Here is a 55,221-nt window from a genome sequence, read left to right on the forward strand (position 1 = left end):
ATGAGTGAGCTGTGGCGGCGCTGCCTTGAGCGTCTGGAAGGCGAATTGAGCGCCGAGGATCTGCATACCTGGCTGATGCCGCTGCAGGCCCGCGAAGAAGACGCCGGACTGGCGCTGTATGCGCCGAACCCGTACACCCTGGATGCCGTACGCGAACGCTACCTGGCGCAGATCACCACCCTGCTCGGCCAGCTTGCCGGCCACCCGCTGGCGGTGCGGCTCGAAGTGGGCTCCAGCAGCGTGGCGCGCGAGCCGGCCCATAGCGCGACCGGCAACGGCGCGACGGCGGCGGCGGCGGCACCACAACCCGCCTGGCACCACAATCTCGACCCGCACTATACGTTTGAAACCTTCATCGAAGGCAAATCCAACCAGCTCGGCAAGGCGGCGGCGATGCAGGTGGCGCAAAACCCCGGCAGCGCCTACAACCCCTTGTTGCTGTACGGCGGCACCGGCCTGGGCAAGACCCATTTGATGCATGCCGCCGGCAACCTGATGTGCCGGAACAACCCGGCATGCAAGGTGCTGTACCTGCGCTCCGAACAGTTCGTGGGTTCCATGATCGAGGCGCTGCGCACCAAGAGCATGGACCAGTTCAAGCTGCGCTTCCGCTCGGTGGATGCGCTCTTGATCGACGACATCCAGTTCTTCGCCGGCAAGGACACCACGCAGGAAGAGTTTTTCCACACGTTCAACGCGTTGTTCGAATCCAAGCAGCAGATCATCCTCACCTGCGACCGTTACCCCAAAGAGGTGGACAAGCTCGAGCCACGGCTGAAATCCCGCCTGGGCTGGGGGCTTTCCGTGGCGATCGAACCGCCGGATTTCGAGACGCGCGCAGCGATTCTTTTATCCAAGGCACAGGAAAAGAACGTGGCGCTGGGCGAGGACGTGGCCATGCTCTTGGCCAAACGCATCCGCTCCAACGTGCGCGACCTGGAAGGCGCGCTCAATACGCTGGCAGCCCGCGCCAACTTCTACGGCAAGCCGATCACCGCGGATTTCGCCGAGGAAACCCTGCGCGACCTGCTGGCCACCCATGCGCAGGCGATCACGGTACCCAACATCCAGAAGATGGTGGCCGAGTATTTCAACATCCGCCTGCAGGATCTGCTCTCCAAGCGCCGCGTGCGCTCGCTGGCGCGGCCGCGACAAGTGGCGATGGCGCTGTCCAAGGAGCTGACCGACCACAGCCTGCCGGAAATTGGCGAGGCCTTTGGCGGCCGCGACCACACCACGGTGCTGCACGCCTGCCGCACGATCAAAAAGCTGTGCGAATCGGATGTCCGCATGCGCCAGGACTGGGAACAGCTCATTCGCACCCTTACCGGTTGAGGTTTTTCGCCGCTCGTCGCACAAGTTCTTGATAAGCTCGGGGGAAAGCTGTGGATAATGGGTGGGTGAGTACCGACGCAAAGTTGTCCACATTTCGTCCACGCCATCGCAACCACCTTCCGCACCCCATGAAGGTAGCGCAGGTTATTGATTTACATGGTGTAATCGACGAAATGCACTTATCCACGCCGACCACAACAACTACCAACTCTTTTTAAAGACAGAACAGCAGGCATAGAGGACGCGCACACATGCAATTCAGCATCCAGCGGGAAGCGTTGCTCAAACCACTGCAACAAGTGGTCGGGGTCGTCGAACGCCGACAAACGCTGCCAGTACTGGCCAACCTGCTGGTGAAAGTCGCCAACGGCCAGGTCTCGCTGACCGGCACCGATCTTGAGGTGGAGATGATCGCCACCGCAGCTGCAGACAAACTGGTGGACGGCGAAACCACCATCCCCGCGCGCAAGCTGTTCGACATCATCCGCGCCCTGCCCGATGGCGTCAGTGTGGATTTCAAGCAGAACGGGGAACGCGTGGCGGTTAGCGCCGGACGCAGCCGCTTCACCCTGACGACACTGGCCGCCAGCGAGTTCCCGTTGATCGAGTCGATCGAGCTGGTGGAAAAAGTGACGCTGCCCGAAGAGGCGCTGCGCGACCTGATGGAACGCACCAGTTTCGCGATGGCCAACCAGGATGTGCGCTATTACTTGAATGGCATGCTGCTCGACCTGCAGGAACACAGTCTGCGTTGCGTCGCCACCGACGGTCACCGGCTGGCCATGAAAGAGACCAATCTGGCAACCACGGTCAGTACCCGGCGCCAGATCATCATTCCGCGCAAGGGCGTGAACGAGCTGGTTGGGCTGCTGGAAACCGGCGACGGCGTGGTGGAACTGGAGTTCGGCCGCAACCACCTGCGCGTACGGCGCGGCGGGGTCACATTCACCTCCAAACTGATCGACGGTCGGTTCCCGGATTACGAGGCTGTCATTCCGCTGGGGGCGGACAAGATCGCGGTGCTGGATCGCGAAGTGCTACGCGGCGCCCTGCAGCGCGCGGCGATCCTGTCCAACGAGAAATACCGTGGCGTGAAGCTTGAGCTGTCTCCCGGCAAGCTGCGGCTGGTGGCGCACAACCCCGAGCAGGAAGAGGCGGTGGAAGAAGTGGAAGCCGAAACCCACGTCGACGACCTTTCGGTCGGCTTCAACGTCGGTTATCTGCTGGACGCGCTGGGCGCGTTGCGCGGCGAGAAGGTCAAGCTCAGCCTGCGTGATGCGCAATCCAGTTGCCTGATCCAGGAGAGCGACAGCGAAGACGCACGGCACGTGGTCATGCCATTGCGGCTGTAACCGATGGGGCTAGGCGATCCATGCTGCCACTTCGAGCGCCGGGATGATGACTCATCATCCCGGCGCTTTCGCATGGCGCGCCCGGCATGAAGCTGGAACGTTTGCGGGTGCAGGGTGTGCGCTGCCTGCGGGCGGTGGATTTATCGCTGGGAGATGGCCTCAACGTGCTGATCGGCGCCAATGGCGCCGGCAAGACCAGCGTGCTGGAAGCTGCCTACGTGCTTTCGCACGCACGTTCGTTCCGCAGTGGCGCACGCGAGGCTTTGCTGGCGCGGGGTGAACGCCGACTTGCGGTCTATGCCGAGGTACGGCACGCCGGTGGCAGCGCACGCCGCCTGGGACTTGGCCGGGATGGCGCGCGCTGGGAAGCGCGACTGGACGGCGAGGTGGTGGCACTCGGGGTGTTGATCGGCGAGTGTGCGGTGACTTGTTTCGAGCCGGGTTCGCATGGACTGATGGCCGGTGGCGCGGAGGAACGCCGCCAGTTTCTGGACTGGGGTGTGTTTCACGTGGAACACGGTTACCTGGAAACGTGGCGGCGCTATCAACGCGCGCTGCGTCAGCGCAACAGCCTGCTGCGCGCGGGAACGCCACCTGATTCGGCGCTGTACGCGCCATGGGAACAGGAGTTGGGCCAGCACGCGCGCGCCATCGATACCCTGCGTGCGGATTACCTCACGGCGCTACGCCCCTTGCTGCTCGCGGCGGCGCAAACCTTGCTGCCCGAACTTGGCATGGCGGAGTTGCGCTATCGGCGCGGGTGGGGCGAAGCGGACGACCTGGCGATGCAACTCGCCGAACAACGCGGCAAGGATCTCGGGCGCGGGCACACCACGGCGGGCGCCCACCGTGCCGATTGGTCATTGACGTTCGCGGCGGCACCACAGCGGGAACACTTGTCACGCGGGCAGGAGAAACTGGCCGCACTGGCTTGCGTGCTGGCGCAGGCCGAGTTGCTGGCGGCGCAAACCGGCGAGTGGCCCATCGTGTGCCTCGACGATCTTGCTTCGGAGTTGGACGCTGCGCACCAGGCGACCCTGGTTGACCTGTTGGCAGCAAGCTCGGCCCAGGTGCTGGTGACCGGTACCAGCATGCCGGAGTCTTTGCGTGATCGTCCGCACTGCCTGTTTCACGTGGAACAGGGGCAGGTGACGCGACTGCTATAATGACGTATTGCGTCGCGCGGCCCTCCCTTGCGTGATGCGTCCGTCGCCAACAAGGAACCGGAAGCCGCATGAACGAGCCGACCAACCCCGCCAATTCGCACTACGACGCCAGCAACATCAAGGTGCTGAAAGGCCTGGAGGCCGTCCGCAAGCGCCCCGGCATGTATATCGGCGACACCGATGACGGCACCGGGTTGCATCACATGGTGTTCGAGGTGGTCGACAACGCCATTGACGAGGCCCTGGCCGGCTTTTGCGACCACATCGTGGTCACCATTCTTGAGGATGGTTCGGTCAGCGTTTCCGACAATGGCCGCGGTATCCCGGTGGGCATCCATGAGGAAGAGGGCGTTTCCACCGCCGAAGTGGTAATGACGGTGCTGCACGCCGGCGGCAAGTTCGACGCCAATTCGTACAAGGTTTCCGGCGGCCTGCACGGCGTCGGCGTTTCCGTGGTCAACGCGCTCAGCGACCACCTGTGGCTGACGATCTGGCGCAACGGCCACGAGCACCAGCAGGAATACGCCTTGGGCGAGCCGGTGTACCCGCTCAAGGTCACGGCTGATTCCGACCGTCGCGGCACGATGGTGCGCTTTCACCCGAGCACGCTCACCTTCACCAACATCGAATTCCAGTACGACGTGCTGGCCAAGCGCCTGCGCGAGCTGGCGTTCCTCAATTCGGGCGTGCGGATCGAGCTGGTGGACCAGCGCGGCGAAGAGCGCCGCGATGTCTTTGCGTACTCCGGCGGCATCCGCTCCTTCGTCGAGCATCTCGCGAAGATGAAGACCACGTTGCACCCGAGCGTGATCAGCCTGGCCGCCAGCGAGCCGGGGGGCATCACGGTCGAGGTCGCGATGCAGTGGACCGACGCCTACAACGAAACGATGTTCTGCTTCACCAACAACATCCCGCAGCGTGACGGCGGCACCCATCTCACCGGTTTCCGCGCCGCGCTGACGCGTACGCTGCAGAACTACATCGAAAAGGAAGGCCTGGCGAAGAACGCCAAGGTCGGGCTCTCCGGCGACGACATGCGCGAAGGGCTGATCGCGGTGCTCTCGGTCAAGGCGCCCGACCCCAAGTTCTCCTCGCAGACCAAGGACAAGCTGGTCTCCAGCGAGGTCAAAACTGCGGTGGAGCAGGCGGTCAACGAAAAACTGGGCGAATTCCTACTCGAACACCCGAACGACGCCAAAGTCATCGCCGGCAAGGTGGTCGACGCGGCGCGCGCCCGCGAGGCGGCGCGCAAGGCGCGCGAAATGACCCGCCGCAAGGGCGCGCTGGACATCGCCGGGCTGCCCGGCAAGCTCGCCGATTGCCAAGAGAAAGACCCCGCGCTGTGCGAGCTGTTCCTGGTCGAGGGCGATTCGGCCGGCGGCTCGGCCAAGCAGGGCCGCAACCGCAAGACCCAGGCGGTGCTGCCGCTCAAGGGCAAGATCCTCAACGTGGAGAAGGCGCGCTTCGACAAGATGCTGTCCTCGGCCGAGGTCGGCAACCTCATCACCGCGCTCGGCACCGGCATCGGCAAAGAGGATTACAACCCCGACAAGCTGCGCTACCACCACATCGTCATCATGACCGATGCCGACGTCGACGGCGCCCACATCCGCACCTTGCTGCTCACCTTCTTCTACCGCCAGATGCCGGAGCTGATCGAGCGCGGCCACGTCTACATCGGCCTGCCGCCGCTGTACAAGCTCAAGCAGGGCAAGCAGGAGATCCACCTCAAGGACGACGAGGCGCTCAACGCCTATCTGATCTCCAGCGCGGTCGACAACGCCGCCTTCATCGCCGATCCGCATGCGCCGCCGATCACCGGCGAACGGTTGGAAAAACTGTTGCGTGACTACCAGCACGCGCTCGACCAGATCGAGCGCCTCGGCCACCGCTTCGACACCAGCGTGCTGGCCGCGCTGCTCGAACACACGCCGCTGACGCCCGCCTTGTGGGACGACGCCGCGGCGATGCAGGGGTGGCTGGCTGGCGTTGAACGGAGCCTTGCCACGCGCGGCCTCGGCAAGCCACGCTACCAACTGGCCTTGCGCCCCGCGCAGGATGAGCATCCGGCCGCCATCGAAGTGACCCGTGATCAGCACGGCCTGTCGCATACGCTGCTGCTGCCGCGCCCGTTCCTCGCCGGCCCGGAGTTCCGCCCGATCCTCGCGGTCAGCCAGGCGCTTGATGGGCTCATCCAGCCCGACGCCGTGATCCAGCGCGGCAACGCCTCGCGGGGCGTCCTGCGGTTTGCCGACGTGCGCAGCTGGTTGCTTGACGAGGCCAAGAAGGGCCGCACCATCCAGCGCTTCAAGGGCCTGGGCGAAATGAACCCCGAGCAGCTGTGGGAAACCACGGTCAACCCGGAAACCCGGCGCATGTTGCAGGTGGGCATCCAGGATGCCTACGTGGCCGACCAGATGTTCTCGATGTTGATGGGCGAAGCGGTCGAACCGCGCCGCGATTTCATCGAGGAAAACGCGCTCAAGGTCGCCAACCTCGATATTTGAGGGATCGCTGCGCCGCCGCCCCTCGCCTCACGCACCGGCCGTGCCGTGCGTGAGGGTATGGCGTGTACGCGCGCAAGTGGTTGATCTCGCAAGAGCTTTTTTGCCGCAACGCCGCTTGTCATTCACCGCGGCGTCAGAGTAGGCTCTGCGATCCCCTACGCCGTTGCGCGTAAACCACCACCCGACACGAGGATCGTCATGAAGCACACGCCCTTGTTCACCATGCTCGCTGGCGCCGCGCTGGCCTTGACGTTTGCCGCGGCACCCGCTTGTGCAAAGGACAAGCCGGCACCGCAGAAGACCGAATACCCCAACACCACCCGGGTTGCGCCCAAGCTGGATCTCACCAGCGCAAAAGAACAGAAGACGCTGAACGAAGGTCTGGACGCGGTCAATGGCGGGGACAAGGCCAAGGCGGAACAGCTGCTGCAGCCGATCATCGACAGCAGCAAAAGCAAGTACGCGCAGGCGATTGCCCTGCAAGGCCTCGCCAACGTCAATTTCAATGCGGGCGATGTCAAGACCGCGATCAGCATGCTGAAAAAGTCGATCGACATCGGCGTGATGCCCAACGACACCTATTTCGGCCTGATGTACGAGCTGGCCCAGCTTTACCAGGCGGACCAGCAATACCAGGCCTCGCTCGACACGCTGCAGAAGTGGCGCGATGAGGGCAAGCGCGAAACCGCCGACTCCTATGCACTCGCGGGCAACGACTACTACCGCCTCAACAAATATCCGGAAGCGATTGCGGCCATCCAGAAGGCCAAGTCGCTGACCGACAAGCCGAAGGACAGTTGGAACCAGATCCTGATGGCGAGCTATGCCGAATCGGGGCAGGGTGCCGACGCGGCGAAGATGGCGGTGGCCGAATATGAAAAGAACCCGACCGACAGCGGCATGCTGCACAACGCCAGCGCCATCCTCCTGCAGCAACAGGATTACGCCGGCGCCATCAAGGTGCTGGAGCAGGGGCGCACCAATGGCGCGCTGAAGGACGAGGGCGACTGGGTCAACCTGGTCAAGGCCTACCTGCTGCAGGCGCAAAACGGCGGCGATCTGAAGACCGGCAGCGCCAATGCGCTCAAGGTGTTCGACGATGGCGTGGCCAAGGGCGCGATCAAGCCCAGCGCCGACCACTACAAGCTCGCCGGCGACGCTGCCGCCATCGGCGAGAACGATGCCAAGGCGTTGGGCTACTACCAGCAGGGCGCCCCGCTGGCGACCGATGGCGAGCTCGACAACTCCATCGCCCGCGTCTACTTCCAGCAGCAGAAGTTTGGCGATGCCCGCACCTGGCTCACCAAGGCGCTGGCCAAGGGCGTCAAGCACAAGGGCAACACTTACATGTTGCTTGCCGAGTCGAACCGCCAGCTCAAGGACAAGCCGGCGGCGATCGCCGCCATGAAGGCGGCCGCCAAGGATCCGGAAACCGCGGCCAAGGCCCAGGATTGGCTGCGCAAGCAGGCCGCTGGCAAGTAAGCAGGCGGCTGCCGCACCCATGTTTGCAAATGGACGTCCATTCGACCAAGGCATGGGTGCTATACAAAAGCCGAATGCTGTTGTACCGTTCGAACCTTCCCTGCGTAGCCCAAGCGGTCGATGCCGTCCATAGGTCGGACGACACTCGGCAAGCTTGCGGCAACGCTTTCTCCGTTCCCAGTTCCCGATTAGTCCCAGATGGCCTCAAGTAACGAAGACACAGAGCGCGAGGGGTTCAGTTGGAAGCGCACCCTGGCGTTGGCGTTTGCCATCGGTCTGCATGCTTTCGCGTTCCTCGTGCTGATGGCGCCAATGGCGTCCGGCACCCAGAAGCACGTCAAGAAAGATCAGATCGTGCAGGTGAACTTCATCGAACCGCCGCCGCCGCCGCCGCCGCCGCCGCCGCCGCCGCCGGAGCCGCCCAAGCAGCCGCCGCCGAAGATCATCAAGCAGGTGGTTCCGCCGCCGACTCCGCCGCCGCCGGCTCCACCGCCGCCGGTTTCCGAGGTGTCGCAAAACGCGGTGGCCGCAGCGCCGCCCGCGCCGCCGGCACCCCCGGCGCCGCCCGCGGATATCGCCGCTGGTTCGGATCTCAGCTACAACAGCCGGATCCAGCCGAAGTATCCGCCGCAGGCCATCCGCCAGCGCCACGAAGGTACCGTGACGTTGCTGATCCTGGTGGGCGTTGACGGTTCGCCGAAGGACATCCAGGTGGACAAGTCCAGCGGATACCACGAGCTTGATCGCGCGGCGATCGAGGCGGCACGCAAGTGGCGCTTCAATCCCGAAGTCAAGAATGGCAAGAAGGTGGAGGGTTACGCCCGCGTGCCCGTCACTTTCAACCTCAACAACCTGTAATACCGGTTACCGTCCTCACCGTTCCCGCCTGACTTTCCAAGGGTAGCGTTATGTTCCTACAGACTCCTGCACCAACCGGCAACACCAATTCGGAAGCCATGAAGCAGATGGGCTTCGCCAACCTCGCCGAGAACTTCGACGCTTTGGGTTGGATCGTCTTCGTCGTCTTGGTGGTGCTCTCGCTGTTGTCGTGGTACTTCATCATCGCCAACACCATCCGCAATTTCGTGGTGTCGTCGCGCGCCAACAAGGTGATCGATGCGTTTTGGGGCAACCCCTCCACGCAGGATGCCATCCGCGAGCTCGAAGCCCAGCCCAAGGGCGAACCGTTCTCCAAGATCGCGCTGGACGCCGCGGCTGCGGTGGCCCATCACCAGCAGGCGGTAGCCGAGAACAACGGTCTGGCCCAGTCGCTCAGCCGCTCCGAGTTCCTCGACCGTGCCTTGCGCCAGGCCGTGGCCCGCGAAACGCTGCGGATGGAAACCGGCTTGACGCTGCTCGCCACCGTCGGTTCCGCCGCCGTGTACGTCGGCCTGCTCGGTACCGTGTGGGGCATCTACCACGCCTTGATCCGCATTGCCGCCACCGGCAACGCCTCGATGAGCGCCGTGGCCGGCCCCGTCGGCGAAGCGCTGATCATGACCGCCATCGGCTTGTTCACCGCCATCCCGGCCGTGTTCGCCTTCAATGCGTTCAACCGCTCGAACCGCGTGATCTTTGCCCGCTTCGATGAATTCGCGCATGACCTGCACGACTTCTTCGCGACCGGCTCGCGCGTCAAGTAATCAGCGAGGAACCGAATCATGGCCGCAAATTCCGATGGCGGCGCGATGTCGGATATCAACGTCACGCCGCTGGTCGACGTGATGTTGGTACTGCTGATCATCTTCATGATCACCGCGCCCTTGATGTCGCATCCGATCACCGTCACGGTGCCGCTTGCCAACCCCAAGAGCGACGAGGCGAAAATCGATACGCCCCCGCTCGACCTCGCCATCAAGGAAGACGGCACGATGTACTACCAGGATCACCAGGTGTCCGAGCAGGAGCTCAAGGGCCAGCTGGCGATCGAGGCGCAGAAATCGCCGCAGCCGGAGCTGCAGATTCGTGCCGACAAGAACATCGAATGGAAGGTGGTGCGCAAGGCCATCGGTGATGCCAAGGGCCAGGGCATGGTGCATGTCGGTTTCATGACGCAAGCGCCGTTGCCGAGCGCCGGGGAGCAGTAACGATGGCAGGTGTGCAGAAATCCTCCGGCCCGATGGCCGAAATCAACGTCACGCCGCTGGTCGACGTGCTGCTGGTGCTGTTGATCATCTTCATGATCACGGCGCCGATCCCGCTGGAAAAGATCAAGATCGATCTGCCCCAGCCCAACCCCAACGTGCACCAGCCGGAGAACCCGCCGGAGCCGATCAATCTCAAGATCGACCAGGGCGGCGCGCTCTACTGGAACAACACGCCGGTGGACGAGAACGGCCTCAAGGCGCAGTTCGCGGTGGTGGCGCAGCAGACCAACCAGCCGGAAATCCAGATCAAGGCTGCGGACGCCGTCGCGTACCAGTACGTCGCTACCGTGCTGGCCGACGCCAAGCAGTACAACCTGGTCAAGATCGGTTTCACCGAAGGCGACAACCAGTAATACCGCTCGACCGCGTTACCCGCGCCAACCCCCGCCCCGTGCGGGGGTTGGCGTTTTTGCGGGTTGGTATTGGGGATGTGGGATTTGGAAAGCTGCCTGCGGCGAGTGGCAATGTTTCCGTGGGGCGGGCGGGATTTATCCCGACCGGCTTCTTGCGAAAGGCTGCGTCGGGTTTCAGCCCGACCGGCTCTTTGCGAAGGGCCTCGGCGGGATAAATCCCGACCCACCAGCAATGGAACCAGGCAACGGGCGCCGCCGGCTGCTCAGCGCAAAATCTGCAGATAGTTGCGCACGGTGGTGGCCAGGCCCTGGTACAGCGCCTCGCCGATCAGGGCGTGACCGATGGAAACCTCGGCCAAGCCAGGAATGGCGGCCTTGAAGGCGCCGAGGTTGGCTTGGCTCAGGTCGTGGCCGGCGTTGACGGCGAGGCCGGCGTTCATCGCCAGCCGCGCGGTGTTGGCGCAGGTGGCGAGCAAGGCATCCGGGTTGCCGGCGGCGAAGGCTTCGGCGTACGGGCCGGTGTAGATTTCGATGCGCGCGACGCCAATGCCCTTGGCCAGGGTGAAGTCCTGTGGCTCGGTGCCGACGAACAGGCTGACCCGGCAGCCCAGGGCGTTGAGCTCGGCCACCACCGGGCGCAGCGTGTCGAGATCGCGCGCGAGCGTGAAGCCGTGGTCGGACGTGATCTGGCCGTCGCTGTCCGGCACCAGCGTCACTTGCGCGGGATGCACCTCGCGCGCCAGCGCAATCAGGCCGGGGTAGTCGCCGCGTGCGGCGGCAAACGGATTGCCTTCGATGTTGTATTCCACCCGCCCGCGCAGCATCGCGGCCAGGGCCCGCACGTCGCCGGGGCGCACGTGACGCTGATCCGGGCGCGGATGCACGGTGATGCCGCCGCAGCCGGCTTCGATGCAGGTTTGCGCGGCGCGGCAGATATCGGGTTCGCTGCCGCCGCGCGAGTTGCGCAACACGGCAATCTTGTTGAGGTTGACGCTGAGCAGGGTCATGCAGGGCACACGCGTGGGAAACGGACTATGCACACTGCCGCGATTGGCGCTACGGGGCAAGCGGGTAGCAGCGAATGCGCCGCGGGGCGCCGCGCCACGCCAGCGTCGCCACCGCGGCGGCGCCAACCTCGAGCGGGTGCACGTGCCACGCCGCCGGGTCGTCGCCATCGAGGTGGCACAGCGCCATGCCTTGCGCGGTGGCGGCGAAGGCCAGCCGGTCGAGACCGAACGAAATCCCTTTCCCGGTAGCCTTCAGCACCGCCTCGTGCGCCGTCCACAACTCAAAGAAGGCGCGCTGCTGGCGTTCGCCCTCCAGCGAGCGCAGCCAGGCGGATTCCGCGTGGGTGAAAAACCGCTCGGCAATCTCCAACGCGCTGGCGCGCGTGCGCACCAGCTCAATGTCGATCCCCGGCGCCACCCCATGTGCGAGCGCCACCAATGCCAGCTCGCCGCTGTGCGACCAGTTGAAATCGAGCCGGCCGGCGAGTGGCCCGGCGAGCTCCGGCCGGCCATGTTCGCCCGTCGCCAGCGCCACGTCACCCACCGCCACCCCAAGGTAGCCCGCCAAAAGCGCGAGCAGGGGCTCGCGTCGCACGCCTTTGGGGCGCGCCACCCGCCACACGTGAATCTCGTCAGGCCGCAGGGGCTCTGCTACCTTGATCGTCCTGACTTCGCCAGTTGCGTGCATGCACCCATGCTGGCGGATGGCGGCTGCGCGGCACAAGTCGCGTCGCGCCCTGGGCATGGCATGCGGGGAAATCACGCTTGATCGCCGGTTGGCTACTGCTGCTTGTTGCGCTGGGCTACGTGGGCCTGCTCTACGGCGTGGCGTGGTTTGGCGATCGCCGGCCGCTGTATCCGCGCCAGCCGCGCCTGCGGCCCATCATCTACAGCCTCGCACTGGCCGTGTACTGCTCGTCGTGGACGTTCTACGGCGCGGTCGGCACGGCGGCGCGCGAGGGCCTGGCCTATCTGCCGATCTACCTCGGTCCGGCGCTGTTCCTGATCTTCGGTTTCGGGCTGATGCGCCGGCTGGTGGAAGTGGCGCGCCAGCGCAACATCACCTCGATCGCCGACTTCATCGGCGCGCGCTTCGGCAAGTCGCACGGCCTGGCGGCGGTGGTGGCGGTGATTGCCGTGGTCGCCGTGCTGCCGTACATCGCGTTGCAGCTCAAGGCGGTGGCGATGTCGTTTGCGGTGCTGGGCGGCAAGCCGCCGGGCCTGCGCAGCGCGCTGTTGACCGACCCGGCGCTGTGGTGCGGCGGCATGCTCGCGGTGTTCGCCATTTTGTTCGGTACGCGCAGCATCGACGCCACCGAGCATCATCACGGCATGGTGCTGGCGATCGCGCTCGAGTCGCTCATCAAGCTGGTGGCGTTCGTTGCGCTGGCGCTGTTCGCGCTGAAGCACGGGCCGGGCATCGCGCCCACCACGCAGCACGTTGCGGCCGGTTTCGACCAGGACATCCCGGCGCTGTTCTTCGTGCAGACCGGGCTCGCGTTCGTGGCGATGTTCTGCCTGCCGCGCCAGTTCCAGATCGGCGTGGTGGAGTGCGAGGACACCAACGACCTGCGGCACGCGCGCTGGCTCTATCCGCTGTACATGCTGATCGTGAGCCTGGCGGTGCTGCCGATCGTTGCCGCCGGCACCCAGCTGCCGCTGGTGCGTGATGGCCTGGCCGACGCCTGGGTGCTGAACCTGCCGCTGGCGCTGAACAACCACGGGATGACGCTGCTGGCATTCGTGGGCGGGTTCTCGGCCGCCACCGGCATGGTGATCGTGGCTGCGGTCGCGTTGTCCACCATGATCAGCAACGACCTGGTGATGCCGGCACTGCTGCGCCTGCGCCATCTCGAGCTGGATCGCCGCAGCGATCTGTCCACCCTGGTGCTGCGCGTGCGACGCATCGCGATCGTGGTGCTGGTGGCGATGGCGTTCGGCTATTACCGGCTGGTGGCCGATACCGAAAACCTTGCGGCCACCGGCCTCCTGGCGTTTGTCGCCGTGGCCCAGCTCGCGCCGGCGATCATTGCCGCGCTGTACTGGCGCGGCGCCAGCCGGCACGGCATCGCCGCCGGCATGCTCGCCGGTTTCGCGGTGTGGCTGTACACCCTGCTGCTGCCGGCCATGCTGCACGTCGGCACCTGGCAGCAGGAAGGCCCGCTCGGGTTGGCGTGGCTGCGGCCGCAGGATCTGTTCCAGCTGGGCAGCAACGCCACGCCGCTCTTGCACGGCACCTTGTGGTCGCTGGCGGTCAACGTGAGTTGCCTGGTGTTCGTATCGCTGCGCTGGCGGCCCAGCCTGGAAGACCGTCTGCACGCCGCGCTGTTCGTGCACCCGTACGCGGCCAAGCGCGGCGGCGCCGGCGACTGGCGGGGACGCGTGGTGGTGGCCGACCTGCGCACCATCGCTACCCGCATCGTCGGCAAGCGCGGCACCGAGCGCGCGTTCGCCGATTATGAGCGGCGCCGCGGCAAGGCCTTGCAGCCGGGCGAGTCGGCCGACCGCGCGCTGATCCAGCACACCGAGCGCCTGCTCGCCGGTGCGGTCGGTGCCGCCAGCGCACGGCGCATCCTGATGAGCGGGCTGTCCGGCTCCGGGCTCGACATTGCCGAGGCGATGGCGCTGATGGACGAGGCCTCGCAGGAGCTGCGCTTCAACCGGGAACTCCTGTCCAGCACGCTGGAAAACGTGTCGCAAGGCATCAGCGTGGTGGATGCGCAGATGCACGTGGTGGCGTGGAACCGGCGTTACTTGGAACTCTTCGGCTACCCCGACGGCATGGTGTATGTCGGCGTGCCGGTGGCCGAGCTGATCCGCTGGAACGCCGAGCATGGCGAGTGCGGGCCGGGCGAAGTGGACGGCCACGTGCAAAAGCGCATCGGTCACCTGCGCGCCGGCACGCCGCACGTGTTCGAGCGCGTGCGCGCCGACGGCTCCACCATCGAAATGCGCGGCCGCGCGCTGCCTGGCGGCGGCTACGTCACCACCTATACCGACGTCACCGCCTACAAACGTGCCGAACAGGCGTTGATCGAGGCGAACGAGACCCTGGAGCAGCGGGTCGAAAAGCGCACGGCGGAGCTCTCCGAGGCGCTGGTGGCCACCGCACAGGCGCGGCGCGTGGCCGAAGCGGCGAACGTTTCCAAGACGCGCTTTCTCGCCGCCGCCAGCCACGATTTGCTGCAACCCCTGAACGCCGCGCGGTTGTTCACGTCGGCATTGCGCGCGCAGCCGCAGCTGGATGCCGAATCGTGCCAGCTTGCCGAGCGCATCGACGCTGCGTTCCGCGCGGCCGAGGATTTGCTCGACGCATTGCTCGACACTTCGCGCCTCGACGTGGGCAGCTACCACCCGGAACCGACCAGCCTGGCCTTGAGCGAGATATTCGATTCGCTGCACACCCAGTTTGCCGTGCTTGCCGAGCAGCGCGACCTGCGCCTGACCGTGGTACCGACAAAACTCGCTGTGCGCAGTGACCCGCAACTGCTGCGCCGCATCCTGCAAAACTTCCTCTCCAACGCCTTCCGCTACACGCCGGAGGGTGGCGTGCTGCTGGGCGCGCGGCGCGCCGGCGCAGGCGTGCGCATCGAGGTGTGGGACACCGGGCCGGGCATTGCCGCCGATCAGCAGGCGCGCATCTTTGGCGAGTTCCAGCGGCTCGATCAGCCCTCGCCGTGGGGCGAAAAAGGCCTCGGGCTGGGTTTGTCGATCTGCGACCGCATCGCGGCCATGCTCGGCCATCAGCTTGCGCTGCATTCGTGCCCAGGCCACGGCAGCTGCTTTGCGGTGACCGTGCCGCGCGCGGCGGCGGCACCAGTGCGGCGCCAGGGCGTGCGCCGTGCCGGCAGCGACGAACAATTGCCGTTGACCGTGCTGTGCCTGGACGACGACGTCGCCATTCTCGACGGCATGCGCGCGCTGCTCAGCCGCTGGGGCGTGGATTGCCGCACCGCCAGCAACGTGGCGAGCGCGGCGCAAGAGCTAAGGCGCGGCCCGGTCGATTTGATCCTCGCCGACTACCACCTGGCCGACGACACCGATGGCCTGCACGCGCTGCAGGACTTGCGCAAGGTGCGCAACCCGTTGCCACCCACCGCGTTGATCACCGCCGATGGCAGCACCGCGCTCAAGCAGCGCGCGCGGGCGCTGGGCTACCCGTTGCTGCACAAGCCGGTGCGCCCGGCGGCATTGCGCGCGCTGCTCTCGGCGCTGGCGCGCCAGCACCGGACCGAACCGCCGGCGGCGAAGGGTCAGAGGATGTAGCGGCTCAAATCCTCGTCGCGGCTCAGGTTGCCAAGGCTCTGGTCCACCTGCGCGGCGTCGATGCGCCAGGTTTCGCCGCTCTTGTCGGCGGCCTCGTAGGAGATCTGTTCGAGCAGCCGCTCCATCACCGTGTGCAGGCGCCGCGCGCCGATGTTTTCGGTGCGCTCGTTCACCTGGAACGCCACCTCGGCAAGCCGGTCGATGCCGTCGTCGGTGAATTCCAGCGTCACGCCTTCGGTCGACAGCAGCGCGGCGTACTGCTTGGTGAGCGCGTTGTGCGGCTCGCGCAGAATGCGCTTGAAATCATCCACGCTGAGTGCGGAGAGCTCCACGCGGATCGGCAACCGGCCCTGCAGCTCGGGAATCAGGTCCGACGGCTTGGCCAGCGAGAACGCGCCGGAGGCGATGAACAGCATGTGGTCGGTCTTGATCGGGCCGTACTTGGTCGCCACCGTCGAGCCTTCGATCAGCGGCAAGAGATCGCGCTGCACGCCTTCGCGCGACACGCCGGAGTGGCCGTAGTCGCTGCGCTGCGCCACCTTGTCGATCTCGTCGATGAACACGATGCCGTTCTGCTCGGCGGCTTCCATCGCCTGCGCGCGCACTTCTTCGTCGTTCAACAGCTTGCCGGCCTCTTCGTCGATCAGCAGCGGCCGCGCCGCCTTGATCGCCAGCTTGCGGCTCTGCGTCTTGGCGCCGCCGAGGTTCTGGAACATCTGGCGCAGTTGCGCGCCCATTTCCTCCATGCCCGGCGGCGACATGATTTCCACACCGACGTTCATGGAGAAATCCAGCTCGATCTCGCGCTCGTCCAGCTTGCCCTCGCGCAACTGCTTGCGCAGCTTCTGTCGGGTGTCGGCGTCGCTCGCCGGCGCGGCCGGCGCGTCGTGGCTCCAGTCCGCCGGCTGCTGGCGGCGCGGCAAGAGCGCATCCAGGATCCGATCCTCCGCGCGGTCTTCCGCCTGCGAACGTACGCGCGTCGCCGCTTGCGCGCGGGTGAGTTTGTACGCCACGTCGGCCAGGTCGCGCACGATGGATTCCACATCCTTGCCGACGTAGCCCACCTCGGTGAACTTGGTCGCCTCCACCTTCACGAACGGCGCGTTTGCCAGCGTCGCCAGTCGCCGCGCAATCTCGGTCTTGCCGACGCCGGTCGGGCCGATCATCAGGATGTTCTTCGGCGTCACCTCGTCGCGCATCTCCGGCGCCAGCTGCATCCGGCGCCAGCGGTTGCGCAACGCCACCGCCACCGCACGCTTCGCGCCTTGCTGGCCAATGATGTAGCGGTCGAGTTCGTTGACGATTTCGCGGGGGGTGAGTTCGGACATGGCTGTGCCGGAAAGGGGAGACGGAAAACGGGGAGGGCGGTACGCGGCGGACTGCTAGCCGCTGTTGCCGATGGCCAGCTCTTCGATGGCCGTCGTGTGGTTGGTGTAGATGCAGATGTCGCCGGCGATCTTCAACGAGCGCTCGACGATGGCGCGCGCGTCGAGATCGGTGTTTTCCATCAGCGCCAGTGCGGCGGACTGCGCGTACGGGCCGCCGGAACCGATCGCGATCAGGCCGTGCTCGGGCTCCAGCACGTCGCCGTTGCCGGAGATCAGCAGCGAGGCCTCGCGATCCGCCACCGCCAGCATGGCTTCCAGCCGTCCGAGGCGACGGTCGGTGCGCCACTCCTTCGCCATCTCCACCGCCGCGCGGGTGAGGTTGTTGCCGTGCTTGTCCAGCTTCTGCTCGAACAGCTCGAACAGCGTGAACGCATCCGCCGTGGCACCGGCAAACCCGGCCAGTACGTTCTGGTCCTTGCCCAGCCGGTGGATCTTGCGCGCATTCGACTTGGCCACGATGTTGCCCAGCGTGACCTGCCCATCGCCGCCGATCACGACCTTGTCGCCGCGGCGCACGCTGATGATGGTGGTGGCGTGGAAGGATTCCATGGAAACTCCGAGGGTTGAACTACCGAGGTGGGGATCGCCGGTCGCGGCTTCAATATGCACGGGATCGCGTCATCTGTTCGTCTCCCGCAGGCAGCAGCAGGGAGAGGGTAACCATCCCGGCGAAAGGGCCCAGCTTCCGGCCCGGGCGAAGGGCTACCCTCGCCGGGAGCCCCAACGAAACTCGGAACACGGGGCAACGCTTCCGCAAACGCCAGCCTATTCGCCATGGATACCAAACGAACCCCATTGTTGCGTAGTGAGGCAGCAGCCGAGAACTTCACCACCACGGCCGACCCCAGCCAGCATGGTTTGCCTAGATTCGCGCCGATGCCATTCGAGATGGCCAACAGATGTGCGCATGCTGGCCGAGGCCGGTCTGGTGATGCCGTGGTGAACGTTGCCGCGAACGGGTCGCCGCGCATATCTCCGTATTCGAGGCGATAAAGCGTTATGCCCCGGATTCGTCGGATACGTCGGATTCGCGGCGGTGGCCTTGTGGGCCGGGGGCTAGGTAAGTGTATGAAAAAGTGGAGAATACCGTGACTTGACCAGTGCGATCGCGTGGAGGAGTATCGGCGTTATTCCCCGTATCTGGGGACTACTAAGCGTTAGGCCTCAGGATCAAACCATGACTATCAACGTGAAGGATGCGAGTGAGCAGCTGCAGGCCATCAGGGACATTCTCGACAAGGTTTCGCACTGGGCTGCACCCTCCATCGTGCGTACGTTGGCCCTGATATTTTCTGTGGCTTTCGTGTTTTTTGGAGCAAGCTACTTTTATGTGGACGGCTTGCTTGAAAGCTCAAGGGAAAACACAGCTCTTCACAATAAAGAACTGGCACTCGGTACTGAGCAAAACCTTCTACGATATGCACGCGACTTAGTATCGGAATGCATTGATGCCACAAAAGCAGAGGAGTCTCTGGCCGGCCTTTACTGCAAAAATGCCGAGGAGGCTTACCTGGCACGATCGACGACTGAGCCGTACAAGAGTCGTGCACTCCTTTCCACGGAACAAGACGCTTATCGCTCTATGCGGGCCGATCTTCAAAGCAGAATCGAAAGTAGCGAAGAGGGGCTTGATCGGCTGGCATGGTCGGACCCAGCTGGAAAGACTCTAAACGCAATCCTAAGAAGCAGTGTCGTTGCACTCTTTGCAACGGGCGCTGCCTCTGCATTGTTGCTCTTGTACTGGATGGTATTACGCGCTCGCCGAACGGCGTCCGCCAATCCCGCGCCTGAGGCCTAACAATTCGTCCAAGCCGACGCGGCTTCGCGGCGCGGCTTAACTCACGTGTTAGGCCAATATGGATCGAGCAGCGCTCAACGAAGCTAAAAAGCTCACCTATCGAGATCCGGCGGTAGTGCTGCGAGAACTTCGCACTATCGAGGAGAGCATTGCTGGTGCTGACCTCGCTCCCGAGGCCCGCCACCTCCGCACGAACAAGCTCAAGAAAGTTCGCGAATACAGGCAAGCTGCACTTTTTTGTCATGGCATGTCTTGCCGCATCGAACAGTCTGTCTACTTTGCGCCAGTTGAGGCCTCGGACTACGACTTCATAGCCACATGGCAGTCGGACGAGAACCAGCATTTCGCGCCAGTCCAACTGAAGGAATTGGTGCCTGAGTCATTGAACCCAACCTCAACCGTCCAAGATCTCGTCAACGGTCTGAGTAAATACTCTTCTTGCAACCTTACGGTTGCAGTATTTCTCAACCGAAATGGCCGCTTCCTTCCCGCAAGTATCCAGCTTCCGCCGCTTGACATCGCAGCTCTTTGGTTCATCTTTGCAGCAGCGCCTGATCAATCACGATGGAAGCTAATCGGAAATTTCATGGAGGAGCCAAGTGCAACAACATTCAACTACCCGGCCTAACAACTCATCCAAGCGGACGCGCGTACCGCGCGCCGTTTAACTCAGGCGTTAGGTTGTAGGGGGTGGTATGCGAGTTTCACTTCCGGCCGTCGTTTTCGTCTGCGCCATCTTGGCCGGGTGCGGTAGTGCTGACGCAATCATCTGGTCTGCTAAGGCCATGTCGCCCGACGGGCAGCTGGCCGCAACCGCAAGTACTACCCAAGTTGCCGGCCCGGGCAACAATTGGGTCGGTACTTCGGTGTACGTGGAGCAAACGAAAGTGGCGCGGCCAGTCCTCGTTCTTAGCTTCACAAATGAGTCGGCATACCCATCAGGCGTCACAGCCGTTACCCTACACTGGCTGTCCAATTCGCGGCTTGACGTCACGTACAAGGCCGGAGCAACAATCGAGTTCCAGGCAATCAAGGCGCTCGGTATTATCATTTCCACTCACAAACTCGATACACCTACAACCTAACTATTCATTCCAACCGAAAAAAAGGGGTCACCATTTCGCCGTCCGGGTCAATAGGCACGCACTTGCTCTTCTCCGGCCGCGCCGAAGGGCAGGTGCCCGCCTTGCCGCTGACCACCAGCCGCTGTGTTTCATGCGGCGCGAAGATCGCGCCAGTCACCGTTCTGGTTAGGGCCGCATCAGCGGCCCTTGTTGCTTGCCAAACACTCATCGGTCATCGCGGATCCCGTCCAGGTGCACGACATGCGTGGCACAGGATCACGGGCTCAAGGCCCAACCTTTTGTGGCTCGGTCCGCGTGCGGTCTTGCGTCCAACACGGGTGCCGACGGCCGCGACCTTTCAGGTTTGCTGGCTCGAAGCCACACCCCGTTTCCGGCCTGCGACCGTCAGCGTGATCAGCCGAAGGCGCGCGTGAGATCGAACGCCGTGCCTTCGTGCAGCATGTGGTAACAGGCGCGGGCCAGCTTGTGCGCAACAGCCTTGATCGCCACGACGCGGTGCTTGCGGGCACGCTTGCGCTCGTACCAGCGCCGGATCGACGGATCGAAGCGCACCGCATAGTTGGCCGCTTCCATGAACGCCCAGCACAGGTAGCGATTGCCGCACTTGCGGTTGCCATGCCCCTTTCGCTTGCCGTTGGACAGCCGCACGCTCTCGACCATGCGGCAGTACGAGGCGTAGTCACCAACGGAAGCGAAGCGCTCGATGGCACCGCTCTCCAGCAGGATGGTCGTGCCCAGGATCGGACCAATGCCCGGCACGCTTTGCAGGCGCCCAAGCAGATCCGGTCGTACCACGTCCTTGTGAATCCAGCGTTCCAAGGTGGTGATCTGTTCCTGCAGGGTGAGCCACAGCTTGAACTGGATCAGCACGCCGAAACGAGTGGAAAGATCGGGAAACAGGTCGACCAGTTGCGACGGCGTCAGCTGTCGCAACTGGTCGGCCGACAGCTGTTTGCCTGTGCTGCGACTGAAACTGGACTGGATCGACAGCATCAACCGCACCGCCTGCCGCACCAAACTGAAGCGTCGACGCAGCAGGTCGCGGGTGCCGCGCTGCGCGCGGGGATAGATGTAGCCCTCCGGTAGTAAGCCGAGGCGCATCAACTGGGCCAGGTGCAGCGCGTCGCTGTCGTCGTCGCCGTGCTTGAGGCCGTCGTACTGCGGAATCGCCGTGGTGTTGACCAGATGGACGGCATAGCCATGGTCCATCAGGCCATCAACCAGCCAGTACCAGTTGTAGGTGGACTCCACCGCCACACCGACCAGCTCGTCCCGGTACGGGGCCAAGTCCGCCAGCAGGCGCGGCAAATCGTTGGGGCGCCGACGGCACAGCACCGGCTTGCCCTCGCCGTCCATGACCGCCAACACGCTGTTGCTGGAATGCAAATCGATCGCTGCGTAAAGTGACATGGCTGCCTCCTGTCGCTGGGCGACGTTGAAACCGTGGTAGTTCCAACGTACCGCCGAGCGCGGGAGGCGGCGACATGAGTCTTCAGGTTCACTTGCTGAGTACGACAAAGTGAACCCGACCCCGTTCCCAACCCTACCCGCGCCCGATGCCGTGGCCGTAAACCAGTTTGCCGCCCATCCAGCCGCCGCCGGCCAGCGCCAGGAAGCCGCAGGCGTCGAGCGCCAGCGCGAGGGTGTCCGGGGCGAGCGGCGTGAAGTGGTCCACCCGCAATAGCAGTCGGGCGGCAAACAGGGTCAGGGCGGCGAGCATCAGGCCCATGTGCAGATAGGCGTCGCGCAGTGCTGGGCCCTCCGGGACGCGCGGCAGTTCCAGCATGCCGGCCAGCATCGCCACCACGGCCATGGCGCAGCCGACGGCGAGGAGGCCGGCCGACCACGACCATGCTGCCTCGCCGAAGTGCAGGCTGGCGAAGTCGGCCACCACGGCCAGCAACCAGCAGGCCACCGGGAAATGCACGAGGGCGGGGTGCAGGGGATGGCGCATGGCGTCAGACCGCTGCGCTGAGCAAGGTCAGGAAGCCGATCACGGCGATGCTGGCATGCACGATCACCACGGCCTTCGGCGGCAGCTTCTTGCGCAGGTGGAACGAGGCCAGGAAGAAACCGCCCAAGGCGGCCAGCAGCAGCAAAACAAAGCCCGCCAGCACCCGTTGCGGGGTCGAACCCTGCACCAGCAACACGATCAGCAGGATCAGGCCGATCGCACCCAGCAGCGCGTGCAGCATGGACACGGCCCAGGGAGCGAACTTTCCGCGCAGGACGTGGGTGGCAAGGAAGAGGCCGCCGAGGGCGGCAACGGCAAAGATCAGCAACGCGTAGATGAGCATGGGAATTTACCTCGTGGGTGAAAAAGGGTTTGCCTTGCGGCGAGAGAAAGCGGAGCGCGCCACGGCGCGGAGTCAGTCATGGGGTTGCATGGCGCCCTCCCCGGATGGGTACCAGGCGTGACCCGGCAGCCACCCGGTTCGCGCGCCGCAGCGCCCGCAACACGCCCGCGCGCGTAGCGCCCGAGCGGCGGCCGCCGCGCATCGACGTCGTTTCCGGCTTCACCATGACAGCCCCCCGACTGGTCGCCGCGCGTCAGCCCGCGGCGTATCCGTTGGTCATTGGATGCAGGGAACGGCGTGCGCGTTCCCGGTTTTCCTATTGCTTGCCCTTGGCCCGCGGGTGGGCCGCGTCATACACCTTGGCCAGATGCTGGAAATCCAGATGCGTGTAAATCTGCGTGGTGGAGATATCCGCGTGCCCCAAGAGCTCCTGCACGGCGCGCAGGTCGCCGGAGGATTCGAGCAGGTGGCTGGCGAAGGTGTGGCGCAGCAGGTGGGGGTGCACGTGTTTGGCGAAGCCGTGCAGCAGCGCGAGTTTGTTGAGGCGCGCCTGCACGGTGCGCGGGCTGATCGCGGCGCCGTGGCGGCCGCGGAAGACGGGGGCTTCAGTGGCGTTGCCTTCGGCCTTCGCCAGCGCGTGCAGCGCGGCGACGGCGTAGCGGCCGACGGGCACGATGCGGGTTTTGCGGCCTTTGCCGAGCACGCGCACTTCGCCGCCGGCCAAATCCAGGTCACCCCAGCGCAGGCCGGTGAGTTCGGACAGGCGCAGGCCGGAGGAATAGAAGAGTTCGAGCATGGCGCGGTCGCGCACGCCGAGGGCACCGTCGCCGCCGCTGTCCATGAGGCTCGCGGCTTCGTCCACGTCCAGCACCACCGGCAATTTGCGGTGCACCTTGGGCCCGCGCACGCCGGCGAGCGGGTCGTGGCGCAGGGTGCCTTCGCGTTGCAGCGCGTGGAACAGGCTGCGGCAGGCGGAGAGCAGGCGTTGCAGGCTTTTGGGCGCCAGTCCGCCGCGGTGCTCGGCGGCCACGAACTGGCGCATGCGGTTGGGTTCGAGCGCGGTGAAGTCGGGGATGGCTTCGGCGTCCATCCATGCCAGCAGCTTGGCCAGGTCGCGACGGTAGGCGGCGAGCGTGTTGGGCGAGGCCTGGCGCTCGTTGGCGAGGTGGTCGAGCCAGGTGGCGACTTGCTGCGCGGGCAGCGAATCAGGCGAGGTCGCGGGCACGGGCGAGCGCGGCGGTGACGGTGGCCGCGATCATCTTCAGGAACAGTGTGCCCATGCCGGGGCGGAAGCGGTCCTCGTCGTGGCTGCCGATGGCCAGCAGGCCCAGGTCGCCGAGCGGCAGCACGGCGGCGGAGTGGATGGTGGGCGCATCCTCGCCAAACAGGCTGGCGAGTTTCTCCGGCGCCAGGCGGCCGGAAACCGGCTCTGGCCGGCCCAGGAGGTCGGCCAGCTCGGGTACTTCGGAGGCGCCGCCGCCTACCTGGCGCAGCCAGTCGGAGCGCGGCAGCTCGGAGTTGTGGCCGAACAGCAGCAGGCGCACGCGCTCGCTGTGGAAATCGGCGCTGAGGCTGGCCATCACCGTGCGCGTCACCACTTCCAGCGTGTTGGCACGCAGCAGGGCGACGGTGAGCGCATGCACGCGCTCCATCAGCTTTTCGTTGTCGGCGGCAATCGCCACCAGTTCGGCCAGCTGGCGTTCGAGCTCGGTGTTTTTCTCGCGCAGCTGCTGCACGCGGTAGCTGCCGAACGAGGCCACGCCAGCCTGCGCGCGCGGCGAGGTGAGGTGCGCGGCCAGCTCGGGGTTGTCGACGAGGAAATCCGGGTGGGCGCGCAGCCAGTCGCTGACCATGGCGGCATCCACCGGCGTTGCCGCGCCAGCGGCATCGGACAAGGGAACATTCATGCGCGTTTTTCTCCGGCCACGGCCTCGGGTGCCTGGCCGAGTGTGCGATGGTCGGGCGCGCGGATCAATCCGCCAGCCATTGCCCTTCGAAGGCGAAGGCGGCCGGGCCGGTCATCCACAACGGCGCGCCGGGGCCGGCCCAGGCGATGTCCAGCGGGCCGCCGGGCAGGTCGACACGCACGTGTTCGTCCACTTCGTCGCGCTGGCGCAGCACAGCCACCGCGGCACAGGCGCCGGTGCCGCAGGCCAGGGTCCAGCCGGCGCCGCGCTCGTGCACGCGCAGGCCGATGTGGCTGCGGTCGTGGGGTTCGACAAAGCCGGTGTTGGCCCCGGCCGCGAACCGCGGGTGCCGGGTGATCGCCGGGCCGAGCTGCTCGATCGCGCCGGGCGGCAGGCTGGCCGCCATCACCACGGCGTGCGGGTTGCCCATCGACACCGCGCCGATATCCACCCGCGCGCCGCCCACGTCGAGCACGTAGCGGTCGGCCTGGCTGGCCGCGGCAAACGGGATGCGCGCCGGCTCGAACACCGGTTCGCCCATGTCCACGGTGACGCGGTCGGCGGCGAGCAGGCGCACGGTGACCGGGCCGGAGGGGCTTTCCAGCCGCACGTCTTCGCCCCGCGCCAGCGCGCCCGCGCGGTGCAGCCAGGCGGCGACGCAGCGCACGCCGTTGCCGCACTGGCCGGAGCGCGAGCCATCCGGGTTCCAGATGCCGTAGTAGTAGGCGCAGGAGGGATCGCGCGGCGGCTCGATGCTCAGGAGCTGGTCGAAGCCGACGCCGGTGCGGCGGTGGGCGAGGGCGCGGATCGCGTCTTCATTCAGCGTGAACGGCGTGTGGCGGCAATCGAGCACGACAAAGTCGTTGCCCAACCCGTGCATCTTGCTGAAGGTCAGCACGGCTGCGCTCACGGTTGCGGTGTCGGTGCACTGGTCGCCGGTGCCGGAGTGGAGGCGGCGGGGGCGGGCGTCGTGGCGGCGGCCGCCGGCGTTTTCGTCGGCATCACCAGCGGCCCCTTGTTGCCGCAACCGGCGAGGGCAAAGGCAAGGGCGACGAGGCAGAGCGGCGACAGACGGCGCATGGGGTGACCTGTACGGGACACGAAACGTCACGCAGTATACCGAGCGCCTGCCCGCGGCCCGCGGCTTATCATGCGCACGCCTTGTTGCGGGAAACCTCGGGATGAATGCGATCGAGCTGCTGCGCCAGCCGGCCACGCTGCTGCTGGTGCTGGCCGCAGTGCTGCTGTTGCTCGGCCTGGTGCAATTGCTGGCGGTGCGGCGCTGCCTGGATGCCGGCGAACGGCTGCCGGCCGCGGCCCGCGCCGTGGCGTGTCTCGTCGGGTTCGCCCTGGCGGTAGGGCTGGGAGCCAGCGGCTTTGCGCTGCGCGGCTATCGCCTGCTCGATGCCGACACCAGCGTGGTCGAGGTGGATGCGCACATCCTGTCGCCGCAGCACTGGCGGCTGGTGTTCGCCTGGCCGGATGGCAGCAGCCGGCGCGCGGAGGTGGTGGGCGACGACTGGCGCGCGCAGGCGGTGGTGCTGGCGGGCGCGCCGGGCTCGTGGCTGGCACGGCTGCCGGCGGTGTACCGGCTCGACCGCATCGACGCCCGCAGCGACGGTGCGCCGGCGCCGCAACCGCAGACCCTGGTGGTGCCGGATGCGGCCGGCAGCTTCGATCTGGCGACGCTGCGGGTGCAGTTTCCGTCCGCCTTGGGCGCCGTGGCCGCGGTGCACGCGGCGGGCGGTTTCGTGCCGCTGGTCGACGGCGGGCACTACAGCCTGCGGCTGACGCGGGGTGGCGGTCTGGCCGCGCAGCCGGACGACGCCACCGCGCAGCGCATCAACTCGCCACTGGGCCGCTGACCAGCCGCTCGTAGCGCCAGGCGTCCGCGCCATCCTCGTAATAGCCGGAGCGCCGGCCGATGCGGTGGAACCCGAGCCGCTCGTAGAGCCGGATCGCGCCGGGATTGTCCACCCGCACTTCCAGCCGCAGTGCGTTGCAGCGCTGGCGCCGCGCGAGGCGGTCGGCGGCGGCCAGCAGCGCACTGCCCACGCCTTGCCCGCGTGCCTCCGGGATGGTGGCCAGCGAATACAACCGTGCCACCCGGCTGTGCTTGCGAAAAAACAGCACCGCGGTACCGAGAAACCGGTGCGGCCCGGCGCTCGCCACCAGCACTTTCGCGCTGTCGCTGTCCAGGTGCCGGCGGTACTGCGTGCGGCTCAGGCGGTCGCTGTCGAACGTGCGCTCTTCGAGCGCCACGAGATCGTCCAGGTCAAACAACTCGGCGCGACGCACGCGCACGGCAGCGGCAGGTGTCATCAATCACGGCCTCAACAGGGGAACCGGCGGCCGCGTGGCACGACCGGGGCGGAATGTAGTGCGCGCGCCGGCACCCCACAACGCCTGCGCGGCGGGGATTTACGCGCCCTTCAGCGCCACCGGTTGTACCGCCGCCATGCTGTGCCACACTGCGGCCTTTCAGCTGTCCGGGGCGGTCCCGGGCGTACCTTTTCGCGCTTGCCTGAGTGATGACATGACCCGTCTGGTCATTGTGGTCGAGAAAGCTTCGGACTGGGGTTCCTACTATCCATCGGCCGATGTGGTCACCGCGATGGACTACCTGCGCGAGCCGGTCGGCCGCGACGACGAACGCACCCACGTCATCAACCTGTGCCGCAGCTACAAATACCTCGGCGCGGGCTATTACGTGTCGCTGCTGGCCGAAGCACGCGGGCACAAGGTGCTGCCGTCGGTGCGCACCATCAACGACCTGCGCCGGCGCTCGCTGTACGGCGTGGACATCGACGACCTCAACGCCAAGCTCACCCACTTTCTGCCGGCTGGCGGCCGCGACACCACCGACTTCGGCAGCCTGGTGTATTTCGGCGAAACCGCCTATCCGGCGCTGCAGGATCTCGCCCGGCAGGTGTTCGAGTCCTTTCCGTGCCCGCTCTTGCGCATCGAGTTCGAGCGCGACCGCGTATGGCAGGTGAGCTCGATCAGGCCGGTGGGCCTGCACACGCTGGACGACGGCCAGGAAGACGCGTTTGCCGCGGCGCTCGACAGCTTCTCGAAAAAGCTGTGGCGCAAGCCGCGCACGCGCAAGCTCTACCGCTATGACATCGCGATGCTGGTGAACCCGACCGAAGACCTGCCGCCCTCCAACAAGAAGGCGCTCAAGCAGTTCATCGCTGCCGGCAAGGAGCTGGCGATCGAGGTCGATTCCATCGGCAAGGACGATTACCAGCGGCTGGCCGAATACGACGGCTTGTTCATCCGCGAAACCACCGCCAGCAACGATCACACCTACCGGTTTGCCCACCGCGCCGAGCGCGAGGGCATGGCGGTGATCGACGACCCCACCTCGATCCTGCGCTGTACCAACAAGATTTTCCTCAACGACCTGATGACCTCGCGCAAGCTCGCGGTGCCGCACACCGAGATCCTGTACCGCGACGACGCCAAGGGCATGAAGGAGGTCGCCGAGCGGCTTGGCTACCCGCTGGTGCTGAAGATTCCCGACGGCTCGTTTTCGCGCGGCGTGGTCAAGGTCGAGGACGAAGCCGGGCTGGGCAAGGCCAGCGACAGCCTGTTCCAGCACAGCGCACTGCTGCTCGCGCAGGAGTACCTCTACACCGAATTCGACTGGCGCATCGGCGTGCTCAACCGCGAACCCTTGTTCGCCTGCAAATACTTCATGTCGCGCGGCCACTGGCAGATCTACAACCACAACGCCAAGGGCGGCGCGAAATCCGGCGGCTTCGAGACCATCCCGGTGCGCAAGGCCCCGGCCGAGGTGGTCAAGCTTGCGCTGAAAGCCACCAACGCCGTGGGCGACGGCCTGTACGGCGTGGACCTGAAACACGTCAACGGCAAGGCCGTGGTGATCGAGGTGAACGACAATCCCTCGATCGACGCTGGCATCGAGGACGCCTACCTGGGCGACGAGCTTTACCTGCGCGTGATGCGCGAATTCCTGCGCCGGATGGAACGCAAGCGCCAGGGCATGGCACGCTGAGCCAGCGCCGCGCGCGTCAGCGCCAGCGCGGCGCGCGCCGCTGCGGCCGCCATGCGAGCGCCAGTTCGCGCGGCAGCTGGGGTTCCACGATCAACAGCAGCGCCAGCGGGGTCGCCACCAGCCACACCAGCGGCGCCCAGCCCAGGAGTGCCGTGTGCGCCGGCACCAGGGTGCTGGCGAGCAGTGCCGTCCCGGCGCCCAGCCAGAGCAGGGCGGTGGCGAGCAGGCGTTGGCGGCGGCGGGAATCAAGCGGTGGGTGGCGCATGGCGGCTCTCCAAGGATCGAGCCGCCAGCGTGCCGTGGCGAGGTCTCAGCGCCTGCGACGGCATGCGCGCGGAAGTCACGCCGGCGCGGCAATACTATGACCATCCCGCTTGTGGAGGCGCGCATGACCCAGCCCTTGCAATACGCCGTATTCGGTCACCCGATCGCGCATTCACTGTCGCCGAAGATCCAGCAGATGTTCGCCCAGCAATGTTCGATCGAGCTGGCGTATCGCGCGATCGACGTGGCGCCAGAGGCGTTTGCCGCCACCGTCCGCGAATTCTTCGCTCGGGGCGGCGCGGGTGCCAACGTCACCCTGCCGCACAAGGCGGCGGCGTTTGCGCTGGCGGCGGAGGCCAGCGCGTCGGCGCGCCGCGTCGGCACCGCCAACGTGCTCACGCGGCGGGCCGACGGTACCCTCGCGGCGCACAACGTCGACGGCGATGGGCTGGTGCGCGATCTCGCCGAGCGCCACCGCACCGACCTGCGCGACCGCGACGTGCTGCTGCTTGGCGCTGGCGGCGCGGCGCGCGGCGTGGCGTGGGCACTGCTGGATGCCGGTGCGCAGACGCTGACCATCGTCAACCGCACCGCCGCCACCGCGGATGCGCTGGTGGACGCCATCGGCGAGCCGGCGCGCGTGCATGCGCGCTATTGGCAGGACCTCGCCAGCCTCGGCAGCTACGACCTCATCATCAACGCCACCTCCGCCGGCGTGCTCGGCGCCGACCTGCAACTGCCGCCCTCGCTGGTGGGTAGCCGTGCGCTGTGCTACGACCTCACCTACGGCCCGGCCGCCGTCGCGTTCCTCAGCTGGGCCAGGGCCGCCGGCGCCCGCTATGCCTTCGACGGCCTCGGCATGCTGGTGGAAACCGCCGCCGACTCCTTCGCCCTGTGGCATGGCCAGCGCCCGGATACCGAGCCGGTGTATCAGGCACTGCGCGCGGGCGGCTGATCGGGTACGCGGCGCTGGGGTCGCCGGCGCGGATGTCTGGACGTCCAGGCGTGACCGAATATTGCATGCTGCCGACGGTTTTCGCGATTGACACCTGCCGGTCACCGGGCTGACATGCGCCGGCCCTAGCTTGCGCCCGCGGTCACGCTCCGTCCGCCGGACGGAACGTCGCCGCGGTCCGGCAGGGCGCGAAACGCATGCAAGCATTGGTTCCATCGGCATGGCGCCGCCGCGCCTGGTTGGGCGGCTCGTTGGTGCTGGTTTTGGTGATGCTGGGCGGCTGGTGGCAGTGGCGCGTCCGCGCCGCGCCGGTGACGGCGGAACCCGACGGGGTGCGCATCCTGCTCGACCTTGCCGCCAGCTCGCTGCGCGCGGGCCACCGCGTGGCGCCGGTGGGCAGCAACGCGTTCGAGTTCTATTTCAGCGTGCTGCAGGTCGACCCGCACAACCGCACCGCGTTGGCGCAGTTGCGTGCGGCGTTCCACCCGGCGCGCGAAGACGTCGAGCGCACGATCGCGGCCGGCGATCTCGACGAGGCGCAGCGCGAGCTGCAGTTGCTGCGGGCCTACGATGCCGGCAACTACCGCTACGACCCCACGCACTTCGAGCTGCACGCGGACGACTACCAACTCGCCCTGCTCGGCGGCTACCTCGATGCGCAACGCACCTTGCTCGGCCGGAGACACGCGGACGAGGCGCGCGAGATCAGTGCCCGCCTGGCGGCTGAGGAAGCCGCCGCGCACTAATCGGCGTGGCTGGGCGCAACGCCATGGCCGCTCGAACGGGCAGAACCGCGCGACCGGGACCGGCCATCCAGACGGCCATCCGGGATCGGCGCCGCCGCGGCCTCAACCGGCGAGGTAATCGTTCTTGAGATCCACGTAGTGCTCGGCCGAGTAGCGCAGTTTCGCCACCTCGGCGGCGCCCAGCGTGCGGATGCGGCGCGCGGGGTTGCCGACCCACAGTTCGTGGTCGCCCACCACTTTGCCGGGAGGCACGAGCGCACCGGCGCCGATCAGGGCAAACGCGCCGATCACGGCGCCGTCCAGGATGGTGGCGTGCATGCCGATCAGGCAGTAGTCGCCCACGGTGCAGGCGTGCACCACGGCAGCGTGGCCGACGGTGACGCCTTCGCCGATGACGCACGGGAAGCCGGGGCCATACTCGCCGGCGTGGGCGACGTGCAGCACGGCGCCATCCTGGATGTTGGTCCTGGCGCCGATGCGGATGGCGTTGACGTCGCCGCGCAGCACCGCCCCCGGCCAGATCGAGACATCGTCGCCGAGTTCCACGTCGCCGATCACGGCGGCCAGCGGGTCGAGATAGACGCGCGCGCCGAGTTTCGGCGCCACGCCCTTGTAGCTGCGCAGGTTGCTCATGGTGCGAGTCTAACCGCTCACTTCTTTTCGGCCGCGAGCACGCGCACCGTTTCGCGGTAGCCGGCGTCCACCGCGCGTTGCCAGTCTTTCCAGTCGAGCAGGCCGATGGCGTCCAGCGGCGGGGTGATGAGGCGGTGCGCCAGCAGGCGGCAGCGCTCGCTGGTTTCGGTGCTGTTGACCATGCCGGCGCGCGCCAGCGTGGAGAGCAGGCCGGGCCAGCGCGGGCCGTGGCGTTGCTGCAGCCACAGCCGCCACCATGGCGGGGTGGCGACATCCTCGATGCCGGTGCGCAGCGCGATGTCGCCGCGGATGCTGACCGCGGTGATGTGTTCCACGCTGTCGCCGGCCATCACGTCGGTGGGCAGGTTGTCCACCAGCGCGCCATCCACGTACACGTCGCCATGGTGCAGCACCGGCGGCAGGATGCCGGGAATCGCGCTCGACGCGCGCAACCACAGCCACAGCGGGCCGTGGCGATGCACCGCGCGGGCGGCGCCGGAGAGGTTGGTGGACACGCAGAAGAACGGTTTGGCGAGATCCTCGATGTCGCCCTTGCCGAAATACTCGCGCAGCATGCGCGTGGTGCGCGCGCCGCGGGTCAGCGCGACCAGCGGCAGCGTCCAGTCCGCCAGCGGGTGCCCGCGCACGAAGGCGGCAAAGTAGTTTTCCAGCATCGTCGGCGTATCCCAGCCGTGTGCGACGCCGGCGGCCACGATCGCGCCGATGCTGGTGCCGCCCACGGTGTCGAACGTGTGGCCGGCTTCGCGCAACGCCTTGATCGCGCCGATGTGGGCGAGCCCGCGTGCGCCGCCGCCCGCCAGCACCAGGCCGCGGCCATGGCCGGTGACCAAGCGCGCCACGCGCGCGATGTCGTCGGCGTTGCGCACGTGGTGGTGCGCCAGCTCGCCGCTGAACTGGGCGCGCCAGCGGCGCGCGCTGCCGCGCTCGACCTCTCCGTGCCGATGCAGCAACAACAGGTGCCGCGGGCGATGGCGCACGCGCGCCGGATGGCCGGGAGCGGCTTCCGGCCACGGCCGCGGCGGCTCGCTGGCGAGCGCCGGCAACAACAGCACGTCGGCTTGGCGCAGGCACCGTTGGCGCCAGGCCAGGTCGCCGGTGTCGTCCACGTACACCACGAACTGCGCCCTTGCTTCGCGCTCGGCAAACCAGTCGCTGCCGTGGCCACGGCCATGCTCGGCATCGATCACCAGGCAACTGCCCCAGGCTTCCATCGCCGCGCCGAGCTGATGGGCAAGCTCGTGCGCCGGCACGTTCGTATTTACCGGCAACACCGCGAACGTGCGCGGGCGGTTCGACGAAGGCTGGCGTTCGAGGTTTTGCAGCAGGCGCAGCGTGGCGGTGCGCGCCACCGCCAGCATCGTCGTCGGGTGGCGCTCCATCAGTGCCTCGAATGCGGCACTGTCCAGCCGCAGCAGCTCGGAGTCGCGCAGCGCGCGCACCGAAAGGTGATGGTTGCCGCCGGAAAGCAGGCTGATTTCGCCCACGCAGTCGCCGGCCACGAGCTGGTGGATGAGTCGGGTGGGTCCGTCGAACACGCCCAGGCTGCCGCTGCGCAGGAGGTACAGCGCAGCGGCCGGTTCGCCGGCGCGGAACAGGTGCTTGCCGCCGGGCAGGCACAACCAGCGCATGCGTTGCGCCAGCACGTCCAGCTGCGCATCGTCGAGATGCGCAAAGATCGAAGTGCGCCGGATGAGTTCGGGCAAGTCGCTCGGCTGCATGCGGTGGATGCTACGCCGCTGCGGCGTGATGACGCCGTGGCCCGCGCTTGATTTCGCCGGCGGCGGTCGCCACGCTTGCCGGCTACCAAGGAGTTGTCATGACCGATCACAACCCGTTGCTGGAAGACACCGCCCTGCCGGCGTTTTCGCGCATCCGCCCCGAACACGTGCTGCCGGCAATCGACGCCATCATTGCCGACGACCGGGCCGCGATCGCGGCGATCGCCGCGCCTGGCACGCCGCGCGATTTCGCCCACGTGATGCTGGCGCAGGAGCGGCTGGAACAGCGCCTTGCGCGCGCCTGGGCGCCGGTGTCGCATCTGCACTCGGTGGCCGATACCCCGGCGCTGCGCGAAGTGTATGGCCCGGCCGATGAAAAGCTCACCGACTACGCGCTCGAACAGGGCCAGAACCGCGAGCTGTATGCCGCGGTGAAAGCCGTCGCTGAGGCGCCGGACTTTGGCGCGCTGGAGCGTCCGCAGCGCGCGCTGGTGGAGCACGCGCTGCGCGATTTCCGGCTGTCCGGCGTGGCGCTGGAAGAGCCCGCGCGCTCGCGTTTTCGGGAGATCGGCGTCGAACTGTCCAAACTCGCCACCGAGTTTTCCAACGCCGTGCTGGATGCGACCGACGCCTGGCGCGAGCCGATTGCCGACGAGTCGCAACTGGCCGGCATCCCCGAATCCGGCCGCGCCGTGCTGCGCCAGTACGCCAAGGAGCAAGACCTCGACGGCTGGCTGGTCACGTTGAAACAGCCCAGCGTGCAGGCGGTGATGACCTACGCCGACGACCGCGCGCTGCGCGAGCGCGTGTACCGCGCCTACCAGACCCGCGCCTCCGACCAGGGCCCGAACGCCGGGCAGTTCGACAACTCCGCGCGGATCGAGAAGATCGTCGCGCTGCGCCACGAGGCCGCGCAGTTGCTGGGTTTCGCCAATGCCGCCGAGGAATCGCTGGCGACCAAGATGGCCGGTTCGCCGGACGAGGTGCTGGCGTTCCTGCACGATCTCGTCGCGCGCGCCAAGCCGGTCGCCGAGCGCGAGCTGGCCGAGCTGCGCGCGTTCGCCGCGGACGAGCTCGGCATTCCGGACCTGGAAGCCTGGGATACCGCCTACGCCTCCGAAAAACTGCGCCTCAAGCACTACGCGCTGGACGAGGAGCAGCTCAAGCCGTACTTCCCGCTGCCGGCGGTGATCGACGGGCTATGGGCGATCACCCACAAGCTCTACGGCATCACCCTGGCGCTGCGCGAAGGCGTCGACACCTGGCATCCCGACGTGCGCTATTACGACGCGAAGGATGCCGATGGCCGCGTGTTTGCCGGTGTCTACGTCGATCTCTATGCGCGCAACGGCAAGCGCGGCGGCGCGTGGATGGACGTGTGTCGCGCGCGCTTCGACGATGGCGCGGCGAAGCAATTGCCGGTGGCCTGCCTCACCTGCAACTTCGCGCCGCCGACCGAGGACCGCCCGGCGCTCTTGACCCACGACGACGTGCTCACGCTGTTCCACGAGTTCGGCCACACCCTGCATCACCTTCTGACCCGCATTGCACTACCCGCGATCGGCGGCATCGAGGGCGTGGAGTGGGACGCGGTAGAGCTGCCCAGCCAGTTCATGGAAAACTTCGGCTGGAACCGCGAGGCGCTCGACCTGTTTGCGCGCCACTGGCAAACCGGCGCCAAGCTGCCGGAGGAACTCTTTCAGCGCATGCTGGCGGCACGCCACTATCACGCCGGCATGTTCCTCGTGCGCCAGCTTGAATTCGGCCTGTTCGATTTCACCCTGCATCTGGGCTACGACCCGGCGCGCGGCGCGCGGGCGCTGGAGGTGCTGGACGCGGTGCGCAAGGAGGTCGCGGTCATCATTCCGCCGGCGTGGCACCGTTTCCCGCACGCCTTCACCCATGTCTTTGCCGGCGGCTATGCGGCCGGCTATTACAGCTACCTGTGGGCGGAACTGCTTTCCGCCGATGCGTTCAGCGCCTTCGAGGAGGCGGCAAAAACCAGTGGCAGCGTGATCGACGCGCCCACCGGCACGCGTTTCCGTCGCGAGTTCCTGTCGATTGGCGCCAGCCGCCCGGCGCTGGAAAGCTTCATCGCCTTCCGCGGGCGCAAACCCGAGTCGGAGGCGCTGCTCGCGAGCTACGGCCTCACCGGCTGAACGCCGTGGTCCAACGTGGGCAAAAAGAAACCCGCCTCGCGGCGGGTTTCCGATACAACAGTCCGTACAGAAGGGATCAGGCCTTCTGCACTTCCTCAGCCTGCAGGCCCTTCTGGCCCTTGGTCACCACGAAAGTGACGTGGTCACCTTCAGCAAGCGACTTGAAGCCCGTGCCCTGGATGGCGCGGAAATGCACGAACAGGTCTTCACCGCTTTCCGGCGTGATGAAGCCATAGCCCTTGGCATCGTTGAACCACTTGACCGTACCGCTTTGACGTTCCGACATGACACATACCTTTGAAACATGAGTGACTGCGGGTGGCGCGCATGCGCCCGACCGCAACTGGCGCAGGAATCCCGAGTCCTCCCCGGTTCTTGCCGGCGCGAGCATACACGGAAAATACCTGCCGTGGCGTGGTTTTTTGTCGCTGGTTCAGGCACGGGGAGCCAATCGAGCCCCTTCCCGTAGAATATGCGCATGAAAATCGCCTCGTGGAACGTGAATTCGCTGAAGGTGCGCCTGCCGCACCTTTTGCAATGGCTGGGCGAGGCGCAGCCCGACGTTGTTGCGCTGCAGGAGACCAAGCTCGAAGACGCGAAGTTTCCGGTGGCCGAGTTGGCTGCGGCAGGTTATAAGGCGGTGTTTTCCGGGCAGAAAACCTACAACGGCGTGGCGATCCTGGTGCGTGAGGCCTGCGGGGCGCCGGCCAACGTGGTTACCGACATCCCCGGCCTGGACGATCCGCAGCGGCGCATCCTGGCCGCGAATGTCGGCCCACTGCGCGTGGTCGATCTTTACGTGGTCAACGGCAAGGCGGTGGGCGATGAGAAATACGCCTACAAATTGCACTGGCTCGAACGCGTGCGCGATTTTCTCGCGGCGGAAATCGCCGCCAACCCGCGCCTGGTGGTGCTGGGTGACTTCAACATCGCGCCGGACGACCGCGACGTGCACGATCCGGAAGCATGGGGCGAAGCGATCCTGTGTTCGCCGCCGGAACGCCGCGCGCTCAAGGCGATCACCGATCTCGGCCTTGCCGACAGCTTCCGCCTGTTCGAGTCCGCGGGCGCGCACTACAGCTGGTGGGATTACCGCCAGGGCGCGTTTCGCCGCAACATCGGCCTGCGCATCGACCTCATCCTCATCGGCGAGGCGCTCAAGGCGCACGCCATTGGCGCCGCAATCGACCGCGAACCGCGCCGCTGGGAGCGTCCTTCCGACCACACCCCGGTGACGCTGGAGCTGGAGCTGCCATGACCACCAGCCAAGCCGACTGGCCGAGCTCGCTCAGCGACGAGGAGCTCAGTGAACTGGATCACTACCTGCGTGCCCATGCGCACGAGGGCGACGGCCACATGCTGCTCGATGGCGTGCACGGCATGCTGAGCCTGCTGGCCGTCGGCCCGCTCGAAGTGCTGCCCGACGAATGGCTGCCCGAAGTGCTGCATGAGCCGTTTGGCGACGAGGCGGAAGGCAATCGCGTGCTGGCGCTCCTGGCCAAGCTCAACGACTCGATTGGCGCCGAGCTGGATGTGGACGCCTACGAGCCGATCCTGGGCGAAATCGATACCGAGCACGGCCCGCAGCTGACCGCCGCCGGCTGGTGCGAAGGCTTCAGCCGCGGCATCGACCTGCGCGCCAACCTGTGGGAAACCCGGCTGGCGAACGACCCGGCATTGATGGACGCGCTCAGCCCGGTGATGGCCTTGGCGGTCGACGAAGGCGTACTGCACACCGATGCCGAGATCACGCCGTTGAGCGACGACGAATACGAGGACTGCCTTGCGCAGGTGTCCAGCGTGCTCGATGCCGTCGGCCATTACTGGCAGGACAAGCCGGCGACCGCCGACGAGATCGAGGCGATGGTGCAAGCCGACAACCCGCCTTCCACCCCGCCCCCGCGCCATCGCGGCGACCACTGGGTGCACTGATCCGACCGGCGCGCGTGCGCAGTCCGCGCCGCGGCGGGCTTGCGGAAAACCGCGGGCCAAGGATGGCCCGCACGCCAACGGATCGCGGCGCGATCCGCTGGCGGAACCCCGGCTTCACCGGGGCGAGTTCGGGGCGCACAGGATGTGCGCCCCAAACATCCGGCCACCAGCTCTGATGTCGCGCCTGACGCAAAGGCGGCATCCCGCATGCGTCACCGCCGCCAAACCCAAACCCCAACCCCAAAACCGAAACGATCCGTTCCCCTTGCAGCCCTTGGCGCCAACCTCGCAAGCGCGCATCTTGCAGGCATCGTTTCCGTTGGAGCACGACCATGACTGAACGCCGCATTCTTCGCCGCGTGCGCGGCATGCCGACCGCCGATGGCGCCGGCGTCAAGCTCACGCGCCTCATCGGGCAGCCGCTGCTCGACCACGTCGATCCGTTCCTGATGCTGGACGAATTCCGCTCGGACCGCGCCGACGACTACATCGCCGGGTTTCCCGAGCATCCGCACCGCGGCTTCGAGACCGTCACCTACATGCTGGCCGGGCACATGCGCCATGCCGACAACCACGGCAACCACGGTGACCTCGTCGCCGGCAGCGTGCAGTGGATGACCGCCGGGCGCGGCATCCTGCACTCGGAAATGCCGGTGCAGGAAAACGGCCTGATGTGGGGTTTCCAGCTGTGGGTGAACCTGCCCGCCAGGGACAAGATGACCGCGCCGCGCTATCAGGACATCGGCCCGGAGCGCATCCCGGTCGTGCATCCGGCGGCGGGCGTCACCGCGCGGGTGATCGCCGGCACATTTGCCGGTGCCACCGGTCCGGTCGACGGCATCTCCACCGCGCCGATCTATCTCGACCTGGCACTCGAACCCGGCGCGCAGGTCGAGGTGCCGCTGCCGGCCACGCATCGGGCGTTTGCCTACGTGTTCGACGGCGAGGCGGTCGAAGTGGCCGGTGAACCGCTTGCGCGCGGCGAGCTCGCGGTGCTCGGCAACGGCGAGGGCGTGCAGCTTGCCGGCGGCAAGGCCGGCGCGCGCCTGCTGCTGGTTGCCGGCCGACCGCTCAACGAGACCATCACGCGCTACGGGCCGTTCGTGATGAACACGCCGGAGGAGATCCGCACCGCAGTGGCGGACTACCAGGCCGGGCGGTTCTGATCGCACGGTGGTCGGCCGCCCCTTTCGTTTCGCGCGAAAGGGGCGGCCTTTTTTTGTGACGGTGCACACGCTTGGCCGGCGCCTTGCGGCTCAAGCCGGTGGCGTGCGTGTCGATTCCCTGAACAGGGGGCAAAACCGCGAACTACATCGCTTGTCAAGTCCGCTCCGATAGCGTTAAATCTCGGTTAACGACCCACTTCAAGACGCTGTGCCACGAAGTTACGGTCGATTTGTACGAACCTTTCGCAACCTGTTGTTGGTGAACGTTATGGATGCTTGGCTGATCCTCTCGCTCGTGACCGCCGCCGTGCTGCTGGCCAGCGCCGTGCGTCGGGTGCCGGCTGGCCGGGTGTACAGCGTGTACCGGCACGGCAAGCTGGCACGCGTGCTGGAGCAAGGCACGCACCTGATCCAGCCGTGGCGTGACCGGGTGCGGCACAAGATCGATCTTGGCGGACAGATGCTCAAGCTCGACGAGCCGCTCGACGAGCGCCGCGAACTGCGCGGCACGGTGTACTGGCAGGTGCTGGAGCCGGAGCGCGTGGACGCGGTGATCGACGAGGTCGAGCAGCTGATCCGCCGCGGCGCGCAGGCGGCCGTGCGCGAGCAGGCGCCCGCTGCCTTGGCCGATCGCCACGACGCTGGCGCGCACGTCAAGCAAACCTTGAACAGCACGCTGCGTCCGCGCGGCATGATGGTGACCCGGGTCGAGCTCGAAGCGGCCTGAGTGCCACACCCGGGGTCCCCGCGAACCCGCCTCCCGGCGGGTTTTCGTTTTTGCGGGCGTCGCCGGATACTGTCCGGCCCCAGTTCCAGCGTGCCCGCATGACTTCCCGCGCCGATCTCGCCGCCCGCCTCGACCATGGCGTGGCCGCCTTGCCGCTTGCGCTGCCGCCCGGCGCCGCCGAGCGTCTGGTCGATTACGTGGAGCTGTTGGCGCGCTGGAATGCCGCCTACAACCTCACGGCGGTGCGCGACCCGCTGGAGATGGTCACCCGCCACGTGCTCGATTCGCTCGCCATCGCGCCGTTCGTCCATGGCGACACGCTGGCCGATCTCGGTACCGGCCCCGGCCTGCCGGGCATCGTGCTCGCCATCGCGGTGCCCCGGCGCGAGACGCTGCTGGTGGATTCCAACGGCAAAAAGGTGCGCTTTCTGCGCGAGGCGATCCGCAGCCTGCAATTGACCGGCGTGCGCGCGCTGCAGGCGCGGGTCGAGGACGTGCCCGGCCAGTTCGATTGCATCACCGCGCGCGCCTTCGCAAGTCTCGCCGACATGCTGGCCTGGGGCGGGCATCTGCTGGCGCCGGGTGGCACCTGGCTGGCGATGAAGGGCCGGCTGGCGGACGCCGAGCTGGCCGGGGTGCCGCCCGCCTTCACGGTGGCCGCGGTGCAGTCACTGGCCGTGCCGGGGCTGGACGCACAGCGCCAGCTGGTCGTGCTGCGTCGGGCTGGCGCGGGTGCGGCCTGCTAATCTAGGCCTCCTTTCGCGCACTCGAAACGAGCCCATGGCACGCATTCTCGCCGTCGCCAACCAGAAAGGTGGCGTCGGCAAGACCACCACGGCAGTCAATCTCGCAGCAGCCCTGGCCGCCGCGAAGCGCCGCGTGTTGCTGGTCGATCTCGACCCGCAGGGCAACGCCACGATGGCCTCCGGCGTGGACAAGCGCACGGCCAGCCCGAACGGCTGCGCGGTGTTGCTGGAAGAGGCTGGCGTGCTGGACGCGGTGGTCACCACCGAGTCGCACTTCGACCTCCTGCCCGGCAACGGCGACCTCACCGCCGCCGAGCTGAAACTGATGGACGCGCTGGCGCGCGAGCATCGCCTGCATGAGCGCCTGGCGCCGGTCGCCGACCGCTATGACCTGATCCTGGTCGATTGCCCGCCGTCGCTGAACCTGCTGACGCTCAACGCGCTGACCGCCGCCGACGGCGTGCTGATTCCGGTGCAGTGCGAATACTTCGCGCTCGAAGGCCTGTCGAGCCTCTTGGAAACCGTGAAGGCGGTGCGCCAGCGGCTCAACCACCGGCTGGAGATCGAAGGCATCCTGCGCACCATGTACGACGTGCGCAACAACCTCGGCAACGAGGTGTCCGCGCAGCTCACCCAGCATTTCGGCGACAAGGTGCTGCGCTCGATCATTCCACGCAATGTGCGCCTGGCCGAGGCGCCGAGCCACGGCCAGCCGATCCACCTCTACGACCGCAGCTCGCGCGGCGCGATCGCCTACATCGGCCTGGCCGGTGAAATCATTCGCCGCGAACGCGGCATTGCCGCTGCGGTTGCGGCCGGCGATGCGCACGAAGCGCTACACGCGGCGTCCGCGTCGCATCATCAGGACTGAGCATGGCTGCAAAGAAACGAGGTCTGGGGCGCGGCCTGGATGCACTGCTCGGCGGCGACGATGCCGTCGCGGTGCTGGAACAGGAAGGCGAGCTGCGCACGCTGCCGATCGGGCACATCCAGCCCGGCAAGTACCAGCCGCGCCGGCACTGGAACGACGAAGCGCTGGACGAGCTGGCGGCGTCGATCAAGGCGCAGGGCCTGATCCAGCCGGTGGTGGTGCGTGCGCTTGGCCGCAACAAGTACGAACTGATCGCCGGCGAGCGCCGCTGGCGTGCCGCGCAGCGCGCGCAGCTCGCCGAGTTGCCGGCGCTGGTCAAGGACGTGCCCGAAGTGGCGGTGCCGGCGATGGCGCTGATCGAGAACATCCAGCGCCAGGACCTGACCCCGCTCGAAGAGGCCGACGCACTCAAGCGCCTGATCGAGGATTTCGCCCTCACCCACCAGCAGGCCGCCGATGCCGTCGGCCGCTCGCGCGCCGCGGTGTCCAACCTGCTGCGCCTGACCGACCTGCCCGAGGCGATCAAGAAACTGCTCGACGAGGGCAAGCTGGAGATGGGTCACGCGCGCTGCCTGCTCACGCTGGACGAGGCCATCGCGCTGCAGCTCGCGCGGCAGGCGGCCACGCTCGGCTGGTCGGTGCGCGAGCTGGAAGACGCCGCACGTCGCGCGCAGTCCGCGCCCGGCGCCAAGCCCAAGCGCGTCAGCCGCGACCCCAACATCGAGGCGCTGGAGCGCGAGCTGGGCGAGCGCTTTGCCACCCGGGTCGAGGTGGCGACGAGCCGCGGTGGTCGCGGCAAGCTCGTCATCCACTACCACTCCAACGACGAGCTCGAAGGCATCCTCGGCAAGCTGCGTTGAGGCGGGGCGCGCCTTCGCCGGTGGCCGCGGCCGTGTCGGCGGGTTTGCCCGCGAACCCGGCATGCGGCATGCACTAAAATGCGCCCCTGCCGCTGCGTCGCGGCATCCGTTTTCGCCAAGGCCCCACCATGCCGCAGCTTTCCGTCGTCGTCCCGGTGTTCAACGAACGCGACAACATTCCGCCCCTGCTCGCCGAGATTGCCGCCGCGTTGCGCGGCAAGTTCGACTACGAGGTGGTCTACGTCGACGACGATTCCAGCGACGACAGCCGCGCCGTGCTGGCCGCGCAGAAGGCGCAGCACCCGGAGCTGCGCGTGTTGCACCACGTCACCCGCAGCGGGCAGAGCACGGCGGTGTGGCACGGCGTGCAGGCGGCGCGCGGCGCGTGGGTGGCCACCCTCGACGGTGATGGCCAGAATGATCCGGCCGACATTCCCAGGCTGCTCGCCGCGCGCGATGCGGCACCGCCGGAGGTGAAGCTGTTTGCCGGCTGGCGCACCACGCGGCGTGACAGCTTTAACAAGCGCATCTCCTCAAAAATCGCCAATGCGGTGCGCTCGCGCATGCTCAGGGACGCCACTCCGGATACCGGCTGCGGCCTGAAACTCTTCGAGCGCGAGCTGTTTCTGCGCCTGCCGTATTTCGACCACATGCACCGCTACCTGCCGGCGCTGGTCAAGCGTGCCGGCTATGCCAGCGTCAGCGTGCCGGTGGGCCACCGCCCACGCACGGCGGGGGTGTCCAAGTACGGCATGCTGGATCGCCTGTGGGTGGGCCTGGCCGACCTGCGCGGGGTGGCGTGGTTGATGCGCCGGGCCAAGGTGACGCGCGTCGAAGAGCTGTAACCGTCGGCGACAATTCCGGTCTTTGGCGCGGCTGCCGAAGGCGCGCGGCCGCGCTTGCGGACCCGGATCGCATCACGCCTGCGTGACCGCACGCGCGTATCCTGCAAAGGGATAGTTGCAGGAGTCTTGTCATGAGCATTGCCATCAAGCGCGTGTACGAACCGGCCGCGAAGAGCGACGGCTACCGCGTGCTGATCGACCGGTTGTGGCCGCGCGGTCTCAGGAAGGAAGCGGTGCCGCTCGATGTGTGGGCGAAGGAGCTGGCGCCGTCGACCGAGCTGCGCAAGTGGTTCGGCCACGATCCGGCGCTGTGGAGCGGGTTTCAGCAGCGTTATGTTGCCGAGCTGGACCAGCTCAAGGCGCAGTGGCAGCCGATCGCCGAACGCGCGGCAAGCCACCCGGTCACCATCCTGTTTGGCGCGCACGACACCGCGCACAACAACGCGGTGGTGATGAAGGCTTATTTCGAAAAGTGGCTGCACGCGCAGGGCAAGAAGCCATAGCCGCTGCGCGCGGCATCAGGCGTCCGCGTCTTGCGCCGTTGGCGGCCATGTTGCCAACGCCTCGTGTGCGGCCGCGCGTCCCAACTCGATCAGGTCGCGCGCGCGGTAAAACTCGTAGGCGCTGGCGATGTTGCGCGGCAGCTGGATCAAGAGATCCGGCTCGTAGGCGGCGAGACGCAAGCGGGCCAGGTTGGCCTGCATCAGCTCGATCGACTGCGCCAGCAGTTCCAGCGCGCCCGGCTCGCGTGCGGCTGCCATATCGCGGTGCGCGAGCAGGCGGTTGACGAAGGCGCCGATGCGCTGGCGGTAACCGGCCACCACGGCCGGCTCGGTGGCCGGCGCGGCAACGGCTGTCGGCGGCTTGCTGGCGGCGCCGTCGAGGCTTACCGCAATGACGTAATCGGCGCGCTCGCGGATCAGCGGCGTCACCGGCACCGGGTTCAGCAGCGCGCCGTCGACGCAGCGGTGGCCGTCGACCAGGTGCGGACGAAAAATGGTGGGGATCGCGATCGACGCACGGATGGCGTCGAACAACGGCCCGCGCGTCAGCCACATTTCGCGGCCGCGGTCGATGTCGGTGGCGACCGCGGTGTAGGCGATCGGCAGTTTCTCGATCAGCGTGTCGCCGATCAGCTCGCGCATGGTGTCGATGATGCGGTCGCCCTTGATCAGCCCGCCGGAAAGCGTCCAGTCGACCAGCCGCAGCACGTCGAGCTTGGCCAGCGACACCACCCAGTCGCGGTACACGTCGAGTTTGCCCATCGCGTGGATGCCGCCGATCAGTGCGCCCATCGAGCTGCCGGCAATGGCGGTGACGTGGCAACCGCGCGCGGTCAGCTCCTCGATCACGCCGATGTGCGCGAGGCCTTTCGCGCCGCCGGCGCCGAGCGCCAGCGCAATCGTCGGGCCTCGCGTTGCAGGGTTGTCGGTCATGCCGCCATTGTGCCGCGGATCGGGCCGCGGTGATTTCCTGCCCGCTGGATGCTCGCGTAGCATGGGCGGCGTGGCGCCGTCGCCGGCGCGGAGGGGAGCGATGCCGATGAGCCGACGGGCGCTGCGCAGGATGGCTGCATGACGTGGCAGGCGTGGGCGCTGACCGGTGTGATCGCGCTGGCGATGGCGTTGTTCGCCAGCGAGAAGCTGCGCATCGACCTCGTCGCGTTGCTGGTGTTGTGTGCGCTGGTGGTGCTGGGCATCGTCAGTCCGGCGCAGGCGCTGGTCGGGTTCAGCAACGAGGCCACGGTGACGGTGGCGGCGATGTTCGCGCTGTCGATCGGCATCGAGCGCTCGGGCGCGCTGGAACCCCTGAGCCGGCTCCTGATGCGCATCCGCCGGCCGTGGCTGTTGACGCTCACGCTGATGCTGGCGATCGCACCGCTCGGCGCGTTCATCAAGAACATCGCGCTGGTGGCGATGTTCCTGCCGCTGGCGCTGCGCGTGTGCCAGCGCACCGGCACCTCGCCGGCGCGGGTGCTGATGCCGATGGCGTACGCCGCGCAGATGGGCGGCGTGTGCACGCTGATCGGCACCTCGTCGAACCTGTTGGCCGATTCGCTGGCGCAACAACACGGGCTGGCCAGCTTCGGCGTGTTCGAGTTCACCGGCATGGGCGCGCTCCTGGCGGTGGCCGGCATCACCTATTTGATGCTGGTCGGGCGTTGGCTGTTGCCGCGCCACATCGCCGCCGACGACCTCGAAGAGGAGGAGATCGGCAAGTACGTTACCGAGTTGGCGCTGGGGGGCAGTTCGCCGCTGGTCGGCAAGCGCATTGCCGACGTGCACCTGGGCGAACGCTACGGCGTGTATCCGCTGGAGCTGTTGCGCGGTGAGCGGCGCATGTGGTCGCCGCGCTCGCAGCAATTGCAGGCGGGCGACGTGTTGCTGGTGCGCGGCGACTGGGAAAAGATCGAGGACTTCCAGCGCCGCGCGCACCTGCGCAACGTGCCGGAAAGCCGCTACGCGCCGGATACCGGCCACCCACGCGTGCTGGCCGAGATGATGGTGGCGCCGGCGAGCCTGGCCGAAGGCCGGCGGCTGGCGGAGACCGATCTCGGTCGGCGCCCGGATGCGGTCGCGCTTGCCATCCATCGCCGTGGCCAAGTGCTGCGCGACAAGTTGGCTGACGTGAGCCTCGCGGTGGGCGACGTGCTGCTGGTGCTGGTGGAGGAGGGGAGCATGTCGTCGCTGCGCTCCGACGAGGCCTTCATCGTGCTCAGCGAGCGCAGCGACACCCGCCGGCTGTCGCGCAAGGCGCTGTACGCCATCGCGATCATGGCCGGCGTGGTGCTGGTCTCCGGCCTGCGCTGGCTGCCGATTCCGGTGGCGGCCCTCTGCGGCGCCGCGGCGATGGCGCTGACCGGCTGTTTCGGCCGCAAGGACGTGTACGAAGGCATGGACTGGAAAATCATCGTGCTGCTTGGCGCGATTTTGCCGCTGGGCACGGCAATCGAAAGCACCGGGCTGTCGCACGCCGTGGTGGAAGCCGGACTCGGCCTGATCGGCAACCACGGGCCGCTGGCGGCGCTGCTCATGGTGTACCTCTTGACCGCGCTGCTGACCGAGCTGATGGGCCACAACCCGTCGGTGGTGCTGATGGTGGGCATTGCCGTCAGCGTGGCGCACGCGATTGGCGCCGATCCGCGGCCGTTCGTGGTGGCGGTCGCGTTTGCCGCCGCCACCAGCTTTGCGACCCCGGTCGGCTACCCGACCAACACCATGGTGTATTACGCCGGCGGTTACCGGTTCACCGACTTCATGAAGGTCGGCATTCCCTTGATTGCCTTGTTCTGCACGCTGTCGATGTGGCTGATTCCGAGGTTCTGGCCGTTCTACCCGTGAGCAACCCGCTTCAGCGCACCAGGTAATCGAGCACGCGCGTCATCTGCGCCGTGAGCGCGGCGTAGCGCGCGGGCGGCGCGGCAAGAATCTTCGCGGCATCCTGCACGCAGGGCGCCGGCACCAGCTCGTGGCGGCAATGTTCGACCATCGTCTGCGCGTTGGCCGGCGTGGTTTCCAGGTGGCATTGCAGGCCGATACAGCGCGCGCCGAACTGGAACGCCTGCTGCGCGCAGGCGGCGCTGCGTGCGAGCTGGATGGCGCCGGATGGCAGCTCGAAGGTATCGCCGTGCCAGTGGAAGGCATCGAGCGTTGGCGGAAACGCGAACGTGTCGCCCGCGTGCGCGCAGGCGGTGACCGGAAACCAGCCGATCTCCTGGTGCGTGCCGCGGTAGACGCGCGCACCGAGCGCGCTGGCGATCAGCTGCGCACCCAGGCAGACGCCCAGCACCGGCGTGCCGGCGCGCACCGCCGCACCAATGAAGCGCTTTTCCGCTGCTAGCCACGGCAGTTCGGCCTCGTCGTTCACGCCCATCGGACCGCCCAGCACGACGAGCAGATCGAAGCTCTCGGCAGCCGGCAACCGCGGGGCAAGATCGAACCGCGTGGTGGCCACCGCGGCCTGGCGCGTGGCCAGCCAGTCGGCAATCGAGCCGAGCCCTTCAAACGGAACGTGCTGGAACACCCGAACGCGCATGGACTGGGCCGCGAATGACGAAGTGCGCAGTATGCCGCGCGGCTTCGGCTTCGGCCTGACCGGCTTCGTGAAAGGCCCGCCGGAATGAATCCCGCCGGACATTTGCTCATGCGCGAAGGTCATATCGCCATGCCGGGTTTGGCCGGCGCAAACGCCTACACTCGGGCGATGCGACGACACCCCCGAGGAGGAGCCCGACATGCAACGTGAAACCATTGCCATCCACGGCGGCTTTGCCGGCGACCCGCAGACGCATTCGGTGGTGGTGCCGATCTACCAGACCACCAGCTACTACTTCGACAGCACCCAGCACGGTGCGGACCTGTTCGACCTGAAGGTGCCGGGCAACATCTACACGCGCATCCAGAACCCCACTACCGACGTGCTCGAACAGCGGGTGGCGCTGCTCGAGGGCGGGCTGGCCGGGCTCGCGTTCGCCTCCGGCATGGCGGCGATCACCGCGGCGGTGCTGACGCTGGCGAAGGCTGGCGACAACCTCGTCGCCACCAGTCAGGTCTACGGCGGCACCTACACCTTCTTCAAGCACACGCTGAAGGATCTCGGCATCGAGGCGCGGCTGGTGGATGGACGCGACCCGCAGGCGTTCGCCGCCGCGATCGACGCCAACACCAGGCTGGTCTACTGCGAGTCGGTCGGCAACCCGGCCGGCAACATCGTCGACCTCGCAGCGATCGCCAAGGTGGCGCATGCGCAGGGCGTGCCGCTGGTGGTGGACAACACGGTGCCCACGCCGGTCCTGTGCCGGCCGATCGAGCACGGCGCCGACATCGTGGTGCATGCGCTCACCAAGTACCTCGGCGGCCACGGCAACAGTATCGGCGGCATCGTCATCGACTCCGGCAAGTTCGCCTGGCGCGGCAACCCGCGCTTTCCGCAGTTCTCCACGCCGGAAGCGGCCTATCACGGCGTGGTCTACGTGGATGACTTTGGCGACGCGGCGTTCATTGCCCGCGCGCGCACCGTCGCGTTGCGCAACACCGGCGGCGCGATTTCGCCGTTCAATGCGTTCCTGATCCTGCAGGGCATCGAAACCCTGGCGCTGCGTATGGAGCGCCATTGCAGCAATGCGCTGGCGATCGCGAAACATCTCAAGGCGCACCCCAAGGTGAGCTGGGTGAACTTCGGCGGGTTGGAGGGCGACCGCGACTACGCGTTGGCGCAAAAGTACATGGACGGCGGCATCCCCTCCTCGTTGTTCACCTTCGGCGTCAAGGGCGACCGCGCCGCGTGCGCGCGGTTCATGGACCAGCTGCAGATCATCAAGCGCCTGGTGAACATCGGCGACGCCAAGACGCTGGCTTGTCACCCGGCCACCACCACCCATCGCCAGTTGAACGACGAGGAGCTCAAGGCCGCCGGCGTCAGCGCCGATCTGGTGCGCCTGTGCGTGGGCATCGAGCATGTGGACGACCTGATTGCCGACATCGACCAGGCGCTGGCGGTGGTGTGAGCCATGCACGCTGCCTTGCACACGCCGCTGCTGGATGCCCTGCACTGCACGGTGCCGATCATGCTGGCCGGCATGGGCGGCGTCGCGCGCAGCGGGCTCGCCGCGGCGGTGGCCAACGCCGGCGGTTTTCCGGTGATGGGCATGGTGCGCGAGCCGGTGGCACTCATCGAGCGTGAGGTCGCCGCGCTGCGGGCGGCCACGCGCGCCGACCTGCACTTTGCGATCAACCTGATTCCCGGCTCGTGCGAACCCGCGCTGCTGCGCGCCGCGGTGGCCGCCTGCCTGCGCCTCAAGGTGCCGGCAATGGTGCTGTTCTGGGAGGTCGACCGCGAGCTCGTCCGCCGGCTGAAGGGCGAGGGCGTGCAGGTGATCCACCAGGTGGGCAGTTGCCGCGATGCCGAGGCTGCACTGGAAGCCGGCTGCGATGCGCTGGTTGCGCAGGGTGTGGAAGCCGGCGGCCACGTGCGTGGCGAGGTGTCCACGTTCGCCCTGTTGCCCGAGGTGGTGGCGCTCGCCGGCGATGTGCCGGTCGCGGCTTCCGGCGGCATCGCGTCGGGTGCGGGGCTGGTCGCGGCGCTGGCGCTCGGCGCGCAAGCGGTGAGCCTGGGCAGCGCGTTTCTCGCAACGACCGAGTCCTTCGCCCACCCGCATCACCGCCAGCGGGTGGTGGAAGCGCGCGCCGAAGACACTCTGCGCACCACGGTGTTTGCGCGCAATTGGAAGATCACCGCGCCGGTACGCGTGCTGCCCAACGCGGTCACGCGCGGGTACTACGACACGCTCACCGACGCCCAGAAAAACCAGCCCATCGCCTGGCAGGACGGCGGGGCGCCGGTGTACCCGTTCTCCACCGACTCGCCGATGGTCGACGCCACCGGCCGCCTCGACGACATGGCGATCTACGCCGGGCAATCCATCGGCCAGATCCACGACGTGGTGCCCGCCGGCGAACGCATCGCGCGGATCATGCGCGAGGCCGAGGCGACGCTGGCGCGGCTGCGCGGCGCTGGCTGACTCGCAAGAGGCCGCTTGCGGTTGCGGCCAGTTTGGCCTTCCGTCAAGCGCACTGTTACTCGCCGGCGGGCCCTGCGACGGTTCGCCGGGGCTGCAATGCTTTTGCTTCTGGCGCGCACGATGCGCGCCGCTTTTCCCGGGGCCCCTCGGCGGCGGTGAGGCGGGGTGGGAAAAGCCGCGCAGCGGGCGAGGCCATGGATGGCCTCGCCTTTTCGCGCGGGCACGATGCCCGCTCGAAAAGCCCCGCCCCGCCTCACGGACTTTTTGCCCATGGACGGGCAAAAAGCGCCGCCGCGGGGTGCCGTTTTCTCTTGGCTACTTCTCTTTTGGGCAAGCAAAAGAGAAGTAGCTCGGGCCGCGTCAGCGGCACGAAACCGCTCTGACGCCACATCAGCCGCTGAAGCCTGCAAAGAAGCGCATGACTGCAACGGTCGCTGCGCCGGGTGTCGCCTTACTTGCCTTCGTGCTTGATCGCGTGCCCGCCGAATTCGTTGCGCATGGCGGAGAGCAGCTTGTCGGTGAACGATTCGCTGTCGCGCGAACGCAGGCGCTCGATCAGCGAGGCGGTGATGATCGGCGCCGGCACGTCGAGGTCGATCGCCTCGGCCACCGTCCAGCGGCCTTCGCCGGAGTCGGGCACGAACGGCGCGATGCCGTCCATTTTCGGGTTCTTGCCGAGCGCGTCGGTGGTGAGGTCGAGCAACCACGAGCGCACCACGCTGCCGTAGCGCCAGATTTCGCCGACCTGGTGCAGGTCGAGGCCGAACTCCTGCTTGTGGCCGAGGATGGCGAAGCCCTCGGCGTACGACTGCATCAGACCGTATTCGATGCCGTTGTGGACCATCTTGGTGAAGTGGCCGGAGCCGACCGGGCCGACCCGGCCCCAGCCCTGATCCTTGGCCGGCGCCAGGGTTTCGAAGATGGGTTTCAGACGTTCCACCGTGGCCGCGTCGCCGCCGACCATCATGCTGTAGCCCTCGGCCAGCCCCCACACGCCACCGCTGGTGCCGCAGTCGACATAACCCAGGCCGTGCTCCGCGTACAGCGCGGCGCGGCGCAGGGTGTCCTTGTAGTTGGAGTTGCCGCCGTCGATCAGCACGTCGCCCTTGGCCAAGAGCGGCAGCAGCGCATTCACGGTGTCGTCGGTGATCTTGCCGGAGGGCACCATCGACCACAGCACGCGCGGCGTGGGCAGGGCAGCGACCAGCGCCGCCAGCGAGTCGGTGCTGGCAATGCCGCGCGCGGCGGCAGCCTTGCGCGCCTCGTTGCCGGGGTCGAAGCCGGTTACCTGGTGGCCACCGTGCACCAGCCGCTCCGCCATGTTGGCGCCCATCTTGCCCAGCCCGATCATGCCCAGTTGCATCGTGTCGCTCCGTCTTGATTGAAGGAAAGGCGCCTGCGGCCATCCGCACACGCGGCGCGTCGTATTGCACGCGTTGCACTGCACCACGTTACGCGGCCGCGCGTGTGATCCATGTCAGCGCGACACCACTCAAGCCGGCGGGTCGTAGGGGCTGGGCTGGTCGTAGCGGGTGTAGCGCTTGTAATGCCATTGGTACTGGGCGAAGGCGCGCTCCACGCATACCTCCACCCCGCGATTGAGCGCGCGGCAGGCTACCGCGGGGTCGGCGTCGTCGATGCCGCCCGGTGCCGGCAGCACGTGGATGCGGTAGCCGGCGCCGCGCGGCAGGCGCTCGGCAAACAGAAACAGCACGGTGGCGCCGGTGCGTGCCGCCAGCCGCGGCAGCAGCACCATGGTGAGCGCGTCGCGACCAAAAAATGGCGCAAATTGACCTTCGCCGGCACGCGGTTTCTGGTCGGGCAGGATGCCCACCGTGCCGCCGGCGGCGAGCCGCCGGTACAGCGTGCGCACGCCGGCGCCCTCGGCGCGCACCTGCTCGGGTGCGAACGCGCCGCGCACCTTGCGCAGCAGGCCTTCCACCGCGGCGATGCGCGGCGGCCGGTAGAGGATGGCCATCGGCGTCTTCGCGCACAGCCAGTAGTTCAGGACTTCCCAGCAGCCCAGGTGCGGCGCGGCCACGATCACGCCCCTGCCGGACTTGAGCGCGGCGTCGAACAGCGCCTCGCCACGCACTTCGCGCACCAGCTGCAGTGCCTTGCGTGGGCTCGAGCCCCAGATTTTCACCACCTCGGCCAGCGTCTTGCCGTCTTCCGCCATCGCCTCACGCACCAGCGCGGCGCGCGCGGCGGGGTCGAGCTGCGGCCGGGCGATCGCCAGGTTCACCTGCGCATGCCTGGCGCTGGCGGCGCGAAGGGCCAGTGCGAGTCGACCAACGCCGGCGCCGAGCGCATGCAGCGCGCGCAGCGGCAGCAGGGCAAACAGGCGCAACAACAGGTAGATCACGAACATGTCCGGGCGCATCCGGCGAGTTTAAGTGAATGCGCTTCCCGCGGTGGCGCGGCGCGCTTATGCTGCACGCTTCGCCCGCGAGCCAGTGGCCATGATCGCGTTGATCCAGCGCGTGCGTTCCGCGCGTGTCGAGGTGGAAGGGGAAACCATCGGTGCGATCGACGCCGGCCTGCTGGCACTGGTCGCCGTGCAGCCGGCCGACGGCGAGCCGCAGGCGCAGCGCATGTGCGAGCGGCTGCTGGGCTACCGCGTGTTTGCCGATGCGGCCGGCAAAATGAACCGCTCGCTCACCGATACCGGTGGCGGCCTGTTGCTGGTAAGCCAATTCACCCTTGCGGCCGATACCCATAGCGGCATGCGCCCGAGCTTTGCCCGCGCCGCCGAACCGGGCGCCGGGCGGCGCTGGTTCGAGCGGCTTTTGGAATTGGCGCGCGCGGCACATCCCCGGGTGGAAACCGGGCGCTTCGGTGCCCATATGGTGGTCAGCCTGGTGAATGACGGGCCAGTGACGTTCTGGCTGGATACCGGCTGACTGGAAGTGCGCAAGTGCGTGATGCGGCACGGTTTTTGCTTCAACGTGCCATGGCCTTTTCTACTTGAAACCTGGGCAAAAAAGCGTCACATCGCTATAATGTCCGGTTCTTGAACCCTGCGGCGGTCGGTGAATGAACAACAAAATCCACGAGCAACAATCCGAGATCAAGGCGCTCATCTCCAAGGGGCTCGAACAGGGTTATCTGACTTACGCGGAAATCAACGACCACCTGCCGGACGACATCGTCGATGCCGAGCAGATCGAAGACATCATGGCGGTGCTCAAGGGCGTCGGCATCGAAGTGCACGATGCCGCCCCCGACGCCGACCCGCTCGCCGACAACGCGCCCAGCGCGACCAGCGACGACGAGGCCGCCGAAGAAGCCGTGGCGCTGCTGTCCGCGGTCGACTCCGAGGTGGGCCGCACCACCGACCCGGTGCGCATGTACATGCGCGAGATGGGCACGGTCGAACTGCTGACCCGCGAGGGCGAGATCGCCATCGCCAAGCGCATCGAGGAGGGCCTCTCGCAGGTGCAGAACGCGCTGGCGAGCTTCCCGCTCACCATCGAGCTGCTGCTCGGCGAGTACGACCAGCACCTGGACGGCAAGCGCCGCCTGTCCGAAATCCTTGCCGGCTTCCTTGATCTCGAAGCCGCCGCCGACGCCGCGCGCGAAGAGCGCGAAGCCGCTGCCGCCAAGGCCGCCGAAGAGCGCGAAGCCGCCGGCGACGACGGCGAGGCGGACGAGGACGACGCAGACGACGAGACCGCCAGCGAGGAAGAAGAGGAGGCCGGTCCGACCGGCCCCGACCCGGAGGAGGTCAAGCGCCGCATGGAGCTCCTGCGCGACTACTACGCGAAGTTCCAGAAGGCCGCGCTCAAGGCCACCGGCATCACCGACAAGAAGATCGTCAAGCTGCGCGACCAGATGGCCGAGGAGTTCCTGAAGCTCAAGCTGCCCAGCGCGCTGATCGACGGCTTCGTGCGCAAGCTGCGCGAGGTGGTGGGCGACATCCGCCACCACGAGCGCGCGCTGATGGACATCTTCGTCAAGCAGGTGAAGATGCCCAAGACCGAGTTCCTCAAGACCTTCCCCAGCAACGAAGGCAACGCCGAGTGGGTCGCCGAGCTCGCGCGCAAGCGGCAAAAGTGGACGCCCAACATCAAGAGTCACCGCGAGGCGATCGACGCCGAGCAGGAGAAGCTTGCCGCGATCGAAAAGAAGCTGTTCCTGCCGCTCACCGACATCAAGGACATCAACCGCGCCATGGCCTCGGGCGAGGCCAAGGCCCGCCGCGCGAAAAAGGAAATGGTCGAGGCCAACCTGCGCCTCGTGATCTCCATCGCCAAGAAGTACACCAACCGCGGCCTGCAGTTCCTGGATCTGATCCAGGAGGGCAACATCGGCCTGATGAAGGCGGTCGACAAGTTCGAATACCGCCGCGGCTACAAGTTCTCGACCTACGCCACCTGGTGGATCCGCCAGGCCATCACCCGCTCGATCGCCGACCAGGCGCGCACCATCCGCATCCCGGTGCACATGATCGAGACGATCAACAAGTTGAATCGCATCAGCCGCCAGATGCTGCAGCAATACGGCCGCGAAGCCACGCCGGAAGAGCTGGCCAAGGCGATGGAAATGCCCGAGGACAAGATCCGCAAGGCGCTCAAGATCGCCAAGGAACCGATCTCGATGGAAACCCCGATCGGCGACGACGAGGATTCCCACTTGGGCGACTTCATCGAGGACGGCAACGCTTCCTCGCCGGTCGATTCGGCCACCGAAACCGGCCTGATGGAAACCGTGCGCGACGTGCTCGCCGGCCTGACCCCGCGCGAAGCCAAAGTGCTGCGCATGCGCTTCGGCATCGACATGAATACCGACCACACCTTGGAAGAGGTCGGCAAGCAGTTCGATGTCACCCGCGAGCGCATCCGCCAGATCGAGGCCAAGGCCCTGCGCAAGCTGCGCCACCCTTCGCGCAGCGAACAACTGCGTTCGTTCCTCGACGTGGAGTGACGCTTGCCCCCGCCGCGTGCGGGGGTGGGAGAAGACAGCAACCGACGGCCGCGCAAGCGGCCGTCGTCGTGTGCAGCTACCACGGGAATCCACGCTGCGGCTGGCGCCGACGACTCAGGGGTGCCACAGTTTCGGCGCGCAGCATGCGGGCTGCCGGTCGGCGGCGTGTCGGCCCGGCCATGTCCGGTTCGGCGCGTTCGCCGCCGGGAGTCCGGCCACGCCATCCAACTTGCGGGGAGTGCACCACCCATGACGCCGACATCGCCTTCCATGGATGCCCAAACCGTTGCCGTGCGTTACGACGGCACCACGATCCTGCTGCATTGGCTCACCGCACTGCTGGTGCTGGCGCTGTTCACGCTGGCGGTCACTTGGGGCCTGTTCGAGCGCGACACCCGCAAGCAGCTCCAGTCGCTGCACATCTCGCTCGGCATCCTGCTCGCAGTGGTACTCGTGGTGCGCATCGCATGGCGCACCACCCGCGGCCGGCGCCTGCCGCTCGCCATCGAAGGATTGCAGGGCAAGGCCGCGCGCGGCATGCACTACCTGCTGTACGCACTGCTCGCGCTGCAGGTGGTGCTTGGGTTTACGTGGCGCTGGGCGCAGGCGGAAAGCTTCCAGTTCTTCGGCCTGGTGCAACTGCAGTTCGCCACCCTCCACCGTGCGGCGCTGGATGACGTCCTGGGCGAGCTGCACGACATCAACGGCTGGACCATCGTCATCCTCGCCGGCCTGCATGCCGCGGTGGCGCTGGTGCACCACTACGTGCTGAAGGATGGCGTGCTGCAGCGCATGCTCGGCGGTAGCCGCGCATGAGCCGGCTGCACCGCGAGAGTCATCGCGCCAGCCGCATCGGCTGGCTGCGCGCTGCGGTGCTGGGCGCGAACGACGGCATCATCTCCACCGCCAGCCTGATCCTGGGCGTGGCCGCGGCGGCGACCGGCAAGGGCGACGTGCTGGTCGCGGGGCTGGCCGGTTGGGTCGCCGGCGCGATGTCGATGGCCGCCGGCGAGTACGTCTCGGTGAGCTCGCAGGCGGACACCGAGCGTGCCGACCTGGCGCGCGAGGAGCGCGAGCTGGCCGAAGACCCCGCCTCCGAAGCGCACGAGCTGGCGCAGATCTACGAGGCGCGCGGTCTCACCCCGGAGCTGGCGCATGCGGTTGCCGCGCAGCTCATGGCGCACGACGCGCTGCGCGCGCATGCCCAGGACGAGCTGGGCATCTCCGAACGCACCGCGGCGCGTCCGCTGCAGGCGGCGCTGACCTCGGCGGTCACCTTCTCGGCCGGCGCCGCCGCACCATTGCTGCTGGTGCTCGCCGCGCCCGGTGCCCACCTCGTGCCGGCCGTGGCCATCGGCTCGATCCTGTTTCTCGTCCTGCTCGGCGTGATCGGCGCCGGCGCCGGCGGCGCCCACCCGCTGCGCCCGGCCGCGCGCGTCGTGCTGTGGGGCGCGCTGGCGATGGCCATCACCTCCGGCATCGGGGCGCTGGTGGGCAAGGCGCTGTAGCCGGCTGCTGGCGTGGATGGGGCGTGGTTTTGCGTGCGTGCCTTGCTACCATGGGCGCTCGGGCCTATAGCTCAACGGTTAGAGCAGGGGACTCATCGAAAGGTGCCGCCGCGCCGGAAGGCGCGGACGGGAACGGGATGAATTCAGGGAAACCGCAGCGGCGCCCACGCGGCCGGCGGCAATCCTGAGCCAAGCCGCCGGTACACCGGCGGAAGGTGCAGAGACTACCTGGGGGCTTGAGCGCCCTTCATCACAGGCAAGAGCGTCCCGCGCCCCACCCGCTTCACGAAGCGAAGGGCGAAGAGATAGTCCGCGCCGGGGAGAAACCCCCGGACCACGCGAATCCCTTGGTTCCAGGTTCGAATCCTGGTGGGCCCACCAACTCCACCGTGCCTTCAGCCCGGTGTGTGGGAAACCATAAAGTGGCCATCCGCTACCCAAGGTTATCCGACGGAGAGTGATCTGAAGTGGCATGGGGTGGAGGGTGCCGCAGGCCACATGAAGGCCATGCTG

At 67.1% G+C, this 55,221-nt stretch carries 54 protein-coding genes; 33 read left to right on the forward strand and 21 right to left on the reverse strand.

Annotation, left to right across the window (positions count from 1 at the left end):
• The 9 genes from dnaA to AC3WP6_RS00045 all read left to right on the forward strand — a co-directional run.
• On the forward strand, nt 1–1,335 hold a 1,335-nt coding region (gene dnaA, locus AC3WP6_RS00005; protein WP_492625749.1), incomplete at its 5' end, for a chromosomal replication initiator protein DnaA.
• A gap of 251 nt (nt 1,336–1,586) precedes the next feature.
• Nucleotides 1,587–2,687 carry a DNA polymerase III subunit beta gene (gene dnaN, locus AC3WP6_RS00010; RefSeq protein WP_492625750.1) on the forward strand — a complete coding sequence of 367 codons (1,101 nt, stop codon included), beginning with the start codon at nt 1,587–1,589 and terminating at the stop codon, nt 2,685–2,687.
• A gap of 86 nt (nt 2,688–2,773) precedes the next feature.
• Nucleotides 2,774–3,853: a DNA replication/repair protein RecF gene (gene recF / locus AC3WP6_RS00015; protein ID WP_492625751.1), complete on the forward strand. Its 1,080-nt coding sequence runs from the start codon at nt 2,774–2,776 to the stop codon at nt 3,851–3,853.
• Nucleotides 3,854–3,921: 68 nt separating this feature from the next.
• Complete coding sequence (gene gyrB, locus AC3WP6_RS00020; RefSeq protein ID WP_492625752.1) at nt 3,922–6,360, forward strand: DNA topoisomerase (ATP-hydrolyzing) subunit B; 2,439 nt, start codon at nt 3,922–3,924, stop codon at nt 6,358–6,360.
• Nucleotides 6,361–6,558: 198 nt separating this feature from the next.
• Entirely contained in the window at nt 6,559–7,842 is a 1,284-nt protein-coding gene (locus AC3WP6_RS00025; protein ID WP_492625753.1) for a tetratricopeptide repeat protein, read from the forward strand.
• Nucleotides 7,843–8,040: 198 nt separating this feature from the next.
• Nucleotides 8,041–8,700, forward strand: a complete 660-nt coding sequence (locus AC3WP6_RS00030; protein ID WP_492625754.1) for an energy transducer TonB — start codon at nt 8,041–8,043, stop codon at nt 8,698–8,700.
• A gap of 50 nt (nt 8,701–8,750) precedes the next feature.
• The gene (locus AC3WP6_RS00035; RefSeq protein ID WP_492625755.1) at nt 8,751–9,485 is read left to right on the forward strand and encodes a MotA/TolQ/ExbB proton channel family protein; all 735 of its coding nucleotides are present in this window, start codon (nt 8,751–8,753) and stop codon (nt 9,483–9,485) included.
• 18 nt (nt 9,486–9,503) lie between these two features.
• Nucleotides 9,504–9,929 carry an ExbD/TolR family protein gene (locus AC3WP6_RS00040; protein ID WP_492625756.1) on the forward strand — a complete coding sequence of 142 codons (426 nt, stop codon included), beginning with the start codon at nt 9,504–9,506 and terminating at the stop codon, nt 9,927–9,929.
• Between the two features lie 2 nt (nt 9,930–9,931).
• The gene (locus tag AC3WP6_RS00045) at nt 9,932–10,342 is read left to right on the forward strand and encodes an ExbD/TolR family protein (RefSeq protein ID WP_492625757.1); all 411 of its coding nucleotides are present in this window, start codon (nt 9,932–9,934) and stop codon (nt 10,340–10,342) included.
• Between the two features lie 263 nt (nt 10,343–10,605).
• On the opposite strand, the gene AC3WP6_RS00050 is transcribed toward AC3WP6_RS00045, so the two are convergent.
• Nucleotides 10,606–11,349, reverse strand: a complete 744-nt coding sequence (locus AC3WP6_RS00050; protein WP_492625758.1) for a pyridoxine 5'-phosphate synthase — start codon at nt 11,347–11,349, stop codon at nt 10,606–10,608.
• A gap of 49 nt (nt 11,350–11,398) precedes the next feature.
• Complete coding sequence (locus AC3WP6_RS00055; RefSeq protein ID WP_492625759.1) at nt 11,399–12,037, reverse strand: 4'-phosphopantetheinyl transferase family protein; 639 nt, start codon at nt 12,035–12,037, stop codon at nt 11,399–11,401.
• A 77-nt stretch (nt 12,038–12,114) separates the two neighbouring features.
• On the opposite strand from AC3WP6_RS00055, the gene AC3WP6_RS00060 reads away from it, so the two are divergent.
• The gene (locus AC3WP6_RS00060) at nt 12,115–15,615 is read left to right on the forward strand and encodes a hybrid sensor histidine kinase/response regulator (protein WP_492625760.1); all 3,501 of its coding nucleotides are present in this window, start codon (nt 12,115–12,117) and stop codon (nt 15,613–15,615) included.
• Here the strand turns inward: AC3WP6_RS00060 and hslU are convergent.
• Both hslU and hslV read right to left on the reverse strand, forming a co-directional pair.
• Entirely contained in the window at nt 15,603–16,943 is a 1,341-nt protein-coding gene (gene hslU, locus AC3WP6_RS00065; protein WP_492625761.1) for an ATP-dependent protease ATPase subunit HslU, read from the reverse strand. The two genes, AC3WP6_RS00060 and hslU, sit on opposite strands and share 13 nt — an antisense overlap.
• A gap of 54 nt (nt 16,944–16,997) precedes the next feature.
• The gene (gene hslV, locus AC3WP6_RS00070) at nt 16,998–17,552 is read right to left on the reverse strand and encodes an ATP-dependent protease subunit HslV (RefSeq protein WP_492625762.1); all 555 of its coding nucleotides are present in this window, start codon (nt 17,550–17,552) and stop codon (nt 16,998–17,000) included.
• A gap of 628 nt (nt 17,553–18,180) precedes the next feature.
• Between hslV and AC3WP6_RS00075 the strand changes: the two genes are divergently transcribed.
• Nucleotides 18,181–18,801, forward strand: coding sequence for a hypothetical protein (locus AC3WP6_RS00075; protein WP_492625763.1), 621 nt, complete (start codon nt 18,181–18,183; stop codon nt 18,799–18,801).
• Nucleotides 18,802–18,859: 58 nt separating this feature from the next.
• Entirely contained in the window at nt 18,860–19,429 is a 570-nt protein-coding gene (locus AC3WP6_RS00080) for a hypothetical protein (RefSeq protein ID WP_492625764.1), read from the forward strand.
• 461 nt (nt 19,430–19,890) lie between these two features.
• On the opposite strand, the gene AC3WP6_RS00085 is transcribed toward AC3WP6_RS00080, so the two are convergent.
• From AC3WP6_RS00085 to lptM, 8 genes are all read right to left on the reverse strand, one after another.
• Nucleotides 19,891–20,094, reverse strand: a complete 204-nt coding sequence (locus AC3WP6_RS00085; RefSeq protein WP_492625765.1) for a hypothetical protein — start codon at nt 20,092–20,094, stop codon at nt 19,891–19,893.
• Nucleotides 20,095–20,279: 185 nt separating this feature from the next.
• Entirely contained in the window at nt 20,280–21,296 is a 1,017-nt protein-coding gene (locus tag AC3WP6_RS00090) for an IS110 family RNA-guided transposase (protein WP_492625766.1), read from the reverse strand.
• 133 nt (nt 21,297–21,429) lie between these two features.
• The gene (locus AC3WP6_RS00095) at nt 21,430–21,840 is read right to left on the reverse strand and encodes a DUF2231 domain-containing protein (RefSeq protein ID WP_492625767.1); all 411 of its coding nucleotides are present in this window, start codon (nt 21,838–21,840) and stop codon (nt 21,430–21,432) included.
• Nucleotides 21,841–21,844: 4 nt separating this feature from the next.
• A complete protein-coding gene (locus AC3WP6_RS00100; protein WP_492625768.1) occupies nt 21,845–22,168 on the reverse strand; it encodes a hypothetical protein in 324 nt (107 codons plus the stop codon).
• A gap of 331 nt (nt 22,169–22,499) precedes the next feature.
• Nucleotides 22,500–23,408: a tyrosine recombinase XerC gene (gene xerC, locus AC3WP6_RS00105; RefSeq protein ID WP_492625769.1), complete on the reverse strand. Its 909-nt coding sequence runs from the start codon at nt 23,406–23,408 to the stop codon at nt 22,500–22,502.
• Nucleotides 23,389–24,090, reverse strand: a complete 702-nt coding sequence (locus AC3WP6_RS00110; protein ID WP_492625770.1) for a DUF484 family protein — start codon at nt 24,088–24,090, stop codon at nt 23,389–23,391. Before AC3WP6_RS00110 ends, xerC begins: the two co-directional genes overlap by 20 nt.
• Before the next feature lie 64 nt (nt 24,091–24,154).
• Nucleotides 24,155–24,970 (reverse strand): diaminopimelate epimerase, encoded by an 816-nt coding sequence (gene dapF, locus AC3WP6_RS00115; RefSeq protein ID WP_492628610.1) that lies wholly within the window; start codon nt 24,968–24,970, stop codon nt 24,155–24,157.
• 26 nt (nt 24,971–24,996) lie between these two features.
• On the reverse strand, nt 24,997–25,170 hold the full coding sequence (gene lptM / locus AC3WP6_RS00120; protein ID WP_492625771.1) for an LPS translocon maturation chaperone LptM: 174 nt from the start codon (nt 25,168–25,170) through the stop codon (nt 24,997–24,999).
• Nucleotides 25,171–25,271: 101 nt separating this feature from the next.
• Here lptM and AC3WP6_RS00125 point away from each other — a divergent pair, with 101 nt between their 5' ends.
• Entirely contained in the window at nt 25,272–25,955 is a 684-nt protein-coding gene (locus AC3WP6_RS00125; protein ID WP_492625772.1) for a hypothetical protein, read from the forward strand.
• Here the strand turns inward: AC3WP6_RS00125 and AC3WP6_RS00130 are convergent.
• Complete coding sequence (locus AC3WP6_RS00130) at nt 25,933–26,412, reverse strand: GNAT family N-acetyltransferase (protein ID WP_492625773.1); 480 nt, start codon at nt 26,410–26,412, stop codon at nt 25,933–25,935. The genes AC3WP6_RS00125 and AC3WP6_RS00130 overlap by 23 nt on opposite strands.
• Nucleotides 26,413–26,626: 214 nt before the next feature.
• On the opposite strand from AC3WP6_RS00130, the gene AC3WP6_RS00135 reads away from it, so the two are divergent.
• Nucleotides 26,627–28,111 (forward strand): RimK family ATP-grasp domain-containing protein, encoded by a 1,485-nt coding sequence (locus tag AC3WP6_RS00135; protein ID WP_492625774.1) that lies wholly within the window; start codon nt 26,627–26,629, stop codon nt 28,109–28,111.
• 16 nt (nt 28,112–28,127) lie between these two features.
• Here the strand turns inward: AC3WP6_RS00135 and AC3WP6_RS00140 are convergent, their stop codons facing one another.
• Nucleotides 28,128–28,376 carry a hypothetical protein gene (locus AC3WP6_RS00140; protein WP_492625775.1) on the reverse strand — a complete coding sequence of 83 codons (249 nt, stop codon included), beginning with the start codon at nt 28,374–28,376 and terminating at the stop codon, nt 28,128–28,130.
• Nucleotides 28,377–28,499: 123 nt separating this feature from the next.
• Between AC3WP6_RS00140 and aroE the strand changes: the two genes are divergently transcribed.
• Both aroE and AC3WP6_RS00150 read left to right on the forward strand, forming a co-directional pair.
• Complete coding sequence (gene aroE / locus AC3WP6_RS00145) at nt 28,500–29,330, forward strand: shikimate dehydrogenase (protein WP_492625776.1); 831 nt, start codon at nt 28,500–28,502, stop codon at nt 29,328–29,330.
• A gap of 197 nt (nt 29,331–29,527) precedes the next feature.
• Nucleotides 29,528–30,076 carry a hypothetical protein gene (locus tag AC3WP6_RS00150; RefSeq protein WP_492625777.1) on the forward strand — a complete coding sequence of 183 codons (549 nt, stop codon included), beginning with the start codon at nt 29,528–29,530 and terminating at the stop codon, nt 30,074–30,076.
• A 102-nt stretch (nt 30,077–30,178) separates the two neighbouring features.
• Here the strand turns inward: AC3WP6_RS00150 and AC3WP6_RS00155 are convergent, their stop codons facing one another.
• Both AC3WP6_RS00155 and AC3WP6_RS00160 read right to left on the reverse strand, forming a co-directional pair.
• Nucleotides 30,179–30,709 (reverse strand): gamma carbonic anhydrase family protein, encoded by a 531-nt coding sequence (locus AC3WP6_RS00155; RefSeq protein WP_492625778.1) that lies wholly within the window; start codon nt 30,707–30,709, stop codon nt 30,179–30,181.
• A 17-nt stretch (nt 30,710–30,726) separates the two neighbouring features.
• Nucleotides 30,727–32,448 carry a patatin-like phospholipase family protein gene (locus tag AC3WP6_RS00160; protein WP_492625779.1) on the reverse strand — a complete coding sequence of 574 codons (1,722 nt, stop codon included), beginning with the start codon at nt 32,446–32,448 and terminating at the stop codon, nt 30,727–30,729.
• A 98-nt stretch (nt 32,449–32,546) separates the two neighbouring features.
• Between AC3WP6_RS00160 and AC3WP6_RS00165 the strand changes: the two genes are divergently transcribed.
• Nucleotides 32,547–34,607, forward strand: a complete 2,061-nt coding sequence (locus AC3WP6_RS00165) for a M3 family metallopeptidase (protein WP_492625780.1) — start codon at nt 32,547–32,549, stop codon at nt 34,605–34,607.
• Nucleotides 34,608–34,683: 76 nt separating this feature from the next.
• On the opposite strand, the gene AC3WP6_RS00170 is transcribed toward AC3WP6_RS00165, so the two are convergent.
• Nucleotides 34,684–34,893, reverse strand: coding sequence for a cold-shock protein (locus AC3WP6_RS00170; protein WP_492625781.1), 210 nt, complete (start codon nt 34,891–34,893; stop codon nt 34,684–34,686).
• 192 nt (nt 34,894–35,085) lie between these two features.
• Here AC3WP6_RS00170 and xth point away from each other — a divergent pair, with 192 nt between their 5' ends.
• From xth to AC3WP6_RS00215, 9 genes are all read left to right on the forward strand, one after another.
• Nucleotides 35,086–35,865 (forward strand): exodeoxyribonuclease III, encoded by a 780-nt coding sequence (gene xth, locus AC3WP6_RS00175; RefSeq protein ID WP_492625782.1) that lies wholly within the window; start codon nt 35,086–35,088, stop codon nt 35,863–35,865.
• Nucleotides 35,862–36,539 (forward strand): YecA/YgfB family protein, encoded by a 678-nt coding sequence (locus AC3WP6_RS00180; protein WP_492625783.1) that lies wholly within the window; start codon nt 35,862–35,864, stop codon nt 36,537–36,539. Before xth ends, AC3WP6_RS00180 begins: the two co-directional genes overlap by 4 nt.
• Before the next feature lie 332 nt (nt 36,540–36,871).
• The gene (locus tag AC3WP6_RS00185) at nt 36,872–37,705 is read left to right on the forward strand and encodes a pirin family protein (RefSeq protein ID WP_492625784.1); all 834 of its coding nucleotides are present in this window, start codon (nt 36,872–36,874) and stop codon (nt 37,703–37,705) included.
• A gap of 268 nt (nt 37,706–37,973) precedes the next feature.
• Nucleotides 37,974–38,432, forward strand: coding sequence for an SPFH domain-containing protein (locus tag AC3WP6_RS00190; RefSeq protein ID WP_492625785.1), 459 nt, complete (start codon nt 37,974–37,976; stop codon nt 38,430–38,432).
• Nucleotides 38,433–38,530: 98 nt separating this feature from the next.
• Entirely contained in the window at nt 38,531–39,178 is a 648-nt protein-coding gene (gene rsmG, locus AC3WP6_RS00195) for a 16S rRNA (guanine(527)-N(7))-methyltransferase RsmG (protein ID WP_492625786.1), read from the forward strand.
• A gap of 34 nt (nt 39,179–39,212) precedes the next feature.
• Nucleotides 39,213–40,049 (forward strand): ParA family protein, encoded by an 837-nt coding sequence (locus AC3WP6_RS00200; RefSeq protein WP_492625787.1) that lies wholly within the window; start codon nt 39,213–39,215, stop codon nt 40,047–40,049.
• Between the two features lie 2 nt (nt 40,050–40,051).
• Nucleotides 40,052–40,909: a ParB/RepB/Spo0J family partition protein gene (locus AC3WP6_RS00205; RefSeq protein WP_492625788.1), complete on the forward strand. Its 858-nt coding sequence runs from the start codon at nt 40,052–40,054 to the stop codon at nt 40,907–40,909.
• Between the two features lie 128 nt (nt 40,910–41,037).
• Nucleotides 41,038–41,754: a glycosyltransferase gene (locus AC3WP6_RS00210; protein ID WP_492625789.1), complete on the forward strand. Its 717-nt coding sequence runs from the start codon at nt 41,038–41,040 to the stop codon at nt 41,752–41,754.
• Between the two features lie 131 nt (nt 41,755–41,885).
• Nucleotides 41,886–42,257: a DUF488 domain-containing protein gene (locus AC3WP6_RS00215; RefSeq protein WP_492625790.1), complete on the forward strand. Its 372-nt coding sequence runs from the start codon at nt 41,886–41,888 to the stop codon at nt 42,255–42,257.
• A 15-nt stretch (nt 42,258–42,272) separates the two neighbouring features.
• Here AC3WP6_RS00215 and AC3WP6_RS00220 read toward each other — a convergent pair whose 3' ends face one another.
• Entirely contained in the window at nt 42,273–43,190 is a 918-nt protein-coding gene (locus AC3WP6_RS00220; protein WP_492625791.1) for a patatin-like phospholipase family protein, read from the reverse strand.
• A gap of 138 nt (nt 43,191–43,328) precedes the next feature.
• On the opposite strand from AC3WP6_RS00220, the gene AC3WP6_RS00225 reads away from it, so the two are divergent.
• Nucleotides 43,329–45,095, forward strand: coding sequence for an SLC13 family permease (locus AC3WP6_RS00225; RefSeq protein ID WP_492625792.1), 1,767 nt, complete (start codon nt 43,329–43,331; stop codon nt 45,093–45,095).
• Between the two features lie 10 nt (nt 45,096–45,105).
• Here the strand turns inward: AC3WP6_RS00225 and AC3WP6_RS00230 are convergent, their stop codons facing one another.
• The gene (locus tag AC3WP6_RS00230; RefSeq protein WP_492625793.1) at nt 45,106–45,789 is read right to left on the reverse strand and encodes a type 1 glutamine amidotransferase; all 684 of its coding nucleotides are present in this window, start codon (nt 45,787–45,789) and stop codon (nt 45,106–45,108) included.
• Nucleotides 45,790–45,988: 199 nt separating this feature from the next.
• Here AC3WP6_RS00230 and AC3WP6_RS00235 point away from each other — a divergent pair, with 199 nt between their 5' ends.
• Nucleotides 45,989–47,260, forward strand: a complete 1,272-nt coding sequence (locus AC3WP6_RS00235) for an O-acetylhomoserine aminocarboxypropyltransferase/cysteine synthase family protein (RefSeq protein ID WP_492625794.1) — start codon at nt 45,989–45,991, stop codon at nt 47,258–47,260.
• A 3-nt stretch (nt 47,261–47,263) separates the two neighbouring features.
• A complete protein-coding gene (locus AC3WP6_RS00240; RefSeq protein ID WP_492625795.1) occupies nt 47,264–48,274 on the forward strand; it encodes an NAD(P)H-dependent flavin oxidoreductase in 1,011 nt (336 codons plus the stop codon).
• Between the two features lie 451 nt (nt 48,275–48,725).
• On the opposite strand, the gene gnd is transcribed toward AC3WP6_RS00240, so the two are convergent.
• Both gnd and AC3WP6_RS00250 read right to left on the reverse strand, forming a co-directional pair.
• Nucleotides 48,726–49,688 (reverse strand): phosphogluconate dehydrogenase (NAD(+)-dependent, decarboxylating), encoded by a 963-nt coding sequence (gene gnd / locus AC3WP6_RS00245; RefSeq protein WP_492625796.1) that lies wholly within the window; start codon nt 49,686–49,688, stop codon nt 48,726–48,728.
• A 78-nt stretch (nt 49,689–49,766) separates the two neighbouring features.
• Nucleotides 49,767–50,657, reverse strand: coding sequence for an LpxL/LpxP family acyltransferase (locus AC3WP6_RS00250; protein ID WP_492625797.1), 891 nt, complete (start codon nt 50,655–50,657; stop codon nt 49,767–49,769).
• Nucleotides 50,658–50,736: 79 nt separating this feature from the next.
• Here AC3WP6_RS00250 and dtd point away from each other — a divergent pair, with 79 nt between their 5' ends.
• The 4 genes from dtd to AC3WP6_RS00270 all read left to right on the forward strand — a co-directional run bounded on the left by dtd (nt 50,737) and on the right by AC3WP6_RS00270 (nt 54,708).
• Nucleotides 50,737–51,177: a D-aminoacyl-tRNA deacylase gene (dtd, locus tag AC3WP6_RS00255; protein WP_492625798.1), complete on the forward strand. Its 441-nt coding sequence runs from the start codon at nt 50,737–50,739 to the stop codon at nt 51,175–51,177.
• 133 nt (nt 51,178–51,310) lie between these two features.
• Entirely contained in the window at nt 51,311–53,200 is a 1,890-nt protein-coding gene (gene rpoD, locus AC3WP6_RS00260) for an RNA polymerase sigma factor RpoD (RefSeq protein ID WP_492625799.1), read from the forward strand.
• 270 nt (nt 53,201–53,470) lie between these two features.
• Nucleotides 53,471–54,016: a cytochrome b gene (locus AC3WP6_RS00265; protein ID WP_492625800.1), complete on the forward strand. Its 546-nt coding sequence runs from the start codon at nt 53,471–53,473 to the stop codon at nt 54,014–54,016.
• Nucleotides 54,013–54,708, forward strand: a complete 696-nt coding sequence (locus AC3WP6_RS00270) for a VIT1/CCC1 transporter family protein (protein WP_492625801.1) — start codon at nt 54,013–54,015, stop codon at nt 54,706–54,708. The genes AC3WP6_RS00265 and AC3WP6_RS00270 overlap by 4 nt, the downstream gene beginning before the upstream one ends.
• Nucleotides 54,709–55,221 lie beyond the last annotated feature (513 nt).

The sequence above is a fragment of the Rhodanobacter sp. FW106-HT46G03 genome (assembly GCF_058789895.1).

Excerpts from the sequence above, each read along its gene's own strand:
- aroE (WP_492625776.1), top strand. The coding sequence starts at position 28,500 with ATGACCCAGCCCTTGCAATACGCCGTATTCGGTCACCCGATCGCGCAT.
- AC3WP6_RS00160 (WP_492625779.1), bottom strand. The coding sequence starts at position 32,448 with ATGCAGCCGAGCGACTTGCCCGAACTCATCCGGCGCACTTCGATCTTT.
- AC3WP6_RS00040 (WP_492625756.1), top strand. The coding sequence starts at position 9,504 with ATGGCCGCAAATTCCGATGGCGGCGCGATGTCGGATATCAACGTCACG.
- AC3WP6_RS00210 (WP_492625789.1), top strand. The coding sequence starts at position 41,038 with ATGCCGCAGCTTTCCGTCGTCGTCCCGGTGTTCAACGAACGCGACAAC.
- AC3WP6_RS00190 (WP_492625785.1), top strand. The coding sequence starts at position 37,974 with ATGGATGCTTGGCTGATCCTCTCGCTCGTGACCGCCGCCGTGCTGCTG.
- gyrB (WP_492625752.1), top strand. The coding sequence starts at position 3,922 with ATGAACGAGCCGACCAACCCCGCCAATTCGCACTACGACGCCAGCAAC.
- AC3WP6_RS00270 (WP_492625801.1), top strand. The coding sequence starts at position 54,013 with ATGAGCCGGCTGCACCGCGAGAGTCATCGCGCCAGCCGCATCGGCTGG.
- AC3WP6_RS00075 (WP_492625763.1), top strand. The coding sequence starts at position 18,181 with ATGACTATCAACGTGAAGGATGCGAGTGAGCAGCTGCAGGCCATCAGG.
- AC3WP6_RS00155 (WP_492625778.1), bottom strand. The coding sequence starts at position 30,709 with ATGAGCAACCTGCGCAGCTACAAGGGCGTGGCGCCGAAACTCGGCGCG.
- dtd (WP_492625798.1), top strand. The coding sequence starts at position 50,737 with ATGATCGCGTTGATCCAGCGCGTGCGTTCCGCGCGTGTCGAGGTGGAA.
- AC3WP6_RS00200 (WP_492625787.1), top strand. The coding sequence starts at position 39,213 with ATGGCACGCATTCTCGCCGTCGCCAACCAGAAAGGTGGCGTCGGCAAG.
- lptM (WP_492625771.1), bottom strand. The coding sequence starts at position 25,170 with ATGCGCCGTCTGTCGCCGCTCTGCCTCGTCGCCCTTGCCTTTGCCCTC.
- AC3WP6_RS00035 (WP_492625755.1), top strand. The coding sequence starts at position 8,751 with ATGTTCCTACAGACTCCTGCACCAACCGGCAACACCAATTCGGAAGCC.
- hslU (WP_492625761.1), bottom strand. The coding sequence starts at position 16,943 with ATGTCCGAACTCACCCCCCGCGAAATCGTCAACGAACTCGACCGCTAC.
- AC3WP6_RS00165 (WP_492625780.1), top strand. The coding sequence starts at position 32,547 with ATGACCGATCACAACCCGTTGCTGGAAGACACCGCCCTGCCGGCGTTT.
- AC3WP6_RS00140 (WP_492625775.1), bottom strand. The coding sequence starts at position 28,376 with ATGCGCCACCCACCGCTTGATTCCCGCCGCCGCCAACGCCTGCTCGCC.
- AC3WP6_RS00170 (WP_492625781.1), bottom strand. The coding sequence starts at position 34,893 with ATGTCGGAACGTCAAAGCGGTACGGTCAAGTGGTTCAACGATGCCAAG.
- AC3WP6_RS00250 (WP_492625797.1), bottom strand. The coding sequence starts at position 50,657 with ATGCGCCCGGACATGTTCGTGATCTACCTGTTGTTGCGCCTGTTTGCC.
- rsmG (WP_492625786.1), top strand. The coding sequence starts at position 38,531 with ATGACTTCCCGCGCCGATCTCGCCGCCCGCCTCGACCATGGCGTGGCC.
- AC3WP6_RS00235 (WP_492625794.1), top strand. The coding sequence starts at position 45,989 with ATGCAACGTGAAACCATTGCCATCCACGGCGGCTTTGCCGGCGACCCG.
- hslV (WP_492625762.1), bottom strand. The coding sequence starts at position 17,552 with ATGGAATCCTTCCACGCCACCACCATCATCAGCGTGCGCCGCGGCGAC.
- AC3WP6_RS00085 (WP_492625765.1), bottom strand. The coding sequence starts at position 20,094 with ATGAGTGTTTGGCAAGCAACAAGGGCCGCTGATGCGGCCCTAACCAGA.
- AC3WP6_RS00030 (WP_492625754.1), top strand. The coding sequence starts at position 8,041 with ATGGCCTCAAGTAACGAAGACACAGAGCGCGAGGGGTTCAGTTGGAAG.
- AC3WP6_RS00205 (WP_492625788.1), top strand. The coding sequence starts at position 40,052 with ATGGCTGCAAAGAAACGAGGTCTGGGGCGCGGCCTGGATGCACTGCTC.
- AC3WP6_RS00240 (WP_492625795.1), top strand. The coding sequence starts at position 47,264 with ATGCACGCTGCCTTGCACACGCCGCTGCTGGATGCCCTGCACTGCACG.
- AC3WP6_RS00045 (WP_492625757.1), top strand. The coding sequence starts at position 9,932 with ATGGCAGGTGTGCAGAAATCCTCCGGCCCGATGGCCGAAATCAACGTC.
- AC3WP6_RS00090 (WP_492625766.1), bottom strand. The coding sequence starts at position 21,296 with ATGTCACTTTACGCAGCGATCGATTTGCATTCCAGCAACAGCGTGTTG.
- dapF (WP_492628610.1), bottom strand. The coding sequence starts at position 24,970 with ATGCACGGGTTGGGCAACGACTTTGTCGTGCTCGATTGCCGCCACACG.
- AC3WP6_RS00055 (WP_492625759.1), bottom strand. The coding sequence starts at position 12,037 with ATGCACGCAACTGGCGAAGTCAGGACGATCAAGGTAGCAGAGCCCCTG.
- AC3WP6_RS00130 (WP_492625773.1), bottom strand. The coding sequence starts at position 26,412 with ATGACACCTGCCGCTGCCGTGCGCGTGCGTCGCGCCGAGTTGTTTGAC.
- dnaN (WP_492625750.1), top strand. The coding sequence starts at position 1,587 with ATGCAATTCAGCATCCAGCGGGAAGCGTTGCTCAAACCACTGCAACAA.
- AC3WP6_RS00095 (WP_492625767.1), bottom strand. The coding sequence starts at position 21,840 with ATGCGCCATCCCCTGCACCCCGCCCTCGTGCATTTCCCGGTGGCCTGC.
- AC3WP6_RS00125 (WP_492625772.1), top strand. The coding sequence starts at position 25,272 with ATGAATGCGATCGAGCTGCTGCGCCAGCCGGCCACGCTGCTGCTGGTG.
- AC3WP6_RS00220 (WP_492625791.1), bottom strand. The coding sequence starts at position 43,190 with ATGACCGACAACCCTGCAACGCGAGGCCCGACGATTGCGCTGGCGCTC.
- rpoD (WP_492625799.1), top strand. The coding sequence starts at position 51,311 with ATGAACAACAAAATCCACGAGCAACAATCCGAGATCAAGGCGCTCATC.
- AC3WP6_RS00050 (WP_492625758.1), bottom strand. The coding sequence starts at position 11,349 with ATGACCCTGCTCAGCGTCAACCTCAACAAGATTGCCGTGTTGCGCAAC.
- xth (WP_492625782.1), top strand. The coding sequence starts at position 35,086 with ATGAAAATCGCCTCGTGGAACGTGAATTCGCTGAAGGTGCGCCTGCCG.
- AC3WP6_RS00230 (WP_492625793.1), bottom strand. The coding sequence starts at position 45,789 with ATGCGCGTTCGGGTGTTCCAGCACGTTCCGTTTGAAGGGCTCGGCTCG.
- AC3WP6_RS00185 (WP_492625784.1), top strand. The coding sequence starts at position 36,872 with ATGACTGAACGCCGCATTCTTCGCCGCGTGCGCGGCATGCCGACCGCC.
- AC3WP6_RS00025 (WP_492625753.1), top strand. The coding sequence starts at position 6,559 with ATGAAGCACACGCCCTTGTTCACCATGCTCGCTGGCGCCGCGCTGGCC.
- AC3WP6_RS00265 (WP_492625800.1), top strand. The coding sequence starts at position 53,471 with ATGGATGCCCAAACCGTTGCCGTGCGTTACGACGGCACCACGATCCTG.
- AC3WP6_RS00180 (WP_492625783.1), top strand. The coding sequence starts at position 35,862 with ATGACCACCAGCCAAGCCGACTGGCCGAGCTCGCTCAGCGACGAGGAG.
- AC3WP6_RS00215 (WP_492625790.1), top strand. The coding sequence starts at position 41,886 with ATGAGCATTGCCATCAAGCGCGTGTACGAACCGGCCGCGAAGAGCGAC.
- AC3WP6_RS00150 (WP_492625777.1), top strand. The coding sequence starts at position 29,528 with ATGCAAGCATTGGTTCCATCGGCATGGCGCCGCCGCGCCTGGTTGGGC.
- AC3WP6_RS00110 (WP_492625770.1), bottom strand. The coding sequence starts at position 24,090 with ATGAATGTTCCCTTGTCCGATGCCGCTGGCGCGGCAACGCCGGTGGAT.
- AC3WP6_RS00135 (WP_492625774.1), top strand. The coding sequence starts at position 26,627 with ATGACCCGTCTGGTCATTGTGGTCGAGAAAGCTTCGGACTGGGGTTCC.
- AC3WP6_RS00225 (WP_492625792.1), top strand. The coding sequence starts at position 43,329 with ATGACGTGGCAGGCGTGGGCGCTGACCGGTGTGATCGCGCTGGCGATG.
- AC3WP6_RS00080 (WP_492625764.1), top strand. The coding sequence starts at position 18,860 with ATGGATCGAGCAGCGCTCAACGAAGCTAAAAAGCTCACCTATCGAGAT.
- recF (WP_492625751.1), top strand. The coding sequence starts at position 2,774 with ATGAAGCTGGAACGTTTGCGGGTGCAGGGTGTGCGCTGCCTGCGGGCG.